This window comes from Pelomonas parva (assembly GCF_043555835.1).
In the GTDB taxonomy this organism is placed as follows: Bacteria; Pseudomonadota; Gammaproteobacteria; order Burkholderiales; family Burkholderiaceae_C; genus Pelomonas; species Pelomonas parva.
Map to the genome: position 1 here is coordinate 1 of NZ_JBIGHV010000007.1, position 55,477 is coordinate 55,477.

Annotated in this window: 56 protein-coding genes and 2 pseudogenes (1 of these 58 cut by a window edge); 30 read left to right on the top strand and 28 right to left on the bottom strand. The window is 66.9% G+C overall.

What is annotated here, in order from left to right; genetic code table 11:
- Positions 1 to 214: 214 nt before the first annotated feature.
- On the bottom strand, positions 215 to 1,306 hold the full coding sequence (ychF, locus tag ACG00Y_RS18405; protein ID WP_394481340.1) for a redox-regulated ATPase YchF: 1,092 nt from the start codon (positions 1,304 to 1,306) through the stop codon (positions 215 to 217).
- 124 nt (positions 1,307 to 1,430) lie between these two features.
- On the opposite strand from ychF, the gene ACG00Y_RS18410 reads away from it, so the two are divergent.
- From ACG00Y_RS18410 to ACG00Y_RS18460, 11 genes are all read left to right on the top strand, one after another.
- Positions 1,431 to 2,552, top strand: a complete 1,122-nt coding sequence (locus ACG00Y_RS18410) for an FAD-dependent monooxygenase (protein ID WP_394481342.1) — start codon at positions 1,431 to 1,433, stop codon at positions 2,550 to 2,552.
- Between the two features lie 61 nt (positions 2,553 to 2,613).
- Positions 2,614 to 3,315, top strand: coding sequence for a DsbC family protein (locus ACG00Y_RS18415; protein ID WP_394481344.1), 702 nt, complete (start codon positions 2,614 to 2,616; stop codon positions 3,313 to 3,315).
- Positions 3,316 to 3,320: 5 nt separating this feature from the next.
- Positions 3,321 to 3,752 carry a DUF3429 domain-containing protein gene (locus ACG00Y_RS18420; protein WP_394481346.1) on the top strand — a complete coding sequence of 144 codons (432 nt, stop codon included), beginning with the start codon at positions 3,321 to 3,323 and terminating at the stop codon, positions 3,750 to 3,752.
- On the top strand, positions 3,752 to 5,461 hold the full coding sequence (locus ACG00Y_RS18425) for a M61 family metallopeptidase (RefSeq protein WP_394481348.1): 1,710 nt from the start codon (positions 3,752 to 3,754) through the stop codon (positions 5,459 to 5,461). Before ACG00Y_RS18420 ends, ACG00Y_RS18425 begins: the two co-directional genes overlap by 1 nt.
- A 7-nt stretch (positions 5,462 to 5,468) precedes the next feature.
- Positions 5,469 to 6,578: a DUF3108 domain-containing protein gene (locus ACG00Y_RS18430; protein ID WP_394481350.1), complete on the top strand. Its 1,110-nt coding sequence runs from the start codon at positions 5,469 to 5,471 to the stop codon at positions 6,576 to 6,578.
- Positions 6,575 to 7,363 (top strand): enoyl-CoA hydratase, encoded by a 789-nt coding sequence (locus ACG00Y_RS18435; RefSeq protein WP_394481352.1) that lies wholly within the window; start codon positions 6,575 to 6,577, stop codon positions 7,361 to 7,363. The genes ACG00Y_RS18430 and ACG00Y_RS18435 overlap by 4 nt, the downstream gene beginning before the upstream one ends.
- Positions 7,364 to 7,542: 179 nt before the next feature.
- Positions 7,543 to 7,905, top strand: a complete 363-nt coding sequence (locus tag ACG00Y_RS18440) for a DUF4148 domain-containing protein (RefSeq protein ID WP_394481354.1) — start codon at positions 7,543 to 7,545, stop codon at positions 7,903 to 7,905.
- Positions 7,906 to 8,009: 104 nt separating this feature from the next.
- Complete coding sequence (locus tag ACG00Y_RS18445) at positions 8,010 to 9,035, top strand: substrate-binding domain-containing protein (RefSeq protein WP_394481356.1); 1,026 nt, start codon at positions 8,010 to 8,012, stop codon at positions 9,033 to 9,035.
- Between the two features lie 8 nt (positions 9,036 to 9,043).
- On the top strand, positions 9,044 to 10,186 hold the full coding sequence (locus tag ACG00Y_RS18450) for a sugar ABC transporter permease (RefSeq protein ID WP_394481358.1): 1,143 nt from the start codon (positions 9,044 to 9,046) through the stop codon (positions 10,184 to 10,186).
- 73 nt (positions 10,187 to 10,259) lie between these two features.
- Positions 10,260 to 11,009 (top strand): ATP-binding cassette domain-containing protein, encoded by a 750-nt coding sequence (locus ACG00Y_RS18455; RefSeq protein ID WP_394481360.1) that lies wholly within the window; start codon positions 10,260 to 10,262, stop codon positions 11,007 to 11,009.
- A 132-nt stretch (positions 11,010 to 11,141) separates the two neighbouring features.
- Positions 11,142 to 11,969, top strand: coding sequence for an SOS response-associated peptidase family protein (locus ACG00Y_RS18460; RefSeq protein WP_394481362.1), 828 nt, complete (start codon positions 11,142 to 11,144; stop codon positions 11,967 to 11,969).
- Positions 11,970 to 12,005: 36 nt separating this feature from the next.
- Here ACG00Y_RS18460 and ACG00Y_RS18465 read toward each other — a convergent pair whose 3' ends face one another.
- Together ACG00Y_RS18465 and ACG00Y_RS18470 are read right to left on the bottom strand one after the other, a co-directional pair.
- Positions 12,006 to 12,326 (bottom strand): amino acid--tRNA ligase-related protein, encoded by a 321-nt coding sequence (locus tag ACG00Y_RS18465; protein WP_394481364.1) that lies wholly within the window; start codon positions 12,324 to 12,326, stop codon positions 12,006 to 12,008.
- A gap of 48 nt (positions 12,327 to 12,374) precedes the next feature.
- On the bottom strand, positions 12,375 to 12,530 hold the full coding sequence (locus tag ACG00Y_RS18470; RefSeq protein WP_394481366.1) for a hypothetical protein: 156 nt from the start codon (positions 12,528 to 12,530) through the stop codon (positions 12,375 to 12,377).
- 183 nt (positions 12,531 to 12,713) lie between these two features.
- On the opposite strand from ACG00Y_RS18470, the gene ACG00Y_RS18475 reads away from it, so the two are divergent.
- Both ACG00Y_RS18475 and ACG00Y_RS18480 read left to right on the top strand, forming a co-directional pair.
- Entirely contained in the window at positions 12,714 to 13,181 is a 468-nt protein-coding gene (locus ACG00Y_RS18475; RefSeq protein ID WP_394481368.1) for a helix-turn-helix domain-containing protein, read from the top strand.
- A gap of 28 nt (positions 13,182 to 13,209) precedes the next feature.
- On the top strand, positions 13,210 to 13,920 hold the full coding sequence (locus ACG00Y_RS18480; protein ID WP_394481935.1) for a nucleotidyl transferase AbiEii/AbiGii toxin family protein: 711 nt from the start codon (positions 13,210 to 13,212) through the stop codon (positions 13,918 to 13,920).
- Here the strand turns inward: ACG00Y_RS18480 and ACG00Y_RS18485 are convergent.
- The 3 genes from ACG00Y_RS18485 to lysS form a co-directional block, all read right to left on the bottom strand.
- On the bottom strand, positions 13,892 to 14,323 hold the full coding sequence (locus ACG00Y_RS18485; RefSeq protein ID WP_394481936.1) for a type II toxin-antitoxin system VapC family toxin: 432 nt from the start codon (positions 14,321 to 14,323) through the stop codon (positions 13,892 to 13,894). The genes ACG00Y_RS18480 and ACG00Y_RS18485 overlap by 29 nt on opposite strands.
- Positions 14,320 to 14,574: a type II toxin-antitoxin system prevent-host-death family antitoxin gene (locus ACG00Y_RS18490; protein ID WP_394481370.1), complete on the bottom strand. Its 255-nt coding sequence runs from the start codon at positions 14,572 to 14,574 to the stop codon at positions 14,320 to 14,322. The genes ACG00Y_RS18485 and ACG00Y_RS18490 overlap by 4 nt, the downstream gene beginning before the upstream one ends.
- An 86-nt stretch (positions 14,575 to 14,660) precedes the next feature.
- Positions 14,661 to 16,166, bottom strand: a complete 1,506-nt coding sequence (lysS, locus tag ACG00Y_RS18495) for a lysine--tRNA ligase (RefSeq protein WP_394481372.1) — start codon at positions 16,164 to 16,166, stop codon at positions 14,661 to 14,663.
- 116 nt (positions 16,167 to 16,282) lie between these two features.
- Here lysS and ACG00Y_RS18500 point away from each other — a divergent pair, with 116 nt between their 5' ends.
- From ACG00Y_RS18500 to ACG00Y_RS18570, 15 genes are read left to right on the top strand one after another with little or no spacing between them, the layout of a single operon-like run.
- A complete protein-coding gene (locus ACG00Y_RS18500) occupies positions 16,283 to 17,341 on the top strand; it encodes a Gfo/Idh/MocA family protein (RefSeq protein WP_394481374.1) in 1,059 nt (352 codons plus the stop codon).
- A gap of 1 nt (position 17,342) precedes the next feature.
- Positions 17,343 to 17,930, top strand: a complete 588-nt coding sequence (locus ACG00Y_RS18505; RefSeq protein WP_394481376.1) for an acyltransferase — start codon at positions 17,343 to 17,345, stop codon at positions 17,928 to 17,930.
- Between the two features lie 20 nt (positions 17,931 to 17,950).
- The gene (locus ACG00Y_RS18510; protein ID WP_394481938.1) at positions 17,951 to 19,057 is read left to right on the top strand and encodes a DegT/DnrJ/EryC1/StrS family aminotransferase; all 1,107 of its coding nucleotides are present in this window, start codon (positions 17,951 to 17,953) and stop codon (positions 19,055 to 19,057) included.
- Between the two features lies 1 nt (position 19,058).
- Positions 19,059 to 20,291, top strand: coding sequence for a lipopolysaccharide biosynthesis protein (locus ACG00Y_RS18515; RefSeq protein ID WP_394481378.1), 1,233 nt, complete (start codon positions 19,059 to 19,061; stop codon positions 20,289 to 20,291).
- Positions 20,288 to 20,881, top strand: a complete 594-nt coding sequence (locus ACG00Y_RS18520; RefSeq protein WP_394481380.1) for an acyltransferase — start codon at positions 20,288 to 20,290, stop codon at positions 20,879 to 20,881. The genes ACG00Y_RS18515 and ACG00Y_RS18520 overlap by 4 nt, the downstream gene beginning before the upstream one ends.
- Positions 20,878 to 21,954 carry a glycosyltransferase gene (locus ACG00Y_RS18525; RefSeq protein ID WP_394481382.1) on the top strand — a complete coding sequence of 359 codons (1,077 nt, stop codon included), beginning with the start codon at positions 20,878 to 20,880 and terminating at the stop codon, positions 21,952 to 21,954. The genes ACG00Y_RS18520 and ACG00Y_RS18525 overlap by 4 nt, the downstream gene beginning before the upstream one ends.
- Entirely contained in the window at positions 21,951 to 23,177 is a 1,227-nt protein-coding gene (locus ACG00Y_RS18530) for a glycosyltransferase family 4 protein (protein WP_394481384.1), read from the top strand. Before ACG00Y_RS18525 ends, ACG00Y_RS18530 begins: the two co-directional genes overlap by 4 nt.
- On the top strand, positions 23,174 to 23,839 hold the full coding sequence (locus ACG00Y_RS18535) for a class I SAM-dependent methyltransferase (protein WP_394481386.1): 666 nt from the start codon (positions 23,174 to 23,176) through the stop codon (positions 23,837 to 23,839). The genes ACG00Y_RS18530 and ACG00Y_RS18535 overlap by 4 nt, the downstream gene beginning before the upstream one ends.
- Positions 23,840 to 23,871: 32 nt before the next feature.
- A complete protein-coding gene (locus ACG00Y_RS18540; protein WP_394481388.1) occupies positions 23,872 to 24,114 on the top strand; it encodes a hypothetical protein in 243 nt (80 codons plus the stop codon).
- Positions 24,115 to 24,116: 2 nt separating this feature from the next.
- Positions 24,117 to 24,551 (top strand): TA system VapC family ribonuclease toxin, encoded by a 435-nt coding sequence (locus ACG00Y_RS18545; protein WP_394481390.1) that lies wholly within the window; start codon positions 24,117 to 24,119, stop codon positions 24,549 to 24,551.
- 56 nt (positions 24,552 to 24,607) lie between these two features.
- Entirely contained in the window at positions 24,608 to 25,768 is a 1,161-nt protein-coding gene (locus ACG00Y_RS18550; protein ID WP_394481392.1) for a DegT/DnrJ/EryC1/StrS family aminotransferase, read from the top strand.
- A gap of 7 nt (positions 25,769 to 25,775) precedes the next feature.
- Positions 25,776 to 26,360 carry a sugar transferase gene (locus tag ACG00Y_RS18555; protein ID WP_394481394.1) on the top strand — a complete coding sequence of 195 codons (585 nt, stop codon included), beginning with the start codon at positions 25,776 to 25,778 and terminating at the stop codon, positions 26,358 to 26,360.
- A gap of 10 nt (positions 26,361 to 26,370) precedes the next feature.
- Positions 26,371 to 28,278: a polysaccharide biosynthesis protein gene (locus tag ACG00Y_RS18560; RefSeq protein ID WP_394481396.1), complete on the top strand. Its 1,908-nt coding sequence runs from the start codon at positions 26,371 to 26,373 to the stop codon at positions 28,276 to 28,278.
- Entirely contained in the window at positions 28,275 to 29,168 is an 894-nt protein-coding gene (locus tag ACG00Y_RS18565) for a glycerophosphodiester phosphodiesterase (protein WP_394481398.1), read from the top strand. The genes ACG00Y_RS18560 and ACG00Y_RS18565 overlap by 4 nt, the downstream gene beginning before the upstream one ends.
- On the top strand, positions 29,165 to 30,604 hold the full coding sequence (locus ACG00Y_RS18570; RefSeq protein WP_394481400.1) for a sulfatase-like hydrolase/transferase: 1,440 nt from the start codon (positions 29,165 to 29,167) through the stop codon (positions 30,602 to 30,604). The genes ACG00Y_RS18565 and ACG00Y_RS18570 overlap by 4 nt, the downstream gene beginning before the upstream one ends.
- Positions 30,605 to 30,623: 19 nt before the next feature.
- Here ACG00Y_RS18570 and ACG00Y_RS18575 read toward each other — a convergent pair whose 3' ends face one another.
- The 20 genes and pseudogenes from ACG00Y_RS18575 to ACG00Y_RS18670 all read right to left on the bottom strand — a co-directional run bounded on the left by ACG00Y_RS18575 (position 30,624) and on the right by ACG00Y_RS18670 (position 51,185).
- Positions 30,624 to 31,757, bottom strand: a complete 1,134-nt coding sequence (locus ACG00Y_RS18575; RefSeq protein WP_394481402.1) for a glycosyltransferase — start codon at positions 31,755 to 31,757, stop codon at positions 30,624 to 30,626.
- Positions 31,754 to 32,854: a glycosyltransferase gene (locus tag ACG00Y_RS18580; protein WP_394481404.1), complete on the bottom strand. Its 1,101-nt coding sequence runs from the start codon at positions 32,852 to 32,854 to the stop codon at positions 31,754 to 31,756. The genes ACG00Y_RS18575 and ACG00Y_RS18580 overlap by 4 nt, the downstream gene beginning before the upstream one ends.
- Positions 32,851 to 34,179, bottom strand: coding sequence for a hypothetical protein (locus tag ACG00Y_RS18585; protein ID WP_394481406.1), 1,329 nt, complete (start codon positions 34,177 to 34,179; stop codon positions 32,851 to 32,853). Before ACG00Y_RS18585 ends, ACG00Y_RS18580 begins: the two co-directional genes overlap by 4 nt.
- Positions 34,176 to 35,414: a glycosyltransferase family protein gene (locus tag ACG00Y_RS18590; protein ID WP_394481408.1), complete on the bottom strand. Its 1,239-nt coding sequence runs from the start codon at positions 35,412 to 35,414 to the stop codon at positions 34,176 to 34,178. Before ACG00Y_RS18590 ends, ACG00Y_RS18585 begins: the two co-directional genes overlap by 4 nt.
- Before the next feature lie 37 nt (positions 35,415 to 35,451).
- Positions 35,452 to 35,649: pseudogene (locus ACG00Y_RS18595) on the bottom strand (DapH/DapD/GlmU-related protein); the annotation flags it as partial.
- Positions 35,650 to 36,741: 1,092 nt separating this feature from the next.
- Positions 36,742 to 37,083 (bottom strand): annotated as a pseudogene (locus ACG00Y_RS18600) (glycosyltransferase family 2 protein); the annotation flags it as partial.
- Positions 37,084 to 37,108: 25 nt separating this feature from the next.
- Complete coding sequence (locus ACG00Y_RS18605; RefSeq protein ID WP_394481410.1) at positions 37,109 to 38,443, bottom strand: lipopolysaccharide biosynthesis protein; 1,335 nt, start codon at positions 38,441 to 38,443, stop codon at positions 37,109 to 37,111.
- A gap of 14 nt (positions 38,444 to 38,457) precedes the next feature.
- Entirely contained in the window at positions 38,458 to 39,510 is a 1,053-nt protein-coding gene (locus ACG00Y_RS18610; RefSeq protein ID WP_394481411.1) for a glycosyltransferase family 2 protein, read from the bottom strand.
- Between the two features lie 39 nt (positions 39,511 to 39,549).
- Complete coding sequence (locus ACG00Y_RS18615; RefSeq protein ID WP_394481413.1) at positions 39,550 to 40,437, bottom strand: NAD-dependent epimerase/dehydratase family protein; 888 nt, start codon at positions 40,435 to 40,437, stop codon at positions 39,550 to 39,552.
- The gene (locus ACG00Y_RS18620) at positions 40,434 to 41,504 is read right to left on the bottom strand and encodes an NAD-dependent epimerase/dehydratase family protein (protein ID WP_394481415.1); all 1,071 of its coding nucleotides are present in this window, start codon (positions 41,502 to 41,504) and stop codon (positions 40,434 to 40,436) included. The genes ACG00Y_RS18615 and ACG00Y_RS18620 overlap by 4 nt, the downstream gene beginning before the upstream one ends.
- The gene (locus ACG00Y_RS18625) at positions 41,501 to 42,445 is read right to left on the bottom strand and encodes a transketolase family protein (protein WP_394481417.1); all 945 of its coding nucleotides are present in this window, start codon (positions 42,443 to 42,445) and stop codon (positions 41,501 to 41,503) included. Before ACG00Y_RS18625 ends, ACG00Y_RS18620 begins: the two co-directional genes overlap by 4 nt.
- Complete coding sequence (locus ACG00Y_RS18630) at positions 42,442 to 43,233, bottom strand: transketolase (RefSeq protein WP_394481419.1); 792 nt, start codon at positions 43,231 to 43,233, stop codon at positions 42,442 to 42,444. The genes ACG00Y_RS18625 and ACG00Y_RS18630 overlap by 4 nt, the downstream gene beginning before the upstream one ends.
- Positions 43,234 to 43,295: 62 nt before the next feature.
- A complete protein-coding gene (gene rfbH / locus ACG00Y_RS18635) occupies positions 43,296 to 44,648 on the bottom strand; it encodes a lipopolysaccharide biosynthesis protein RfbH (protein WP_394481421.1) in 1,353 nt (450 codons plus the stop codon).
- The gene (gene rfbG, locus ACG00Y_RS18640; protein ID WP_394481423.1) at positions 44,645 to 45,709 is read right to left on the bottom strand and encodes a CDP-glucose 4,6-dehydratase; all 1,065 of its coding nucleotides are present in this window, start codon (positions 45,707 to 45,709) and stop codon (positions 44,645 to 44,647) included. Before rfbG ends, rfbH begins: the two co-directional genes overlap by 4 nt.
- A 7-nt stretch (positions 45,710 to 45,716) precedes the next feature.
- Positions 45,717 to 46,490, bottom strand: coding sequence for a glucose-1-phosphate cytidylyltransferase (gene rfbF, locus ACG00Y_RS18645; RefSeq protein WP_394481425.1), 774 nt, complete (start codon positions 46,488 to 46,490; stop codon positions 45,717 to 45,719).
- Positions 46,491 to 46,534: 44 nt separating this feature from the next.
- Entirely contained in the window at positions 46,535 to 47,536 is a 1,002-nt protein-coding gene (locus ACG00Y_RS18650) for an FAD-binding oxidoreductase (RefSeq protein WP_394481427.1), read from the bottom strand.
- Positions 47,537 to 47,543: 7 nt separating this feature from the next.
- Complete coding sequence (locus tag ACG00Y_RS18655) at positions 47,544 to 47,846, bottom strand: NAD-dependent epimerase/dehydratase family protein (protein WP_394481429.1); 303 nt, start codon at positions 47,844 to 47,846, stop codon at positions 47,544 to 47,546.
- Positions 47,843 to 48,196, bottom strand: coding sequence for a MarR family EPS-associated transcriptional regulator (locus ACG00Y_RS18660; protein WP_394481431.1), 354 nt, complete (start codon positions 48,194 to 48,196; stop codon positions 47,843 to 47,845). The genes ACG00Y_RS18655 and ACG00Y_RS18660 overlap by 4 nt, the downstream gene beginning before the upstream one ends.
- 54 nt (positions 48,197 to 48,250) lie before the next feature.
- Positions 48,251 to 49,375 carry a GumC family protein gene (locus tag ACG00Y_RS18665; RefSeq protein ID WP_394481432.1) on the bottom strand — a complete coding sequence of 375 codons (1,125 nt, stop codon included), beginning with the start codon at positions 49,373 to 49,375 and terminating at the stop codon, positions 48,251 to 48,253.
- A gap of 4 nt (positions 49,376 to 49,379) precedes the next feature.
- On the bottom strand, positions 49,380 to 51,185 hold the full coding sequence (locus ACG00Y_RS18670; protein WP_394481434.1) for an SLBB domain-containing protein: 1,806 nt from the start codon (positions 51,183 to 51,185) through the stop codon (positions 49,380 to 49,382).
- Positions 51,186 to 51,533: 348 nt separating this feature from the next.
- On the opposite strand from ACG00Y_RS18670, the gene ACG00Y_RS18675 reads away from it, so the two are divergent.
- Positions 51,534 to 52,625 carry an MraY family glycosyltransferase gene (locus ACG00Y_RS18675; protein ID WP_394481436.1) on the top strand — a complete coding sequence of 364 codons (1,092 nt, stop codon included), beginning with the start codon at positions 51,534 to 51,536 and terminating at the stop codon, positions 52,623 to 52,625.
- A 34-nt stretch (positions 52,626 to 52,659) separates the two neighbouring features.
- On the top strand, positions 52,660 to 54,171 hold the full coding sequence (locus tag ACG00Y_RS18680) for a DEAD/DEAH box helicase (RefSeq protein WP_394481437.1): 1,512 nt from the start codon (positions 52,660 to 52,662) through the stop codon (positions 54,169 to 54,171).
- On the opposite strand, the gene ACG00Y_RS18685 is transcribed toward ACG00Y_RS18680, so the two are convergent.
- Together ACG00Y_RS18685 and ACG00Y_RS18690 are read right to left on the bottom strand one after the other, a co-directional pair.
- Positions 54,168 to 54,938: an SAM-dependent methyltransferase gene (locus ACG00Y_RS18685; protein ID WP_394481439.1), complete on the bottom strand. Its 771-nt coding sequence runs from the start codon at positions 54,936 to 54,938 to the stop codon at positions 54,168 to 54,170. The genes ACG00Y_RS18680 and ACG00Y_RS18685 overlap by 4 nt on opposite strands.
- On the bottom strand, positions 54,935 to 55,477 hold the 3' portion of the coding sequence (locus ACG00Y_RS18690) for a Maf family nucleotide pyrophosphatase (RefSeq protein WP_394481441.1). The gene runs 33 nt beyond the window's last position; 543 of the gene's 576 nt are visible here — the last part of the coding sequence; its start codon lies beyond the right edge, outside the window; it ends in the stop codon at positions 54,935 to 54,937. Before ACG00Y_RS18690 ends, ACG00Y_RS18685 begins: the two co-directional genes overlap by 4 nt.

The following is a 55,477-nucleotide window of genomic DNA, read 5'->3' on the forward strand; positions in this document are numbered from 1 at the left end:
CCCGAACAGGACAGTGAAACGAGTCAGCGCCGATGATAGTGCGGATTCCCGTGTGAAAGTAGGTCATCGTCAGGCTAGTTATTAAAGCCAACCCCCATCAGGTTATCCTGGTGGGGGTTTCGCTTTTGCGGCTACGGGATGTGCTGCAATCAATGAGCGACTGGCAATGAAAAACCCGCCGAAGCGGGTTGGTGGTTATGCCGAGGTGTGCAGCTCAGACGTTGAACAGGAAGTGCAGCACGTCGCCATCCTTGACGACGTATTCCTTGCCTTCCGCGCGCATCTTTCCTGCATCTTTGGCGCCTTGCTCGCCACGATGCTTGATGAAGTCGTCATACGCGATGGTCTGCGCGCGGATGTAGCCCTTCTCGAAGTCGGTGTGAATGACACCAGCCGCTTGCGGGCCGGTGTCGCCAATGTGGATGGTCCAGGCGCGAACTTCTTTCACGCCGGCCGTGAAGTAGGTCTGCAGGCCCAGCAGCTTGAAGGCGGCGCGGATCAGGCGGTTCAGGCCAGGCTCGTCCTGGCCCATCTCCGCGAGGAACAGCGCGCGGTCCTCGTCACTCATGTCGGCAAGCTCGGCCTCAGTTTTCGCGCAGATCGCCACGACCGGCGCATTTTGGCTGGCAGCGTACTCACGCAGGCGGTCGAGGAAAGGGTTGTTCTCGAAGCCGGCCTCGGACACGTTGCCGACGAACATCGCCGGCTTGGCAGTGATGAGGCACAGCGGCTTCAGGATGGCCAGTTCTTCCTTGCTGAAGTCGATGGAGCGCACCGGCTTGGCCTCGTTCAGCACCGCCTCGCATTTCTCTAGCACCTTGACCAAGGCGATCGCTTCCTTGTCGCCAGCGCGGGCCACCTTGTTGTAGCGGTGCAGGCTTTTCTCCACCGTGCCCAGATCGGCCAGGCAAAGCTCGGTCTGGATCACTTCGATGTCGGAGATCGGGTCGACACGGCCATTGACGTGGATGACGTTCGGGTCTTCGAAGCAGCGCACGACGTTGACGATGGCGTCGGTCTCGCGGATGTGCGACAGGAATTTGTTGCCCAGGCCTTCGCCCTTGCTTGCGCCCGCCACCAGGCCGGCGATGTCAACGAACTCAACCACAGCCGGCAGCACGCGTTCCGGGTTGACGATCTCAGCCAGGGCCGCCAGACGCGGGTCAGGTAGTTCGACGATGCCGACGTTGGGCTCGATGGTGCAGAACGGGTAGTTCTCGGCGGCGATGCCGGCTTTGGTCAGGGCGTTGAAGAGTGTGGACTTGCCGACGTTGGGCAGGCCCACGATGCCGCATTTGAGGCTCATGTCTGGCTTTCTGTGGGGAGGCGACCGGCGGCGGGCCGGTGCCGGAGGCCGCGATTTTAGTCGGCCCGCGCCAGCCCGGCCTCGGCCGCGATGCGGTCATACCCCGCTGCCTACAATCGTGCCCATGCAAAGCGTGGACGTGTTGGTCAAGGGCCGGGGTGCAGTGGGCAGCAGCCTCGCATTGCGCCTGGCCTCTCAGGGCTTGACGGTCGGCATGGCCGGCTCGCCCCAGCCGCCTCGGGCGGGCGATGTGCGCACCTATGCGCTGAACGCTGCCTCTGTCGGGCTGTTGGCCGAACTGAAGATCTGGGCCAGCCTGCCGCATGACGCCGTCAGCCCGGTCTATGACATGGTCATCAACGGGGACGCGGCGGACGATGATGCTGGCGGGCGGCTGAGCTTTTCGGCGTGGCAGCAAGGGTTGCGTGAACTGGCCGTCATCGTCGACGCGGCCGAGCTGGACGCTCAGCTCGCTACGGCACTTCGCTTTTCGCCGCACGTCCACACCGTGCCCGACAACACGCCGGCTGCGTTGACGGCGTTGTGCGAGGGCCGCGAATCGGCCGCACGGTCAGCCCTGGGCGTCGAGTTCAAGCCCAAGGCCTATGGGCAACGCGCGCTGGCCGCGCGGCTGACGGCCGATCGGCCGCATCTGGGTGTTGCTCGGCAATGGTTCCGCAGTGGCGGCGAGGTACTGGCGTTGCTACCTTTCGAGCGGCCGACGCCGGGCTCGTCCTACGGCCTGGTCTGGTCTTGTGGCGATGCAAGAAGCGAACAGTTGCAGGCCTTGCCGGTCGATGAGTTCGAGCGCGAACTGAACGCGGCCACAGGTGGTGCAGCGGGCGAACTCGGGCTGGCCAGCGAGCGCTCCGGCTGGCCGCTGGCACTGGCGCGTGCCGAAGCGGTGAGCGGCCCGAGCTGGGTGCTGCTCGGCGATGCGGCTCATCTGGTGCACCCGCTGGCGGGCCAAGGGCTGAATCTGGGCCTGGGCGACGTCGCCGCGCTGGCTCGCGTGTTGGCCGAGCGCGAGCCCTGGCGGCCGCTGGGCGACGAGCGCCTGCTGCGCCGCTACGCCCGCGAGCGCCTCGCCCCGACATTGGCCATGGGCGAGCTGACCGACGCACTGCAGCGGCTCTTCGCACACGACTCCGCCGCCGCCCGCAGCCTGCGCAATCGCGGCATGGATGCGCTGAACCAACTCTCTCCCGTCAAGCGCTGGCTGACCCAGCGCGCCCTCGGGCTCTGATCTCTCTTCCCCCACCATCGTGCCGTCCCTCATCACCTGCCTTGCCCGTCTTCTGCCTGGCTTGCTCCTCGCCGCCTGTCTGCCCGCCTTCGCCAACGAGGCTGTCATCCGCAAGTCCTTTGCCGAACGTATGCCCACGGCACCCAAGATCGACGAAGTGCGGCCGTCGGCCATGCCGGGGCTGTGGGAGATCCGCATCGGCAACGAACTGCGCTACACCGACGCCACGGGCACCTACCTTCTCGAAGGCGAGCTGATCGACATCAAGGCCAAGAAGAACCTGACGGAAGAGCGCGTCAACCAGATCAACCGCGTTGACTTCACGACCCTGCCGTTCAAGGACGCCGTGGTGTGGAAGAGTGGCACGGGCAAGCGCCGCATCGCCGTGTTCGCCGACCCCAACTGCGGCTACTGCAAGCGCTTCGAGAAGTCCTTGCAGGAGCTCAAGGACGTCACCGTCTACACCTTCATCATTCCCATCCTCGGCGGCGATTCCGCCGAGAAGACGCGTGCCATCTGGTGCGCCAAGGACCGCACGGGTGTCTGGCTGGGCTGGATGCTCAAGAACGAACAGCCGCCCAAGCCGCCGGCCAGTTGCGATGACGCCGCCATCGAGCGCAACCTGGCGCTGTCCCGCAAGATCCACGTGAACGGCACGCCGGCCATCCTGCTGGAAGACGGCCACCGCATTCCGGGCGCCGTCGGCGCGGTCGAGCTGGAAAAGCGCCTGCAGACCTTGTCGGTGCCTGCCCGCAAGTCCTGAGTGCGATGAACACCGACCACCGTCAACTCGCACATCGCCTCGCCTACGCAGGCCTCATTCCCTTCGTCGTGGGCTGCCTGCTGATCTGGCTGGTCGTCCACCCAGAGGCCCATGCCTTTGTCAGCCTGGCGCTGTCAGCCTATGCGGCGCTGGTCATCGCCTTTCTGGGCGGCATCCAGTGGGGCTTGTCGTTCGCGCGTGGCCTGCCGTCGCGGCAGTCGCTGGTCTGGGGGGTGTTCGCTGCGCTGCTGGGATGGCTGGGCGTGCTGATGCTGCCCTATGGCGGCCTCGCCCTGCATGGCAGCGTGCTGATCGCCTGCTACGTCATCGACCGCCGCCTCTACCCGCACCTCGGCGCCGGCGACTGGCTCACCCTGCGGTTCCGGCTCACGGCGGTCGCCGCGCTGAGCTGCTTCCTCGCCGCGGCGGGCAGTTGATGGGCGGACCGACCTACCGCATCGAGCTGGCCGACATCGCGGCCCATCGCTACCGCGTCACATTGACGCTGGCCCACCCGGCGGCCGAGCAGGACTTCAGCCTGCCGGTGTGGATACCGGGCAGCTACCTCGTGCGCGAGTTCGCCAAGCAGCTGAGCCGCCTGAGCGCGCGGCAGGGGCGCCGCGCGCTGGCCGTCGAGCAACTCGACAAGGCCAGCTGGCGGGTGCGCTGCAGCGGGCGGGCGGCGTTGACGCTGAGCTACGACGTCTACGCGTTCGACGCCTCGGTGCGCACCGCCTGGCTGGACAGCGAGCGGGCCTTCTTCAACGCCAGCAGCCTGTGCCTGCGCGCGCATGGCCGCGAGGCAGAAACGCATCGCATCGAACTGGCGAGCGTGCCCGATGGCTGGCAAGTGGCGACGGAGATGCGCGCGGACGGCAGCGGCTATCAGGCGGCCCACTACGACGAGTTGCTGGACCATCCCTTCGAGATCGGCGCGCATTGGCAGGGTGAGTTCATGGCCGCTGGCGTGCCGCACCGCGTCGTCGTCGCGGGCGCGTGGCCCAGCTTCGATGGCCAGCGTCTGCTGGCGGACGTGCAGCGCATCTGTGAGGCGCAGATCGCCTTCTGGGGTGGCGCGCCCTTCGAGCGCTACAGCTTCCTGCTGTGGGCCGTGGACGACGGCCATGGCGGCCTGGAGCACCGCGCCAGCACCGCGCTGATCTGCGCCCGGCGCGAACTGCCGACTGCGGCCGAAGGCGCCGTGCCCGGAGACGGCTATGTGCGGCTGCTGGGGCTCTTCAGCCACGAGTACTTCCATACCTGGAACGTCAAGCGCCTGCGCCCGGCCGAGTTCGCGTGCTTCGACTACCAGCGCGAGAACTACACCCAGCTGCTCTGGTTCTTCGAGGGCTTCACGAGCTATTACGACGAACTGCTGCTGTGCCGCGCCGGCCTCGTCGATGCGCCGCGCTACCTGAAGCTGTTGGCCGCGTCGATCAACGGCGTGCTGTCCTCGCCCGGCCGGCGCGTGCAGCCGCTCAGCGCCGCCAGCTTCGAGGCCTGGACCAAGTACTACCGGCCCGACGAGAACAGCCCCAACACGGCGAGCAACTACTACGCCCAGGGCGCGCTGGTCGCGCTGTGCCTGGACCTCAGGCTGCGCGCGCAGGGCGCCAGCCTGGACGGGCTGATGACGCAGCTGTGGACCACCAGCGGCGGCGGGCCGGTCAGCGAGGGCGACATCCTGCATGCCGTGACCTCGCTGGGCGGCGCCGACCTGGCCGCCCGCCTGCACGCCTGGGTCCATGGCACCGATGAACTGCCGCTGCGCGAACTGCTGGACGCCCACGGCGTGGCCTGGCGTGAGGACGGCCGGGCCAGCGTCGCACAGCGCCTGGGCTTGCGCGTGCGGGAGAGCGCACTGACCGGCGTCACCGTCACGCATGTGCTGGTGGGTGGCACGGCTGAGGCCGGTGGGGTCAATGCCCGAGACGACATCCTCGGCTGCAACGGCTGGCGCCTGCGCCGGCTGGATGACGCGGTGAACCTGATGTCACCGGGCGCCACTCAGCTGCGGCTGCTGGTGAGCCGCGACCAGCGCCTTGTCGAGCTGGACGTGACCCTGCCGCCCGCCCGCCCCGCCGCTGTCGCGCTGACCCTGGCCGATGCCACGCACCCGGCAAGGCGCCGCTGGCTCGGCGTCTGAGCCGCGCATGAAGACACCGCGGCCGCCTGCGCTGCTGGTGCTGGCCGTGCTGGCGGGCCACCTGCTGCTCGGCCGCGAGGTGCAGCGCATCCATGAGGGCTGGCTCCAAGACGACCGCTCGCTCCCGCCGCCCCGCATGCAGGTCGAGTTCGTGCAGGAGATGGCGATGCAGCCTGCGGTGACGGTGCGTGCCGTTCCAGTGCCCGCGCCACCCAGACGGGTGACGCCGAAAAGCGCAGCCGTGGCGCAGGCCGCGTCTGCGCCCGCATCGGCGCCCGAGGCCAAGCCGGACACCGAGTTCATGGCCGAGGCGGCGCCCGAGCCCGTCGCGGACGCCGCCTCTGCGCCTGCCGCAGCGGCCCCGCCCGTCGCCGCCGTGGCCTCCGTTGCGCCTGGCGACGAGCCCGGCCCCGAGTGGCCGCTGTCGACGCGCCTGAGCTACACGCTGACCGGCACCTTTCGCGGTGGGCCCATCCATGGGCAGGCGCAGGTCGAATGGCTGCGCAAGGGGCGCGACTACCAGGTGCATCTGGACGTCAGCGCCGGGCCGAGCTTCCAGCCCTTCCTCACGCGGCGCATCAGCAGCCACGGGCAGCTGACGCCCGACGGCATCGAGCCGCAACGCTACGACGAGGAGGAAAAGCGCGTCTTTCGCGATCCCTGGCGCGTCAGCGTCTTTTTCCTGGGCGCCGAGGTGCAACTGGCCCATGGCGTGCGCCAGCCGCTGCCGCGCGGCGCGCAGGACTCGGCCAGCCAGTTCGTGCAACTGACCTGGCTGTTCCTCACCGGCCGTGAGCCGCTGCAGGCCGGCCATCGCGTGGAGTTCCCGCTCGTGCTGGCCCGCCGGCAGTACGCCTGGCAGTACGAGGTGATGGGCGAGGTGATGCTGGACACACCGATGGGCCCTGTCGCCAGCTGGCACCTGAAGCCCACGCGGCCCGCCTTCGAGGGCGATCTGGCCGCCGAGGTCTGGCTCGCGTCCACGATGCAATACCTGCCCGTGCGCCTGCTCATCCGCCAGAACGCCGACACGGTCATCGACCTCATGCTCAAAAGCGTGCCCTTGCAAGCCGCGCCAGAATCGACCGACGACACCTCCAGGAAGCCAAGCCCATGACCTACGAATGCATCCTCACCGCCGTGCACGGCGATGGCCCGCGCAAGACCGGCCTCATCACGCTGAACCGCCCCAAGGCACTGAATGCGCTGAACGACCAGCTCATGGACGAACTGGGTCAAGCGCTGCTGGCCTTCGATGCCGACGACGGGATCGGCTGCATCGTGCTGACCGGCTCGGAGCGCGCCTTTGCGGCCGGGGCGGACATCCCGACCATGCTGCCCCACACCTTCGCGACCGCCTTCAAGAGCGGGCTGATCTCCAAGAACTGGGAGACCATCCTGCAGGTGCGCAAGCCTGTCATTGCCGCCGTGGGCGGCTTCGCGCTGGGTGGCGGCTGCGAGCTGGCCATGATGTGCGACTTCATCATCGCGGCCGACACGGCCAAGTTCGGCCAACCCGAGATCAAGCTGGGCGTCGTGCCCGGCGCCGGTGGCACGCAACGCCTGCCGCGCGCGGTCGGCAAGAGCAAGGCGATGGACATGCTGCTGACCGCCCGCATGATGGGCGCGGCCGAGGCAGAGAGCGCCGGCCTGGTGTCGCGCGTCGTGCCGGCGGACAAGCTGCTGGAAGAGGCGCTCGCCGCCGCAGAGACCATCAACGGCTTCAGCGGGCCGTCTGTCGCGCTCATCAAGGAGCTGGTGAACCTGGCCTACCAGGCGCCGCTGACCGACGGCGTCGCGGTGGAGCGCCGCTACTTCCACGCGCTGTTCGGCAGCCACGACCAGCGCGAGGGCATGGAAGCCTTCCTCGCCAAGCGGGCGCCGGCGTTTGAACATCGTTGACATATAGAGTGCAACGATGACGAACTAGGGATGACTGTTTGCGTTGAGTGAATAGTCAGTTCCTGTTCGCCTAGTGTTTCTACTGAGACTGGCTTCTTACAGTTCAGCCCATGGACAGCGCGGTCGCGGTGTCCGAGTGACCCAAGCAGGACGTTCCTGCAGAACTGAAGGAGCCCGTCATGAACAAGCTGTCCACCCTCATCGCCACCGTTGCCCTCGTCGCTGCCGGCGCCGCCTCGGCTCAATCCACGGCCCCGCTGACCCGCGAGGCCGTCATCGCCGAACTGGTAGCTGCCCGTAACAGCGGTGAACTCGCCGCCATCCATGGCGAAGTGGGCGTCGAAGTGACGACCTCCGCCAGCGCCAAGGCCGCGACCGTCGCCACGAGCACGCTGCCCCGTCAGGCGGTGTTGAAAGACCGCACGACCGAAGCCCGCCGCATCGACCAGGTCGTTGCCGACCAAGGCGAGAACGCCGCCCGTGAACTCGGGGATTTCCCGGCTCCGGTCGTCCGCCGCGCCACCGCGCTGGCTGGCCGCTGAAACAAAGCGGTTTCAAGACGATCAAAGCGACCCGAGAGGGTCGCTTTTTTGTTGCCTGCGTTCCTAGAATCCGCAGCCCACAAAAACCGGGCGTTGGAGACAAGATGCGAATGCAGCAAGTGTGGGCAGCGGCAACGCTGCTGATGACCTCGATGACAGCGCTGGCCGCCGGCCCCGTGGTGGGCGTCAGCTGGTCCAACTTCCAGGAAGAACGCTGGAAGACCGACGAGACCGCCATCAAGGCAGAGCTGGCCCGGCTCGGGGCGAGCTACATCAGCGCCGATGCCGGCGGCTCGCCGGAGAAGCAGATCGGCGACGTCGAGTCGTTGCTGGCCAAGGGCGCCAAGGTGCTCATCATCCTGGCCATGGACAAGGACGCCATCGCGCCCGCGCTGAACAAGGCCAAGGCCCGCAAGGTGCCGGTGGTGGCCTATGACCGCCTCATCGAGGCGCCCGAGGTCTTCTACCTGACCTTCGACAACCGCGAGGTCGGTCGTCTGCAGGCTTCAGCCGTGCTGGCCGTGAAGCCGCAAGGCCGCTACGTCATGATCAAGGGCTCGCCCAGCGACCCGAACGCCGACTTCCTGCGCGCCGGCCAGCAGGACGCGCTGGCCGCTGCGGTGAAGAGCGGCGCCGTGAAGATCGTCGCCGAGGAATACACCGACGGCTGGAAGCCCGAGGTGGCGCAGAAGAACATGGAGCAGATCCTCACCAAGCTCAAGGGCGGTGTGGACGCGGTCGTGGCCAGCAACGACGGCACGGCCGGCGGCGCCATCGCGGCGCTGGCCGGGCGCGGCATCAAGGGCGTGCCGGTCAGCGGCCAGGACGCCGACCATGCCGCGCTGAACCGCGTGGCGCTGGGTACGCAGACCGTGACGGTCTGGAAGGACTCGCGCTCGCTGGGCAAAGAGGCCGCTTCGGCCGCCGTGCAACTGGCCGGTGGCCAGAAGGTGCCGGGCGCCGCAGCCTGGGCCGGTGGTGAGCGCAAGGTCAAGCTGCAGGCCAAGTTCCTCGCGCCGGTGGCCGTCACGCAGGCCAACCTGGGCGACGTGATCAGCGCCGGCTGGGTCAGCAAGGCGGTGGTCTGCAAGGGCGTGGACGCGGCCAAGGCGCCGGCGGCCTGCAAGTAGGAGCGTTGATGACAGCCCAGACCCAGCGGCTCGCCGTCATGGCGGCCGTGCTGGTGGCCATCGCCATCGGCTTTCATGTGCTCACCGGCAGCTTCCTGACGGCCGAGAACCTCTACAACATCGCCCAGCAGACGGCGGTCGTCGGCATCGTCGCCAGCGGCATGGCGCTGATCATCGTTGCGCGGCAGATCGACCTGGCCGTGGGCTCGCTGCTCGGCGCCGTCGGCGTGCTGATGGCCTGGCTGCAGTACACGCACGGCTGGCCGGTCGGCGCGTCGCTGCTGGCGGGGCTGGCGTTTGCGCTGCTCATCGGTCTGTTCCAGGGCTGGCTGTCGGCGGTCGTCGGCATCCCGTCCTTCGTTGTCACGCTGGGCGGCCTGGTGTCGCTGCGCGGCGTGGCCTTCCTGGTGGCCGATGGCAAGACCCAACCGGTCAGCGAACCCTGGCTGCTGGCGCTGGGCGGCGGCATGGACGGCTCGCTGGGCGAACGCGGCAGCTGGCTGCTGGGCTTCGGCCTCATCGCCTTGCTGTGGGGCTGGCAGGCCGTGCAGCGCCGCGCGCAGGTGCGCGCCGGCGGCGTGCCGGGCGATGTCAGGCATGACCTGCTGAAGGGCGGCCTCGCAGCGGTGGCGGTGCTCGGCTCGGTAGCCGTCTTCAACGCCTACAAAATCGAAGGCACGGAGCAGGGCCAGGGCTTGCCCCTGCCGCTGGTGATCTGGGTCGCCGTCGTGCTGGTGCTGGGCTTTGTCGCCAAGCACACCCGCTTCGGCCGCTACGTCTATGCGATCGGCGGCAACCCGGACGCGGCGCGCCTGGCCGGCATCCCGGTCAAGCGCGTGATGATCCAGCTGAACCTGCTGCTGGCGGCGCTGGTGGCGCTGGCGGCGGTGGTCGCCATGGCGCGGCTGAATGCCGGCGCCAACTCGATGGGCACGGGCATGGAGCTGACCGTCATCGCCGCAGCGGTCATCGGCGGCGTGAGCCTGGCCGGTGGCAGCGGCAGCGTCGGCGGCACGGTGCTGGGTGCCCTCATCATCCAGAGCATCGACAGCGGCCTGCTGCTGACCGATGTGGGCATCGGCTGGCGCATGGTCGTGCTGGGCCAGGTGCTCGTTGCGGCCGTCGTCTTCGACCGGGTGTCACACAAATGAGCGCAGCGACGGGCCGCCCCGAGCAAGTTCGCTCCCGCTTGGCGGGACAGGCCGCAGGCCGAAGGGTGCAGAAATGAATGCGTTGCTTGAAGTGCGCGATGCGCGCAAATCCTTTGGCGGTGTGCATGCGGTCGACGGCATCTCCCTGAGCCTGGCGCCCGGCGAGGTGCTGGCCGTGCTCGGCCACAACGGCGCCGGCAAGTCGACGCTGATGCAGATGATCGCGGGCGCTCTGCCGTTCGACGGCGGTGAGCTGCTGCTGAGCGGCGAGAAGGTCAAGTTCGCCAGCCCAGCGGACTCCCGCACCGCCGGCATCGAGACCATCCACCAGAAGCTGGCCCTGGCCGACAACCTCGACTCGGTCGCCAACCTCTTCCTCGGCCGTGAGCTGCGCACGCGCTTCGGGCTGCTGGACGACGCGGCGATGCGCGCGGCTGCCGTACCGCTGTTCGCGCGGCTCAACCCCAACTTCAAGAACATTGCCGATCCGGTGATGTCCTTGTCGGGCGGTCAACGCCAGGTCGTCGCCATCGCGCGAGCGCTGCAGTTCAAGGCCCGCGTGCTCATCATGGACGAGCCCTGCGCGGCGCTGGGCCCGGCCGAGACGGCGATGGTCCACGACCTGATCCGCCGCCTCAGCGCCGAGGGCGTGGGCATCCTGCTGGTCACGCACGACATGCCGGACGTGTTCGCGCTGTCGCACCGGCTGGCGGTCATGAAGACCGGCCGCATGGTGGGCGTCTGCCGCACGGCGGACGTGACGGAGGACGAGGTGCTGGCGATGATCATTGCGGGGAAGGCGCCGGCGGCGGCCAGCGCCTGAGGCTCCTGAGCGCCGCGCGGCGGCGAGTCACGAATACTGTTTATTTGTACAGTATCATGCGCCGGACGACGCGCGGGTGGCGATGGCGATGAGGGTGACGGCAAGTCGCCACCGCCGCGCGCCATGCCGCCGATGGCTCAGGAACTCGCGATGCGCTGTGACTACGAACCTTTGATGGACGCCGGCCGGATGCTGGCGGCATTCGGTGTGGCCCCACCCACTGAGGGCGCCCTGACGGTGCCGGCGGACGGCGCGTCGGCGGTCTTCATCGTCCCGGGCCAGGCGCCGGAGCTGGGCGTGTTGGGCGAGGTTCGCCTGGGCCGTTTCGGCCTGCTGCCTCCCGCGGCACGTGATGGCGGCGACGCGCTGCGGGTGCGGGAGTGCCCGGTCGAGACGATGAAGTCCAACCCGACCTGCCGCGAGAGCTGGTGGGCCGGCCGCCGCTGTGTCGTGCCGGTGGCACGGCTCACGACCTGGTGCCACGACACGGGCCGGCCGCAACCCTGGGGCATCCAGCGGGCCGACGGCGACGCGCTGGGCCTGGCCGGTCTGTGGCACGAGGCCGAAGGTCCCGGTGGCGAGCGCGTCGCGGCGTTCTGCGTGCTGACCTTGAGTGCCGCAGGGCATGCCGTCTTCGGCCACCTGGCGCCGCCGATGGCACAGGACCCGCGCATGCCTGCCATCCTGGGCGGTGCGGCGCAGCGCCGCTGGTTGCAGGGGACGTGGGCCGAGGCGGAGCGGCTGCTCATTTGTTTCCCGGCAGAGCAACTGGACGCCGGGCCGCTGGCCCCGGCGGACCCGGCCGCACAGCGGCCTGCACCCGGCGTGGGCGTGGCCGATCTGTTCGAGGGCGAGGCCTGGTTGCCCATGCCTGCGTCAGCGCGCAGGCCCCGCGAGGCGCAACGCCGCGCGGTGCGGCCGGTGGCGGTGGGCCCGGTGACGGGCGATCTGTTCGCCTGATCCCGGCTCAGGGGGGGGCACCACCCTGAGCCGGGATCAGGCTTCCCGACGCAGTGCCGGGAACAGGATGACGTCGCAGATCGACGGCGAGTCCGTGATCAGCATCGTCAGCCGCATCGATGCCGATGCCGCAGCCACCGGTGGGCGGCATGCCGTACTCCGGCGGCGGATGAAATTGGCGTCGAAGAACATCGCCTCCTCGTTGCTGGCATCCTTGTCCGCCGCCTGGGCGTGGAAGCGCGCGGCCTGATCCTCGGCGTCGTTCAGCTCGGAGAAGCCGTTGGCGTGCTCGCGGCCGGTGATGAACAGCTCGAAGCGCTCGGTGGTCTGCGGGTTGGCGTCCGACGCCCGGGCCAAAGGCTAGACCTCGACGGGGTAGTCGATGATGAAGGCCGGCTCCCAGAGCTACTCCTCCACGACGGCTTCGAACAGGCCGAACTGCAGCTCGGCCAGGCTCCAGCGCGCGGGGGCTTCCTCACCCGCAGCGATGATCCGGGCGCGCAGCACGTCGGCGTCGCCGGCCTCGGCTTCTGTTGGGCCGGCGAAGTGGATCCAAGTCACGCACCGACACGCGCGCGAACGGCGTGTCCAGCGCCACGGGCTTGCCGGCATAGGTCAGCGCGGCGCTGTCGCGGCGATGGAGGGGTCGGCGATGGTCATTGCGGGGAAGATACCGGTGGCGGCAATGGCAAGGATGTTTCTCATTCTGTGCAAAATCATGGATTTGACTAAAATGAGAAACATATGCCGGCCAAATCGCCTCCCATCCCGTCTGCCGTAGCCACCCAGCTCGAAACGCTGGGCCGACGCATACGCGCTCACCGGGAGCGGCAGAAGGTGACGGCGACGGACGCTGCGGAAGCTGCTGGCATGTCGCGCGTGACGCTGCACCGCGTCGAGCAAGGCGAGCCGTCGGTCACGATGGGTGCCTATCTCAACGCCATGGCTGCTGTGGGTTTGAGTCTGCAGGTCAAGGAGCCCGAAGGGGTGTTCGCTACACCGCTGCCTGCCACCATTCGCGTGGACGACTTCCCGGCGCTCAAGCAACTGGCCTGGCAACTGCCGGGCGTCACCGAGCTGAAGCCGGCGCAGGCGCTGGATCTTTATGAGCGCAATTGGCGCCACCTCGACCGTGAAGGCCTGACCCCGCAAGAGCGGCGGCTGATTCAAGCCCTGGTGGACGAGTTGGGCGGAGGCCGGCTGCTTGTTTGAACGCGAGCACCATCGGCGCATCGCGGCCGTGCTCGCTGCGCTGGATGCTGATGTGCTGGCCGCCCACGCCTGCTGGTTTGGCGGCGGCACGGCGATGGCGCTGCGTTACGGCGAGTACCGCGAGTCGGTGGACATCGACTTCCTCGTGTCTGACCTCGCGTGCTACCGCGCGCTGCGCCAGTTGCTGACCGGGCCGGCGGGTCTCGGCGCCCTCGCGCATGCCGGCGCCGTGCTGACGCCAGTACGTGAGCTGCGTGCCGACCAGTACGGCCTGCGCACGCTGCTGCGCGAGGGTGGCATGGCGATCAAGTTCGAGATCGTGCTTGAGGCCCGCATCGCCTTCGATAGGCCCGGCCCGAACGATGTCATCGCAGGCGTGGCCGCATTGACGCCGCTGGACATGGCAGCGAGCAAGCTGCTGGCGCTGGCCGACCGCTGGCGCGACGACGGCGTCTTCAGCCGCGATCTGATCGACCTGGCCATGATGCAGCCGGTCAAGCCGTTGCTGCGCGCGGCAATCGCGAAGGCGGCGGCAGCCTATGGCGACAGCGTCGAAGCCAGCTTGGCCCAAGCCATCCAAGACTTGCGCGACCGCCCTCATCGGCTCGACACCTGCATGGGCGCGATGCAGATAAACACGGTGTCCAAGGCTCAGCTCTGGTCGCGCATAAAGGCGCTGGAAAAGCGCAGCGCTGCAGGCTCCCGGTCCCCTACACGGACTCGTGAGTCCAGGGATTGACGAGATTTACCCCAGTGCCCGCGAAGTCGGCCACGTTGCGGGTCACGACAGTCATTCCGTGGACAAGCGCAGTCGCGGCAATCATGGCGTCACGTTCGGCGCGACGATTCGGGATGTGGAGTTGGGCGCACTGCAGCGCTGCTGCCGTATCGACCTGCAGGACCCGTCCATCGAAGGCTGGCAAGACATGGCCGTGCATCCAGACTCGCAACATCGCAGCTTGCGCCGGATCGCGGCGCTCCAGAGACAGAATGCCGAGCTCAAGCTCCAACAAGGTGATTGCAGAGATGTACAGCGTTCCGGTGGGAACCTTGTTCGCCCATGCGACGACGTTCAAGTCGGCTCGACCAGCGCCTGCTTTGCGCAATTCAGAGACGACGTTGGTGTCCAGAACGTACATCAGCTGAAATCCGCCTCGCGAAAGAGTTCGCCAGCGCGAGCAGGGTCGAAATCGATGTCTCCCGCGTCGGGCATCGAAAGCAGGCTGACGATGCTGGTCGTAGGCCCCGACAGCTCCTGATAGCGTTCAATCGTCAGAAGCACATGAGCTGGGCGCCCGCGGTCCGTGATGAAGACCGGCCCTGAAGCGGCAGCCTTTTTGGCGCGAGCTGTGTCTTGATTGAACTCGCGGCTGGACAAAGTGGTAATGCTCACAACTGACCCCTGAGGTTCGTAGCAACATTACTACATGCGAGGGGCGACCGCAACATGCGGCGAGTCGTCAACGGACGACTCAAGCCTCAGGCTTCCCGACGCAGCGCCGGGAACAGGATGACGTCGCGAATGGACGGCGAGTCCGTGATCAGCATCATCAGCCGGTCGATGCCGATGCCGCAGCCGCCGGTCGGGGGCATGCCGTACTCCAGCGCGCGGATGAAGTCGGCATCGAAGAACATCGCCTCCTCGTCGCCGGCGTCCTTGTTGGCCACTTGCGCGTGGAAGCGCGCAGCCTGGTCCTCGGCGTCGTTCAGTTCGGAGAAGCCGTTGGCGTACTCGCGGCCGGTGATGAAGAGCTCGAAGCGCTCGGTGATCGCCGGGTTGGCATCCGATGCGCGGGCCAGCGGCGAGACCTCGACGGGGTAGTCGATGATGAAGGTCGGCTCCCAGAGCTTCTCTTCCACGACGGCCTCGAACAGGCCGAATTGCAGCTCGGCCAGGCTCCAGCGTGCGGGGGCTTCTTCGCCAGCGGCGACGATACGGGCGCGCAATACGTCGGCGTTGTCCGCCTCTTCGCTGGTCAGCCCGGCAAACTGGATCAGGGAGTCCCGCACCGACACGCGCGCGAACGGCTTGTCCAGCGCCACCGGCTTGCCGGCATAGGTCAGCGCGGCGCTGCCGGTCGCGGCGATGGCCGCGTGGCGCAGCACGGCCTCGGTGAAGTCCATCTGGTCGTGATGCGTCCAGTAGGCCGCATAGAACTCCATCATCGTGAACTCGGGGTTGTGCCGGACCGAGATGCCTTCGTTGCGGAAGTTGCGGTTGATCTCGAACACGCGCTCGAAGCCGCCCACCACCAGTCGCTTCAGGTACAGCTCCGGCGCGATGCGCAGGAACATCTCCTGGTCCAGCGCGTTGTGGTGGGTCTTGAAGGGCTTGGCGTTCGCACCACCCGGGATGGGGTGGAGCATGGGCGTCTCGACTTCCAGGAAGCCGTGATCCACCATGAAGCTGCGGATGGCCGACACGGCCTTGGAGCGCGCCGTGAAGCGCTTGCGGGCGTCCTCGTCGGTGATCAGGTCAACATAGCGCTGGCGGTACTTCTGCTCCTGGTCGCTCATGCCGTGGAACTTGTCCGGCAGCGGGCGCAGGCTCTTGGTCAGCAGGCGCAGCGTGGTGACCGTGATGGTCAGCTCGCCGGTCTTGGTCTTCATCAGCGTGCCTTCGCCGCCGATGATGTCGCCCAGGTCCCAGTGCTTGAATTGGTCGTACAGCTCGGGCCCGAGGTTGTCGATGGTCACGCGCAGCTGGATGCGGCCGGTGGCGTCCTGCAGCGTGCAGAAGCTGGCCTTGCCCATCACGCGCTTGAGCATCATGCGGCCGGCCACCGTGACCTTGACGGCCTGTGGCTCCAACTCTTCGTTCGGCAGCTCGCCGTATTGCTGCTGCAGCGGCAGCGCGCGGTGCTGGGGCTTGAAGTCGTTGGGGAAGGGCACCGCCGTCGCGGCCCGTATCGCGGCCAGTTTTTCGCGGCGCTCGGCGATCAGTTGGTTTTCGTCGAGGGGGCTGGGCGCTTGTGCTTGAGTCATTGTGTGGGTCGGTGTCCTGCGGCGATTTTATGCGGCCCGGCCGGGCAGCCCGGCTGCCTTCTAGAATGCCGGGCTCCAATACAAAAGGCCGCTGCAAGCGGCTCGGTCTCGCCGCAATGACGATCCAGCTCCCGATCTTGGGTCGACCGATTCGCGTGGCTCTCGCGGGCTGCGGACGCATCTCAAGCAACCATTTCGAGGCGCTGGCCCGCCACAAGGACCAGGTCGAACTGGTGGCCGTCTGCGACACCCACCCGCAGACGCTGGTGGCAGCGGCACAGCGCACGGGCGTGGAAGGCTTCAGCAGCCTGACCCAGATGTTGGCCCACAGCGATGCCGACATCGTCGTCCTCGCCACGCCCTCGGGGCTGCACTCCCAGCAGGCCATCGAGGTGGCCCGCTCCGGGCGTCATGTGCTCAGCGAAAAGCCGATGGCCACCAAGTTCGAGGATGGCGTGGCCATGGTGCAGGCCTGCCGGGACGCGGGCGTGAAGCTGTTCGTCGTCAAGCAAAACCGCCTCAACGCCACCGTTCAGGCGGTCAAGCGGGCGCTCGCCGCAGGCCGCTTCGGCCGGGTCTACATGAGCACGGTCAACGTCTTCTGGACACGCCCGCAGAGCTACTACGACGCCGCCAGTTGGCGTGGCCGCTGGGACATGGACGGCGGCGCCTTCATGAACCAGGCCAGCCACTACGTGGATCTGCTGGACTGGCTGGTCGGCCCGGTGGACAACGTCCACGCCTACACCGCCACGCTGGCGCGCGACATCGAGGCCGAGGACACCGGCGTCATGAGCCTGCGCCTGCGCCACGGCGGCCTTGCGTCGATCAGCGTGACGATGCTGACCTACCCGCAGAACCTGGAAGGCTCGATCACCATCCTGGGCGAGAAGGGCACCGTCAAGATCGGCGGCACGGCCGTCAACAAGATCGAGCACTGGTGCTTCGACAGCACGCATCCCGACGACGAGGCGATCAAGTCCGCCAGCTATGAGACGCCCAGCGTCTACGGCTTCGGCCACGCGGCCTACTACGACAACGTGTTCAAGACACTGCGCGGTCAGGCCGACGCACAAGTGGACGGCTACGAAGGCCTGCGCTCGCTGGAACTGCTGGTGGCCGCCTACCGCAGCGCGCGCGACGGTTGCCGCGTCGGTCTGCCGCTGGTCTTCTGACATGAGCTTCTGGAAGCACGACTCCGCCGTCGTCGACGACGGCGCCCGCATCGGCGACGGCACCCGCGTCTGGCATTTCTCGCATGTCTGCGCCGGGGCGCTGATTGGCGACAAATGCTCGCTGGGGCAGGGTGTGTTCGTCGGCAACGACGTCGTCATCGGCAACAACGTGCGCATCCAGAACAACGTGTCGGTGTACGACGCGGTCGCGCTCGAAGACGACGTCTTCTGCGGGCCATCGATGGTCTTCACCAACGTCTACAACCCCCGCGCGGCCGTGGCCCGCAAGGACGAGTACCGCCGCACGCTGGTCCGTCGCGGCGCGACCCTGGGCGCCAACTGCACCATCGTCTGCGGTGTGACGGTGGGCCCGCACGCCTTCATCGGCGCGGGCGCGGTCGTCCAGAAGGATGTGCCGGCCTTCGCCCTCATGGTCGGCGTGCCGGCCCGGCAGATCGGCTGGATGAGCCGGTTCGGCGAGCGCCTTGAGTTCGAGGCGGACGGGACGGCCAACTGCCCGCACACCGGTGACCGCTACCGGCTCGTCGGCGAGCAATGTGATTTGATTTCTGAAGGCCCCGCCCAGTGAACGCCGCCATCAAGCCAGCCCTGCCGTTCATCGACCTGCAGGCCCAGTACCAGGCCATCAAGGCCAGCGTCGACGCCCGCATCCAGCGCGTGCTGGACCACGGCCAATACATCATGGGCCCCGAGGTGCGGGAGCTTGAAGCCGCTCTGGCGGCCCGCGTCGGCGTTGCGCATTGCGTGACGGTTTCCAGCGGCACGGAAGCCCTGCTGATCGCGCTGATGTCGCTGGACATCAAGCCCGGTGACGAGGTCATCACGACGCCGTTCACCTTTGCCGCGACGGCCGAGGTCATCGTCCTGCTGGGCGCCGTGCCCGTTTTCGTCGACATCCAGCCCGACAGCTGCAACATCGACCCGGCGCTGATCGAGGTGGCCATCACGCCGCGCACGCGGGCGATCATGCCGGTCAGCCTGTACGGGCAGGTCGCGGACATGAACGAGATCAACGCGATCGCGACGCGCCACGGCTTGGCGGTGATCGAGGACGCCGCGCAGAGCTTTGGCGCCACCTACCGCGGCCGCCAGAGCTGCGGCCTGTCGACCTGGGGTGCCACGAGCTTCTTCCCGAGCAAGCCGCTGGGCTGCTACGGTGACGGCGGCGCCATGTTCACCGACGACGCCGGCCTGGCCCAGGCCGCGCGCGAGATCCGCGTGCATGGCCAGAGCCAGCGCTACACCCACACCCGCGTGGGCCTGGGCGGCCGCATGGACACGCTGCAATGCGCCGTGGTGCTGGCCAAGCTGGAACGCTTCGACTGGGAGCTTGAACAGCGCCGGTTGATCGGCCAGCGCTACCAGCAGGCGCTCGCCGAGCTGCCGGTGCAGCGGCTCGCCGTCCGCGAGGACCGCGACTGCGTCTGGGCGCAGTTCACGCTGCTGCTGAGCGGCGCCGAGCAGCGCCAGCAGGTGCAGGCATCGTTGACCGCCCAGGGTGTGCCCACCGCCATCCACTACCCGCGGCCGATGCACCAGCAGCCGGCCTACCAGTCCTTCGCACCCGCCTGGCCGCTGCCGCATGCCGAGGCCGCCGCCCAGCGTGTGCTGAGCCTGCCCATGAGTGCCGACCTCAGCCCGGCGCAGCAGGACGCCGTGGTCGATGCGCTGCGCCACGCGTTGGCCGCTGGCTGACATGGCGCCGTCGCAAGGCGGCATGCGGCGCTCGGCGCTGACGCTGCTGGCCGGCAGTGCGCTGGCTCAAGTCCTGCCGCTGCTGCTGGGTCCCTGGATCGCCCGGCTCTACACGCCGGCCGAGTACGGGCAGTTCTCGCTGGTCTGGACGGTGGCCAGCAACCTGGCTGTCGTTGGCTGCGCGCGCTACGAGTTCGCGCTCGCGCTGGAGACCGGCGACAAGGGCGCTGCGGCGCTGCTGGCCCTGTGCCTGCGCCTGTTGTTGGCCATGACGGCGATGGCCGTCCTCGTTGGTGTCGCCTGGATGATCTGGGCCGACCTGTCCCTCGCTGCCGCCTTGCCGCTGATCGTGCTGGCCGCATCCGCCAGCCAGGCGCTGGGGCAGTGGGCCGCGCGCGCCGGTCAGTTCGCGACATTGGCCTGGGGTCGTGTCGTGCAATGGGGCGGGGGCGCGCTGGCGCAGGTGGGTTTCGGGTTGCTGCAGGCCGGGCCCTGGGGCCTGATCGGCGGTGCGACGTTGGCGACCGCCGCTGCCGCCGCGCTGCAGGCTCGGCCGACGCCGGCGGGCGGCTGGCGCGGCCTGCTCGACTCGCAGCCTTTGCGCGAGATGGCGCACAAGCACCGCGACTTCCCGCTGCTGAACACGCCGCACGCCTTCGCCGGCGCGCTGCAGGACACGCTGGCCATCGCGATGCTGGCCGCCTGGTTGGGCAGCCCGGAGGCGGGCGCCTGGGCGCTGGCGCTGCGCTACCTGAAGGCGCCGGCATCACTGGTCGGTGGGTCGCTGTCCCAGGTGCTCTATCCGCGCCTGACGCAGGCCGGCAGCTTCGCCGAAGCGCGGGCGCTGGTGAGGCGAAGCATGCTGCTGCTGGCAGGCATTGCCTTGCCGCTGATGCTGGCGCTGCTGGCGCTGGGGCCCTGGTTGTTCGAGCTTGTCTTCGGCCCCGAGTGGCGCGGCGCCGGCGAGCTGGCGCGGTCGCTGGCGCCCTACATCGCGCTGCATTTCATCGCCTCGCCGCTGTCCGTCGTGCTGATGGCCTGGGGCGCGCAGGCCTGGGGGCTCAAGCTGGCGCTCGTGGGGCAGGTGCTGTTCGTCGCCGGCCTGGCGGCGGGCCTGCACCTGGGCGGCCTGGCTGGCGCCGGTTGGGGCGTGTCTGCGGCGATGCTGCTCTACTTCGGCTACTTTTTCTGGGCGCTGCTGCAGTGGGCGCCCGCAACCAGGGAGATGACGTGAAGGCAAGCCTGGCAAGGCGAGCATGGCAGCCGGTGAAGCGGCTCGTCTCGCGGCTTTGGGGGCCACGCATGGTGGGCGGCCTGGTGCGAGGGGACGGTGAGTTCCTGCCGCACACGCGAGTCAGCAACAGCGCGGTGGTGTTCGCGCCCGAGCAACTCGACGTCGGCGACCACGTCTTCATCGGCCACTTCAGCGTGCTCGATGCCACCTACGGTTTGCGCATCGGCGAGGGTTGCCAGATCGGCTTCTTCACCGGCGTATTCACGCATTCCAGCCATGCTGCCATCCGCCTGTACGGCCGCGAGTATGTGAAGGTGCCGCACAAGCAGGCGTACTACACCGCGAGCGTCGACATCGGCCCCTACAGCTTCGTGGGCGCACACGCGACACTGCTGCCGGGTACCCGCCTGGGCAAGGGCAGCCTCGTGTCAGCCTACAGCCTGGTGCAAGGTGAATTCCCCGACTTCGCCATCGTGGCCGGTCAGCCGGCCAAACAGGTCGGTGATACGCGCCACAAGGACGCGCAGCTGCTGCGCCAGCACCCCGAGCTGGCCGCGCACTACCAAGCCTGGGCAGGGTGCGAACCATGAGTCTGAGCGGGGGGCTCAAGCTCGTCCTCATCGGCGACGGCGAAAGCCCGCACCTGCTCAAGTGGGCGCGCGCGCTGCAGCCACGCGTGCAGCTGCACGCCATCTCGTCGCGCGGCTTCCTGCCCGAGTTCCTGCAACTGCTGCCCGATGCGCGCCGGCTGGCCTTGAACACCTCCCCGGACCATGGCGGCGGCAATGTCGCGCTGATCAAGCAGCTGCCGAAGATCGGCGCCTGGCTGGCCGACACCGACGCCGACTGGCTGCATGCCCACTACCTGACCTCGCACGGCTCGCTGGCGTGGGCCGCCAAGCTGGGCTGGCGGCTGCGCGCGCAGATCGCCGGCTCCGCCTGGGGCAGTGACATCCTCGTCACGCCCAACCAGGGCGGCGCCTGGCGCTGGATGACGAAGAAGGTGCTGCGCTCCTGCGCCGTCACGACCTCCGATTCGCTGCACATGACCGAGCGCATGCGCGAGCTGGGCGCGGGCGAGGTCATGACCTTCCCCTTCGGCCTGGAGGCCATGCCCAAGGCGAATGCGAAGAAGCAGCCCTGGCTGTGCTTTGCCAACCGGGGCCTGGAGCCGATCTACCGGCCCGAGCGCGTCATCGACGCGTTCGTGCGCATCGCGGCGGCACAGCCCGAGGCGCGGCTGGTCGTCGCCAACGACGGCTCGCTGCGCGCCGCGCTGGAGGCGGAGGTCGCGTCACGCGGTCTGGCAGAGCAGGTCACGTTCACCGGCCGGCTGGACGCGCAGACGCAGGCCGCGCACTACGCCCGCGCGACCTGGTTCCTGAGCCTGCCCGAGAGCGATTCTGTCTCCGTCTCCGTGCTGGAGGCCATGGCCCATGGCTGCGTGCCGCTGCTGTCCGAGCTGCCCGCCAACCGAGAAGTGATCGGCGATTCGGCGCGAGGCCTGATCGTGAATTCGTTCGACGACCTGCCAGCCCGCATGACCGCGTTGGACACGGCCCGGCTGGCTGCCATCAACCGCGACTGGGTGGCCGCCAACGGCCTGTTCGAGCCACATGTGCAGCGCTTCCTGACCCGCCTGAAAGAGCTGACCCCGGCATGAGGATTTTGCTGGTCAACCACTACGCTGGCTCGCCGCGCCACGGCATGGAGTTCCGCCCCTACTACCTGGCCCGCGAGTGGGTGAGGGCGGGGCACGAGGTCACCATCGTTGCGGCCAGCCATTCGCATGTGCGCGCCGTGCAGCCCGAGATGGCGGGCGAGCCGCGCGAGGAGGTCATCGACGGCATCCGCTACCGCTGGCTGCCGGTGCCGGTCTACCAGGGCAATGGCATCGGGCGGCTGCGCAACATCTTCTCGTTTCTGCGCCAGCTGCGCGCCGACGCCAACCGGCTGGTGCGCGAGCTCAGCCCCGACGCCGTCATCGCGTCCAGCACCTACCCAATGGACATCTGGGTCGCCAGGAAGCTCGCGCGGCTGGCCAAGGCCATGTTGGTCTACGAGGTGCACGACCTCTGGCCGCTGTCGCTGATCGAGCTGTCCGGCATGTCGCCGCGCCATCCGTTCGCCATGCTCTGTGGCAAGGCCGAGGCCGATGGCTACCGCGACGCCGACCTGGTGGTCTCCATGCTGCCCTGCGTGCATGAGCACATGGCCTCGCGGGGCCTGGATCTGACCAAGCTGCATATCGTGCCCAACGGCTTTGCGCCGGAGGAGTGGCAGGGCCAGTCGGCACCGCTTGACGTCGCGTTGTCAGCACATCTGGCTGCTGAGCGCGCCGCCGGCCGCGTCGTCGTCGGCTATGCCGGCTCCATGGGCCTGCCCAATGCGCTGGACGTTCTGCTGGATGCCGCCGCGCACATGAAGGATGCGCAGCTGAGCTTCGTGCTGGTCGGCAGCGGTCACGAGGCTGCGCGACTGACCGAGCGTGTGACAGCCGAAGGGCTGACAAACGTGCGCTTCTTCCCACCCATTCCCAAGGCGCAGATCCCGACGCTGCTCAGCCACTTCGACATCGCCTACATCGGCTGGCAGCGCACGCCCATCTACCGCTTCGGCATCGCGCCCAACAAGCTCATCGACTACCTGATGGCGGGCCGCGCGGTACTGCATTCGGTCGATGCCGGCAACGACCCGGTGGCCGAAGCGGGCGCCGGGCTGACGGTCGCGCCCGAGGACGCGGAAGCGGTGGCTCGGGGGTTGTTGAAGCTGGCCGCCCTGTCGCCCGACGAGCGCACTGCGATGGGCCAACGCGGCCGCGCCTTCGCGATGGCCCACCACGCCTACCCCGTGCTGGCGGCGCGCTTCATCGATGCGCTGACGTGAGCGAACTGGACGCCATCGCCGAACGCTACGCCCGCCGAGGCACCGGCGACCGCTACAGCCTGCTGCGCCCGGAGGTCTGGCAGATGTGGCAGGAACGCCAGCGCGAGCTGCTCAAGCTGTTGGCCCAGCGCCCAGGCCATCCCGCCGACTGGCATGCCACCGAGGTTGGCTGCGGCGCCGGCGGCAACCTGCTGGAGCTGCTGCACCTGGGGCTGCAACCTGCCCATCTGACCGGCATCGAACTGCTGCCTGAGCGCCTCAGCGCCGCGAGGGCAACGCTGCCGGAACGCGTGCGCCTGCTGGCCGGTGATGCTTCAACCGCCGACATCCCGGATGCCAGCCAGGACCTGGTGCTGCAATCCACCGTCTTCTCGTCCATCCTCGACGACCAATTGCAGCAGCGCGTGGCCGACGCGATGTGGCGCTGGCTCAAGCCCGGTGGCGCGGTCGTCTGGTACGACTTCACCGTCGACAACCCGCGCAACCCGGACGTGCGCGGCGTGCCGCTGAAGCGGGTGCGCCAGCTCTTTCCGCAGGCGCGCTTCACCGCCCGCCGCGTGACGCTCGCGCCGCCGTTGGCGCGTGCATTTCCGCTTGCCTATCCGTTCTTCAATCTCGTGCCGTGGCTACGCACTCACCGCTTGATCCTGATCCAGCGTTAACATCAACGCATCACTGCATCAGATGTTTTGTCATGCGCACCACGCTCGATATCGACGACGACTTGCTGGCCGCTTCCAAGGAACTTGCTCGTCACGAAGGCACGACGGCCGGCGCCGTGGTGTCTCGACTGCTGCGTCAGGCCCTGACGGCGCGTGCTGTTGCGGACGACGCGCCGCGCTATTCGGTGCCCGGATTCCGTCCGTTCGCCGCCAAGCCGGGTGCGGTGGTGACCAACGACATCCTCAACCGGCTGCGCGATGAGGAAGGCGTTTGACGTTGCGCGCACTTCTCGACGTCAACGTCCTCCTTGCCCTGCAGGACCAAGCCCACGTCCACCATGACACCGCCATGCGTTGGCTGGCCGGCCATTTGGACGGTGGCTGGGCATCTTGCCCGTTGACTCAGAACGGCTGCCTGCGCATCCTCAGCCGCCCCGGTCATCCGAACGCGCAGACGCCCAATGCCGTGCGCGAGCGCCTGGCCGAGGCCACCAGCCACGAGATGCACCGCTTCTACGCCGACGATTTCAGCCTGCTGGACCCTGGCGTGCTGAGCTGGAGCCACATCACCGGCTCCCGCCAGCTCACCGACGCCTATCTGCTCGCGCTGGCTGTGCGCCACGGCCTGCGCCTGGTCACCTTCGACCGTGGCATTCCGCTGCATGCGGTACCCGGTGCGCGGCCCGAGCATCTCGTCACCCTGGTCTCATGACGGTGCTCACCGCCTCGCGGCGATAGCCAAGCCCCGATGACCGAAAATCCCACCCGATGAGTTCCCAGCCCTTCCTCCCTTTTGCCTTGCCCGATATCGGCGACGACGAGATCGCCGAGGTCGTCGACACGCTGAAATCCGGCTGGATCACGACCGGTCCAAAGGCCAAGCGCTTCGAGCAGGCCTTCGCCGAGTTCCTGGGCGACCCGCAGATTGAATGCATCGCCGTCAACTCCGCCACGGCCGGCCTGCACCTGGCACTGGAGGCCATCGGCATCGGCCCAGGCGATGAGGTCATCACGACCACCCACACCTTCACGGCCACGGCCGAGGTCGTGCGTTACCTTGGCGCCGATGTGAAGCTGGTCGACATCGACCCGGCGACGCTGAACATCGACATCGCCGCCATCGAGGCCGCCATCACGCCTGCTACCCGCGCCATCATGCCGGTGCACTATGCAGGCCTGGCCGTGGACATGATCGCGTTGCTGGACATCGCCCGCCGCCACGGCCTGCGCGTCATCGAGGACGCCGCGCATGCGCTGCCGACGACGCTGGAGAAGGAACTCATCGGCACGCTGGGCAGTGACGCCACGGTGTTCAGCTTCTATGCCAACAAGACGATGACGACGGGCGAGGGCGGCATGCTGGTCACGCGCAACCCCGAGCTGGCAAAACGCGCCCGCATCATGCGGCTGCACGGCATGAGTCGCGACGCCTTCGACCGCTTCACGGCCAAGGTGCCGAGCTGGTACTACGAGATCGTGGCGCCCGGCTTCAAGTACAACCTGACCGACATCGCTGCCGCGATGGGCCTGCACCAGCTCAAGCGCCTGCCAGCCTTCCAAGCACGCCGCGAGCAGATCGCCGAGCGTTTCAACGCCGCGTTCGCTGATCTGCCTCTGCTTCTGCCGCCATGTGCTCCGGAAGGAGATACGCATGCCTGGCACCTCTACGTGGTGCGCATGGCCGACGAGGCGGCGATCACCCGCGATGCCTTCATTGAAGGCATGTTCGCCGCAGGCATTGGCTGCAGCGTGCATTACGTGCCGCTGCACCTGCATCCCTACTGGCGCGACCGTTACGGCCTGACGCCCGAGCAGTTCCCCCAGTCGCAGAAGGCCTTTGAGCGCACGGTCAGCCTGCCGCTGTACACGGCGATGAGCGACGCCGATGTCGAACGCGTCATCGCCGCCGTGCGCGGCCTGCTCGCCTGAGCCGACCTTGGCCAAGCGCTTGTTCGACGTGATCTGCTCAGGGCTGGGCCTGCTGCTGCTGTCCCCGTTGCTGCTGGCTGCGGCGGTGTGGGTCAAGCTCGACTCGCCGGGGCCGGCGCTGTTCCGCCAGACCCGCGTGGGCCGTTTCGGCGTGCCGTTCACCATCCACAAGTTCCGTACCATGCAGGTGGGGCAGGGCGCCCAGATCACCGTCGGCGCCGACCCGCGCATCACGCGCGCCGGTCGCTTGCTGCGCTCCACCAAGCTCGACGAACTGCCGCAGTTGTGGGACGTGCTGCGCGGCGCGATGAGCCTCGTTGGCCCGCGCCCCGAGGTGCCCCGCTACGTGGCGCTGTACCCGACCGAGCTCCGCGACATCGTGCTGTCGGTGCGGCCGGGTATCACTGACCCGGCCTCGCTGCGCTTTCGCAACGAGAGTGAACTGCTCGCAAAAGCCGCCGACCCCGAGCGTGAGTACGTGGAGGTCGTGCTGCCCACCAAGCTGCGGCTGGCGGCTGACTACGTGCGCAGCGCCAGCCTGATGGGCGATGTGCGGCTGATCCTGGCCACGCTTGGCGCGCTGAAGAACTGAGAGCCTGACGATGAACTGGTTGTCCCTGGATGCCTGGCTGACGCGCCTCCGTCCGCACCGAGAAGCGCTGGCGCTTGCGCTGGACATGGTGGCTGTGGCCGTCGCCTGGCAGGCCACCTACCTGTTCCGCCTGGGCTTCGAGCGGTGGTTCAGCGCTCGGCCCGATTACGACCAGTGGGTGCTGCTGGGCGTTGTCGCCGTCTACGCGTTGCTGTTGAAGTTGCTGAAGGTGCCCAAGGGCATGTGGCGTTTCAGCGGCTTCGGCGAAATCAAGCGTCTGGCCGTTGTCTGCGCGGCCGCCGGCCTGATCGTGTCCGTCGTCGTGCTGATGGCCCAGCTGACCAAGGTGCCGCGTGCGGTGCTGGCGCTGCATCCGGTCTTCACGCTGATGGCGCTGGCCATGATGCGCATGGGCTACCGCATGCTGTACGAGCACATGCGCAGCCGCATCAGCGGCAGCGCGCAGGAGCAGCGGCGGGCGCTGGTGATGGGGGCTGGCGACGCAGGCCGGCTGCTGGTGGCGGGCATCCAGCATAGCCAGGGCTGGGTGGTGGTGGGCTTCCTCGACGACGCGCCGGAGAAACGCGGCGCGCGCGTCGCGGGGGTGCCGGTGATCGGCGTGCTCGAGGACGCGACGCGGCAGGCGGATCTGCACGGCATCACGCATGTGATCGTGGCGATGCCGGCGGCGACGACGGCGCAGCGCCGCCGCGCGCTGGACCTGGCAGGCAAGACCGGCTTGGCGGTACTGACGGTGCCAAGCAGCGAGGAACTGCTGGCGGGGCGCACGGTCAACCAGGTGCGCGACATCGAGCCGGAGGACCTGCTGGGGCGCGAGCCGGTCGAGCTCGACGAGGGCGGCATCAGCGAATGCCTGGGCGGCAAGGTGGTGCTGATCACCGGGGCGGGCGGGTCGATCGGCTCGGAGTTGTGCCGCCAGGTGGCACGCTACGGCCCGTCAAAGATCGTGTTGTACGAACTCAGCGAGTTCGCGCTGTACACCATTGAACAGGAGCTGGGTGAGAAGTTTCCGCACATCCCGCTCGTTCGGTTGATCGGCGACGTGAAGGATCTGGAGCACCTCCGCTACGTCTTCGGCAAGTACAAGCCGCAGATCGTGTTCCACGCGGCGGCGTACAAGCATGTGCCGTTGATGGAAGAGGAGAACGCGTGGGCGGCGTTGAGGAACAACACGCTGGGGACATATCACGCGTGCCTAGCGGCAGCGGAACATGGTGTCGAGCGCTTCGTGATGATCTCGACGGACAAGGCCGTCAATCCGACCAACGTCATGGGGGCGACCAAGCGTGCCGCCGAGCTCGTCATCAGTCACATGGCCAGTCAAGGCCATGCGACGAAATTCATGGCGGTGCGCTTCGGCAATGTGCTTGGCTCTAGCGGCAGCGTCATTCCAAAGTTCAAGGAACAGATCGCGAAGGGTGGGCCGGTGACGGTGACCCACCCCGACATCATTCGCTACTTTATGACCATCCCAGAGGCGGCGCGGCTAGTCGTGCAGGCTGCGGCCATTGGTGCGACGGGCCAAGTGCTAGTGCTGGACATGGGCGATCCTGTGAAGATTGTTGACCTCGCCCGCACGATGATTCGCATGGCCGGCCATGGCGAGCAAGACATCGTCACTCGGTTCACAGGCCTGCGGCCGGGCGAGAAACTCTACGAGGAACTGATCGCCGACGCCGACACGACTCTGCCGACGAAGGTGGCCAGGGTGCGCATCGCCACCCTCGGCGCGGCGCCGTCCGACGGTGCGCTGCTCGACTGGGTGACGAGCGTGATCGACAACCGCCACTGGAAGCGGGAGATCGTAGTTGCCGGGCTCAGGCGCTGGGTGACCGAGTACGGAAAACCACCGTCCCGCCAGGCGGACGGCGAAGAGGCGGCAAGGGCCGCTCCATGACAGGTCCCGAGGCACGCAAGGCACTGTGTTATCGCCTGGGCGCGGCGGCCGTCCTGGCGGTGGTCGCCGCCATGGGCCTCGTCGCCTCTACCGGGCCGGGACGCGCTTGGCTGCACCGTGTCGACAGCGGGTGGTTGGGCGAACGTGCGATGGACAGCTTGGCGCGCCTGCGCTCGGCGGAAGACTGGTCGGGCGCCCAACCGCTGCGGCCCGGACAGGACTACACGTGGCTAAAAGCCGGGGCAGCACCGCTGCGCATCGCCCACGCGCTGGGCGACGCCGGGCTGCCGACGGCCAACACGCTGGGGGCGATGCGCGCGGCGTACCAGGCCGGCCTGCGCGTCTTCGAGGTGGACCTGGTGCTGGAGGGCGGCGAACTGCACTGTCAGCACGACCCGGGGCCACAGCCCGGCATCGCACGCGACGGTTGCACCTTCGGTGCGCTACTGGGGGTGCTGCCGGCGGATGCGTGGCTCGTGCTCGACCTCAAGACGGATTTCTCCGGCACCGGGCAGCAGGTCGTGGAGCGCCTGAAGGCACACGCAGACGCACGGCGCGTGGTGTTCCAGCTGTACCGGCCGGAAGACTTTGCACGCTTCAACGGCTGGCAGCGGGAGATCGCCTTGCCCGGGCCCATCGTGACAGCCTACTTGGCCCACCGTCGTGTCGACCACGTGGCCTTCCATGTAGCACGCAGCGGCGTGCGCGCCTTCACCCTGCCGCTCCAGCGCCTGCCGGCACTGCATGAGCGGCCTGCCGGCATGGCGGTGCTGGTCCATCCCGTCCATGACTGCGGTGCCTGGGCGTCCGCGGGCGCCGCGCAGGTCGATGGGCTCTACACGCGGGCATCGCTGCGGTGCGGCTCCCCACTCGCCGCCGGAGCGTCATGAGCTTCGGCCGCCTCCGCCCCAAGTCGCTCACTGCGCCCCTCGACCGCCGGCAGCGCTGGCCTTTCGCCTTGCGCTTCGCCGTGGTGCTGGTGGCGCTACATGCGCCGTCCTGGCTCGCCGCCCTAGTGCTCCAGGCGCCGATGGCGGAAGAACGCCCGTTGCTCAACCTCGACCTTCTCGTGGCCGCGTCGATCGCCTGCCTGTCGACGGGCGCTGGTGGCGTCGCCCTGCTGCTGGCCTGGGCCGCCGACTTCATTCGGGCCGCCGCCAAAAACTACCACTTCATGTCCGCGATGGACTTCGTGGATGCGATGCGCTTCGTCGACATGCTAAACCTGGGCAGCTTCGTGTCCCTGCCCATGCTGGCCATCGTGGTCGGCCTGGCGCTGTGCGCCTGTGTCGTGCTCGGTCAGGCGCGGCGCATGCCGCTCCTCGTCCTGCCCTTGTGGGTGACCATCGTGGGCGCGGCGGGCTTCGATGTCGCCAACGGGTCGTTCCATATCTTCGGCCTCGACAAGGACAGCCGCATCGTCAAGATGAACTTCGCCGGCAGCCCGGCCTGGAACGTGTGGCGCGCCGAACAACGCAACCCCTTGGCCTCGGGTGCGCTCGTCCCGATGCAGGACCCGGTGTCCTTCACGGCCCAGCGCGAATGGACACTGGCGCATCCGGGCCAGACCTCCATGCTGGTTCTGGTCGAATCGATGGGACTACCGAAGGCCCCGGAAGTGCTCGACTGGCTGCGCGGCAGGCTCTTCACGCAGCGGCTGTCGACCCGTTGGACTGTGCGTCAATCGGACGAGGCGTTCCGGGGTACCACGACCTCCGGCGAACTCCGGGCGCTGTGCGGCCTGCAAGGGCACTACTCGCGCCTCGACGACACGCTTGCGGCGCGCTGCCTGCCGCAAATGCTCGCCGGCCAGGGTACGACCAGCATCGGGATCCATGGGTTCGGCCTGCGCATGTTCGACCGCAACCAATGGTGGCCACGCATCGGGCTCGCGCCCTGGCAGTGGCCCGGGCGGCCGCAGGCGCAGCTGCCGATGAGCTGCAACCAAGCCTTCCCCGGGGTCTGCGATGCCGCAGTGCTGGACTTGGCGGTGGCCCAGGCCCAGCAGCCTGCGCGCTTTGTCTATGCGCTGACACTGGACACGCACCTGCCGCTCGACCAGGACCACGCGAGCCCGCTACCAGCCGACCTCAAGGCGCGCTGCGCGGCCTCCGGCACGCCGGAAGAGGCCTGCCACCTAGTGCGGCAGTTGGGCGACGTGCTGGGCACGCTGAGCCAGTCGCTGGTCGGCTCGCGTGCGACGCCGTTCGTGGTGGTGGTGGGCGACCATGCACCGCCCTTCGGCGAAGCGGCCAACCGACAGGCCTTCGTGGCGGACCGGGTGCCGATCTTCGTGCTGACGCCCCTGGATGCCGGGAAGCGTTGATGGGCGCCGCAGCGGCGGCTCAGGCGGCCAGCACGCGGCGATAGACCTCTAGGGTCTGTTCGACCATACGGTCGGCGGTGAAGTGGATGTCGAAGCGACGCCGGCCGGCATCGCCCATGCGCCGTGCCAGCGCGGGATCGGCGACCAACTGGCGCAGGGCAGTGGCCAGCGAGGCGGGATCGTTCACCTCGGCGTTGATCCCTGTCTCGCCATCGGCGTTGACCCAGGGCACGCCGGAGCCGGCGATGCGCGTGGCGACGATAGGCAGCCCTGCCTGCATCGCTTCGAGCAGCACCATGCCGAAGGCCTCTGCGCGGTTGGTGGAGGGCAGGCAGAACACGCTGGCTTCCGCCATGTGGGCGGCTACCTCCAGGTCGGACAGCCGCCCGGTGAAGACCACCCGCTGTTCCAGCCCGAGTTCGCGTACTCGCTGCCGGTGCGTGTCGAGCAGTTCGCCGCCGCCGCCCACGAGCACCAGGGTGTCCGGGTCCAGCGAACGGGCCGCGTCAATCAAGATTTCGAAGCCCTTGTAGGTCGCCATGCGCCCGATCGAGAAGACGATCGGGCGCGCGCCATGTCGCCGCCGCAGCGCGGCACGCGCCTCGGCCAGCCCGGTGGTGGCCTGGTGCAGGCGTTCGGCACGGATGCCGAGCGGGACCACGTGTACCTTGTGCCGGTGCGCCGCCAGCCAGGGCGATGCCTCGGCGTAGGGCAGCGAGGTGGCGATGATGGCGTCCGCCCGGCGCAGCATCGAGGCCTGTAGCGGCTCGTACAGCTTGATGGCGCGCGCCTGGTTGATGATGTCGCTGTGCCAGTGCAGCACGACCTTGCCGGTGGGGCGTGCCAGTTGCAGGGCCACGTTGGCCATCGGGTTGGGCAGGTGGACGTGCACGATCTCGTGCTGCCTGCGTACCTTGGCCAGTTCGCTGACCAGCGCTGGCGACAGCGAGGTCGACAGTAGCTTGGCGTAGGACCCGGTGCGGGTCACCGCCACCGGGCCGTAGTGATCGCGCACGGTGCGGAGGCTGGTGTTTGCGCAGAGCACGTCGGTGGGGTGCCCACGCGCCACCAGGCCTTCCGCGAGTTCGTAGGTGGCGGTCTCGATGCCGCCGAACACCGGCGGGTAGAACTTGGTCAGCTGGAGTGTCTTCATGATGGCGTGCGGCGCGAAGAGAGGCCCTGCTCGATGGCGTCGCTGGCCTTTGTGCACCAGGCTTGCGATGTGATGAGGTGGGTCTGGGTCCAGGCCACGCTGCGGCGGCTGAGCGACGCGCAGGCGGCTTCGTCGGACAGCAACCGGGCGACTTCGGCCGCGAACCGCTCGGCTCCGTCGGCCACGCAGGCTGCCGGCTCGGCACCCGTGTCCTGGATGCCTTCCATGCCGCATGAAGTGGTGAGCAGAGGTAGGCCGGCCGCCATCGCGGTGACATTTTTGATCTTCACACCGGCGCCGCTGAGGATCGGCGCGACGAACAGCTTGGCGCTGGCGAGCATGCCGCTCAGGTCGGGAACAAAGCCGTGGCCGACGACACGTCCTTCACGCTGGTAGCGCTCGCTGCCGGCCCCGACGAGATGCAGGCGACACGATACAGGCAGCATGTCCATGACCTGCGAGAGGAACCACTCTATGCCTTCCTTGTTGGGCGGCCAGTTGAAGTTCGACACGCACAGCAGGTCGACTGGGCGCGACTGCCATTCGTACGGCACGGCGGGCTTGGCGAACTGCAACGGGTCTTCCAGCAGGGGCGGCAGCCATGACTTCCAACGGCTGCAGGTGTCGGCGGCGTGTTCGGTCGACGAAATGTGCAGGGTTGCCATGGCGGCGCGGGCGATGCGGTCCTCGAAACGCGCGATGCGTTGCCGCTCGATGCGCGCCAGCAGGTTGACGGGCTTTACGAGCTGGTGTTCGGCGTTGTGCTTGCGCACGATATAGGGAATGTCGAGCGCCTCGAAGATCTCGTGGTCATACGCCGAATAGTCGTGGTTGCACCAGACCAGGTCGAAGCCGGCGTAGAACGTGGCTGGCCGGTGCAGGACGCGGTAGGACGCAAGCTTCAGCGACTTGCCGCCGAGGACCTCGAGCGCCAGCCGCGAATAGGAGAGCTGGTGGCGCCGCACCGGCAGGGGCGCGCCGAACAGCGTGTGGACCTCGGCCATGGACTGCAGGGCGTTCAGCTCCGAACGGGTGACGACGCCTCCCCCGTGCTGTTCGGTCGCCGGGTCATAGGTGTTGATGAAGAGGATCTTCATGCCGGCTGTGGAGCCGGCAGCGCAGGCTGCGCCGGTCGCGCCGGGGCCCGCTGCCGCCGGCCGTCGTCCGACCTGCGTGGGTACCAGCGGACCAGGATGGCCAGGACAAGGAAGCAGGAGATCGACTCGTGGCCGCTGGTCGACATGGCCGACAGCAGCGTGTAAACGATTGCCGCCTTGGCACGCGGATCGGCGAGGTAGCAGCGCCGTGTCAGGCGCCATAGCATCAGGATGAACGGCAGGCCGAAGATCAGCGTGAAGTCCATCAGCGTGGACTTGGTCGACACGTTGTTCAGCTCCTCGACGATGTCGACCACCTCGGTCAGCACCAGCGGCACGCGATCGCCGAGCCAACCCATGGACCACCCGCCGAAGGTCTGGATGGCGCCGTAGAAGCCGTAGTAGCCATACCCCAGCGGATTGCAGACGGCGCCGGCGAACGTGGCCAGGAACAAGGTGCTGCGGGTCGAGGCTGAGGTGAAGTTCTCGATGTCGATGAGCACCACGTCGACCTGGCGCAGGAGCAGCCACGAGAAAAGCGGCAGCAGCAGGATGAATGCCGGCAGCAGCTTGCGAGTCATGCCCACGGTGACCGCCGCGGCCAGCACGCTGATGGCGGCACCCTTGGAATCGAGGCCGGTGAGCAGCAAGGTCAACAGCACGATGAACACGGCCAGGCGCCGGGCGTTGTAGCGACGGTTCGCTTCGTACAGCAGGAACAGGGCGATCAGGCAGCGCCCTACCATGGTCGCGAAGTGCGAGTTCTCCTGCATGAAGGCGCGTGGGCGCAAGATCTCGTAGGTGGCGTACTCGCCGCCAAAGATCACCTCATTCAGGGCGGGCGGAAGAATGCCCCTGAGAACGTCGCCGAGTAGGTAGCCTATGCCGCAGATGACCAGCGCCGCGGTGAGGCCGTTCATCAGGTGGCGCTTGCGCAGGTGAGGAACGCATATCAGCGGGCTCAGCCAGACCATGCTCAGGATCAGCAAGGTAAAGGTCTTGGCGAGGTAGGACGAGTTCAGGCCAAAGAAAAGTACCGAGGGCACGGAGACCAGCAGGCCCCAGGCGATGAGGCGGCGCGCGTCACGCGCCTCTGCGTTACGCAGGCGCCTGAGGGGCAGCAGCACCAGGAGACTGATGGCGATCAGCAGTACCCCCGGCGAGGCTGCGAGGTAACCCAGGAACGAGGGCTGGTAAACCGCGCCGAAGGCGGTCAGCGCCAGACCGGTCGTGTACAAGCGCGAGAAGCCCGCCGTGTCGCGGTATCTCCTGCCGCCAGGGTACGGCTGCGATCTGAGCGCTGCAGGCGGCGAGGCGGTTGTCATGGTGTCGGCTTGCGTTCGGCGTCCGGCACGAGGAAGGACTGGTTGAACGGCGACGCCAGTCGTTCCAGCAGTCGCAGGATGCGTTCATAGCGGCTCACGCCGATGACCAGCATGAGCCTGCGCATCAAGCCTTCTGCGAACCTGGCCTGCACTTCCTGCCGCGCCTTGACTACCCTCGCGGCGCCGCCACCGCCGGCATGCGGTCTCGGCAACAGGCGCAGGTGATCGAGGCGACGGTAGAAGTCGCTGTCGCTGCAGAACAGTGCGGCCGAGTCGGCCTGCAGCGTTCCAAGCGCGACGAGACGGCGGACCACCTTCGGGATGTCTCGCCCGTTGTCAAAGCGGGCGAACGAGTACGGGATCTTCTTCAGCTTTGCGTGGTCGTTGTCCTTGAGCCGCTGCCGGTAGTCGTCGCACAGGCCGCGCAGCTCGGGCCGGCTTGCCAGGGTCTGGTCGCAGGGGTACTTGGTGATCAGATCGCGTTCTTCAGCTGTGGGCTCGAACACGAAGCCGCTGAAGTGACAGAAGATCAGTGGCTGGTCACCGACGAAGTAGCGGTTGCCGTCGAAGCGCACAGTGCGCTCGTGCAGGTTCCAGTAGGCGACGTTCAGGCCGGAATGGCGCACCGGCTGGACACCGTCGAAGAACATGGACGCGAGGTCCATGAATTTCTGGTCGACGAAGAATCCTTCCGTCGGCGCGTGGAAGCCGCGGCTGAGGCAACGGTCTTCCCACCAGCGCAGCATTCGCACGGACTCGTCGGAGCGCCGCACTGCGGCGAAACCTAGGTTGTAGCCGCCGTAGCGCAGCAGGTCTTGCTCCCAGGGGCAGTCGAGGCCGTCGCGCGGGACAATCGTGTGCGGGGTGAGCACGACGTTGGCGCTGTCTAGTCCTGCCCAGACCGGCGCCAGGCTGTCATACAGGACAGTGTCGGGATCCATGTAGATACAGCGCTCGTGCGACTTCAGCAATTGCAGAAAGGCGCTCGGCTTGACGTTTGTGTTGAGCTCCAGGACATCGAAGATGAAGGCCTTGCGTTCGAAGTCGGCGATCGGCAGCTCCTCGGCCCAGACGATCTCCGCCAGGTCGGTGTCCAGCGGCGGCAGCTCAGACTTCCTGTCGACGACGACGATGTAGCGCTTCGCGTCCGGTTCATGGGCACGCACGCTTTGCATTAGCGTGCGTGCCTGGCCGAGATAGTTGCGGGAGCAGATGGTGAAAAGGGCCGCGTCCATTGGCAGAAGGTAAAAGCGCTCTGGCTGTGAAGAGGAATTAGGAGCGCCCGCGCAGCGATGCGGCGCCCGGGGCTGTCTTGATGATTCGGGCGGGTGCGCCGCCCACTACTGCCCTGGGAGGCACGTCCCGAGTGACCACGGCGTTGGCTCCGACAATTGCGCCTTCGCCGATGCGGACCCCGGGCATGATGGCCGCGCCCTCGCCGATCCAGGCGTTGCGCTCGATGATAACTGGCCCCTTCGAGTGCAAGGGCCGCAGGACCGGCCGCATGTCCAGAGTCGATCCGTCGGTGTTGCCGTGGGCGTGGTCCGAGATGTAGACCCGGCTCGCGAGCATTACACCATCGTGCAATTCGACACGGTCGACGACGCCGATGTGGCAGTCGTTCTCCATGGACACGTTCGCGCCGATCCAGAGCAGGGGATGGAATCGCTCGCCGCCATAGCGGTGGTAGAGCTCGATGCGGCAACGGATACCTAGCGTGAGCCGGCCGTGCAGGCGCACGCCACGCAGCCCGAGGAACTGGCCATGCGGGCCGATGAAGACCGGATTCCGTTCGGCGCTTCCGCTGCGCAGATTCCAGAAGACGCCGCGCGTCCAGGCGAACGCGACCCGCGCTCGGCGGCACAGGCCGTCGACGATCCATTCGCCGCGTTGCCCGGCCTGCCTCAGGCGGGCTCGGATCGCCAGCCGCCATGCCAGGGCCTTACCCAGCCCCTGCAGCAGGCGGCGGGCCAGGTTTGAGGCTAGGGGGCTTCCGGTCAGCACGGTGCGGTACAGCGACTTCGTCAGGCCGAGGTCCTTGCCCTTATCGAGGAACTCGGGTGGCAGCGACTCCAGCTTGAAGTCGCCGAGGTGCGCGAAGCGCACCGTGTAGAGCAGGCGCGGCAGGTTGGACAGCGCATTGCTCTGCTTGATGATGTGCCCTAGCGTCGAGCGCGGCCCGAAGGCGGCATCGACGAGGCGCGGCAGGTTGACGCCGAAGACCTGAGTCAGCGAATAACCGCCGCTGTTGTTGCCCGTCGCCATGATCACCGGGCCGTTGCTGACGAGGAACCGGCTGCCGTGGCGCAGCAGCAGGAACACCCAGTGCAGCTGGGCGAGCGTAGTGCCGCGGAACTCCGCGCTGGGGCCTGCCGGCGCGAGGCGCCGATAGCGCGCGAGGTCGAAGACCACCGACGAGATAAAGGTCAGCCAGTAGTTCGTGCGGCAAGTGAACTCGAAGACATCGATCGGCTCGGACGGGATGCTCGTGTCCGCTTCCGGGATGCGGGCCTCGAAGGCGTTCGGGAACCAGGCACTGTGGAGGTAGAGCAGGTCCGGCTGCACCCGCGACAGCGCCTCGAGCACGCTCGGCAGGGTGCCGGGCACTGGAACGTCGTCGTCGCCGAGCAGCCAGCAGTAGCGGGTCTCGACCATTGCCAGCGTCTCGGTGAAGTTCCCATCCATGCCGATGTTGACCGGGCGCCGCAGGTAGCGGAACTCGCAGCCTTGCGCCTGGAGCGTGGCCATGGCCGCGGCCGTGTCGTCCGTGGAGGCGTTGTCGCTGACGACGATGTCCACCAACTCGCGGCAGGCGCTAACCTGGGCCCACAGTGCCGACACGAGCTGCCGCACGTACTCGCAGCGGTTGTACGTGGGGATGGCGATGGTGAGGAGCTTGGTCATGTTGCGACGGGGTTGGGGGGCCGGCTCATTGTGCGGGCCTCGCGTAGCGCCTGAACAGCAGCAGTGTCCAGGGCAGCGTGACCAGCAGCGTGATGCCGGTGTAAGCGGCCGACATCTCCAGCAGCCCAAGCTTTGAGCCCTGCCAGGCCGCCACGGTGATGAGCGCTGCGGAACACACCGAGACGGGCAGCATCGGCTCCGTGCGGTGGGCGCGCATGTAGGCCGCCGCCGAGAAGACCACGCAGTTGGCGGTGCAGGCGAGCGCGAGTAGCGCCAGGACGGGAAGCGGCGCGATGCGCTCCACCTGCGTGACGCCGAGCGCCCGCAGCGAGGGCACCACGACGAGGATGGCGGCCGCACCGGCCACGGTGAAAACCAGCGAGCGCGACAGCACGCCGCGGAAGAGCCGGTCGAGCGCCTCGCGTTCGTGGCGTGCGATGTGCGTCGCCATAGCCGGGGTGCGTGCGTAGACCCAGCTCGTGCCGACGGTGGCCAATGCGTTGAAGACTGCCATTGCGAGCCCAAAGCGGCCGGCTTCGGCAGCGCCGCGTTGCGCGAACACCATCGGCGTCATGAGGTAGAAGATGAAGTAGCCGCTCAGTGCGCTCAGCGCGATGCGCCACTGGAAGGGCAAAAGGTCGCGACGCCAGTTCAACGCGTTCGCCGGATCGATCTGTTGGTCGAGCAGCGTCCTGCCCAGGGTGTCGGTGGTCCGCAGCCAGTGGCCGGTCAGCACCGTAATCGCCACGGGGACGAGGCAGGCCGCCCAAAGCCCGGCCCCGAGCATCAGTGCGGTCCACATGCCGAGGTGGCCGACGACCGACTGGATGAGCCGCAGGCGGGCCACCTGCCCGATGCGGCCGCAACCTTCCATGAAGGCCAGGGCCGGCGTGTAGGTCAGGTTCACCGCGGTGGACAGGCAGAGAATGCACCAGGCCCCCAGCCACTCCCCGGCCGGCAGGGCACCCTTGTGCTCGAGGAAGAGCGCGCCGGCCCCACCCGCTAGCACGGCGAAGAGCGCGGCCGCGAAGCGGTACCAGCGGCGCAGCAGCTTCACGAGCGACGCCAGCCGGTCGCGGCGCGCGGCGTCGCCCTGCAGTTGCCCGTTCTCGTCGATGCGCAGGTGCGCCATCTCGTGGCTGACCGATTGCAGCACCACCTGGCCGAGGCCGAGCTCGAACAGGATCTGCAGGCCGGTGAGGCTCGCGATGGTGTAGTAGTAGCCCTGTTCGATCGGCGGCAGGAAGAACGGCACCAGCAGCACCGTCAGGCCTCCGGCGAGGATCGACCAGCCGCGCGACATCAGCGTCGCAAGGACGTGGAAGTCGACGCCCGCGAACCTGCGCAGACGCGCGAACATGGGCGCCGCCACAATCAGGCCCACGCGCGTGCGAGGCGCCGCGCGAGGGCGCCGATGGCGCGCCAGGTGAAGGCAAGAGCGATCGTCGTGGTGGACAGCGCCATCGCGCGTGCCGGGGCGTCAGTGGAAAGCCCTTGCATGAAGCCCTTGTGGAAGCCGACGGCCTCGGACAAGGTCTCCTTAAGGCCCACCCGCCGCGTTGCGATGTGGTAGTGGTTGCAGATGAGCTCGTTCGCGAGCAGCCGGCGGTATCCGAGGGTTGAGGTGATCAGGCCCTGCAGGTAGCGGTCGGTGATGAGGGCCCGCTTCTGTCCGCCGTCGATCGGGAGCCGCGCGATGTGGCGCGAGAAGTTCGTCGCCATCTTCAGGCGGCCCTTCGGGGAGAAGAAGGCGTCTTCCTTGCCGGCGTGGGTGCCGAAGGACTTCTTGGCGGTGGCCGTGAGCTGCTCGGGCGAGAACAGGTCGCAGTGGTACACCGCGGCGCGCCCCTGCAGCGAAAGCTCCGCCTGCATGAAGTCGAGCGGGAAGTGCCCGACGTAGTCGAAGTCGGAGAAGCGGGTCGCGATGTCCAAGCCACGAAGGCGCTTTGCCTCAAAGAAGTAGCCGCTGGGGTGATGGCAGGCGTATCCCACCTTACGCAGCGCCGGCAGGCCGGCCTCGAACAGGTCGGCGACATGGCCGGTCGCGGGGCCGTACTCACAGAAGCCGGTCGCCGGGCGCTCCTTCTGGAGGAAGGACTTGAAGGCGGTGATCCCGGCCGGGTCGACGCTGTCCTTGTCGAGCAGCAGGCAGCAGTAGTCGCCGCGAGCCTTCAGCAGCACGTGCAGGATGTTGAAGATGACGCCGCGGTTGCTGCCGTTCGTGTGTACGCTGAGCCGCGGGTCGTCGATCGACGCGAGGCGGCTGAGCGTGTCGTCAGTGGACCCGTTGTCCAGTACCACCACCTCGATGTCCGGGTCGTCGCACTGCAGCACCCGGCGCACCAGCGCCTGCACGGTCGACGACCGGTTGAAGGTGGGGATGCAGAAGCTCAGGGCCGTCGCGGGTGCACGGTCAGTGGCGGTCATGGGGATGCGGAAGGGCGGGCGGGTGGAGAAAGCGACACGTCATCGCCGGTAGGTGTCGAGGATGCGCCGCAGCCCGTCGGCGAGCGGGACGGATGGCTTCCATCCCAGGCGCTCGAGTCGCGTGATGTCGGCCGTCGAGCACATGATCTCGTCGGGGCGGTAGGCCACGTCGCCGAATCCGAGCGTGGTCGGGCTGTGCGAGAGATCCTTCACCAGGGTCACGAAGTCGCGCACCTGGGTGGCCTGTCCGGTGCCGAGCTCGAAGGTCTCCAGCCGGAACTCCTGGGTACGGCCGTAGTCGACAAGCTTCAGGTAGGCCTGCACGACGTCGTCGAGGTACACGAAGTCGCGGCGCTGGTGTCCGTGCGTGAGGGCGATGTTCGGCACCTGCTCGATGCCGACCTTGCGGACCACATGCTCCACGAACTTGGACTCGCTGTCATCGGTGCCGTAGATGTGCTCCAGCACCACATTGATGATCTTCAGGTCGCCGGCGAGCTTGTCGAGCCAGGCCAGCAGGCTCTTCTTCGACAGAGAGTAGTTGAGCAGGTTCGAATAGGAGTTGCCGCCCTTGTTGAAGAAGGAGTCGGTGTTGATGAAGCACTTGACGCCGCCCTGGATGCCGAGCTCCGCCAGGCGTAGCGGCAGCAGCAGGTTCGCGTTGAGGATGCTGTAGAGCGGCGCCGCCCCGCGTCCATACTCGGTCGCCGTGTGGATGATGGTGTCGATGCAGTGGCGCTCGAAGAGCACGCGCGGGTCCTCGGCATCGACGTTGAATAGCTCGAGCGACGGGTGGTCGATGCAGTGCTGGATCCGGTTTAGCCCGGAGGTGCTGCGCTTGGCCGCGACGACGCGGTCGCCGCGCTGAAGCAACTGTTCGAGCAGTCGGCTGCCGAGGAAGCCGGTGGCGCCGGTCAGGAGAATCATGGGACGATGCCTTGTGACGGGGGGGGGCGCTGGTGCCAGCGCGCGGTGCGCAGGATGGCGTCCTTGAGGCCGAGGGGGGCGGGCAGGTCCAGCCGGGCGCGGGCCAAGCGGGTGTCGGGGACGTAGCGCTCCGGTTCACGGCCGGCGGTCGCAGGGGTCAGGACGCGGATGCGGCTGTCGGTGTCCAGCATGTCGAACACCGTCGTGGCGAGGTCGCGGATGGAGATGCTCTCTTGGGCACCAACGTTGTAGGCGCGGCCGCTATCGCCGCGCAGCAGGATGGCCCAGAGCCACGCCGCCATGTCCGCCGCATACAGATAGCTGCGGTGGGGCGTGCCGTCACCCTGGATGACGATGTCGGTCTTGTCGAGCGCGGAGCGCAGGAAGTTGCCGATGGCGAAGTGCTTGTCCAGCGGCAGGTGCGGGCCGACGACGGCGAAGAGTCGCGCGACGCCGACCGCCAGACCGTCGATGCCCGCATGCACGGCCAGCCACTCTGACGCACGCTTGCCTTCGCCGTAGGCGGAGGCGGCCAGCAGGGGGTCGGGCCCGCCCAGGTAGGTCTCCGGCACATGCGTCATGCCGGCGGGCATACGGCCATACACGGCGCCAGAACTCAACAGCAGCAGGCGCGTGGCGCCACAGGCGCGCGCCAGTCCCATCACCCGGCGGGTGCCGTCGACACAGGTCGTGAAGACGTCGTGCGGCGTGGCTTGTGCGACCACGTCTGTGGCCGCGTGCACGATCACGTCGTAGCGGGTGCTGCCGATCGGGAAGTCGCGGACGTCGCCAGCGACCCATTCGACACGCTCGGCCATGGCCGGCCATTGATGCTGAAAGTTGGTAGGGTCCCGGCTCAGCACTGTGATGCGGCAATCCAGGCCGAACACCTCGTCGGCATCTATCAGTGTGCCCAGCAGCCACTTGCCGACGAAGCCGGTGCCGCCCGTTACGAAGACGCGGCGCCCGGCCAGGGCCTGCCATGCCGATGGGCCAAGCAGGTCGTGGCAGCGCTGCAGGTCCTCTGCGGGAAGGTCCAGCGGCGACAAGCGCGCGGGCCGCATCATGCCGACGCGGCGACCCCGGCGCCCGGTGCGATGGCCGTGCAGAACGCCGAGATCCGCGGTCTAACGCTGTCGGTGTCCAGGCCGTGCTCGCGAAGCAGGTATGCATGCGTGCCGCAGTGCGCCGAGAACCGGTCCGGAACGCCGATGCGCAGCACGCGCACGGGGTGGTGCTCGCTCGTGATCTCGCTCACCGCGGCGCCCAGGCCGCCCAGCACTGAGTGCTCCTCCAATGTCACCAGTCCCGTGGTCGCGCGGGCGGCGGCGCAGACATCGTCGGCCGACAACGGCTTGAGCACCGGTGCGCTCCAGACGGCGAGGTCCAGCGGCTGGGCGACGTCAAGGGCCGCACGGACCATCGAACCGGTGGCGATCAGGCCCGGGCGGTCGCCGCGGCCGCCGCGCACCTGGATCAGCTTGCCGGACTGCAGTGCCCCCACTGGCCCGGCGTGCACATCACCGCGGTCTGACTTGCCCATGCGCAGGTACACCGGGCCGTTGGCCGCATAGGCGCGGTCCATGCTCGCGGTCATCTCGAAACGGTCTGCTGGAGACAGTATCTCCAGACCGGGTATAGCACGGGTGCAGGCGATATCCTCAGTCGACTGATGGCTTGTGCCAAGATGGCTGTAGACGAAGCCCGCACCGTCGCCCAGCAACACGACAGGCAGGTCGTCATGCGCGATGTCGAGTTTGATCTGCTCGATGGTTCGGATCGGAACGAATGCTGCCAGGCCGTAGACAAACGGACGGAAACCGACACGCGCCAGCCCGGCGGCCATGCCCACCATGTTCTGCTCGGCGATGCCGGCGTTGATGTACTGGTCCGGGCAGCGCTTGCGGAACTCGTCGAACAGCGCATAGCCATGATCGCCCGTTAGCAGCAGAACCTTTGGGTCCGCCAGCGCCAGCCGCACCAGTGCATTGGAAAAGGCCTCTCTCACTTCGATGCTCCGGCAAGGCCTAGCGAATCGATGGCTTCGGCGAAGGTCTGCGGGTTCAGGCGCGTGTAGTGCCAGCGGTTGTCTGACTCCATGAAGGGCACGCCCTTGCCCTTTACCGTGCGCGCGATCAGGGCCTTCGGCTTGCCCATGCCGGTCGTCCACAGCTGACGGATGGCGGAGTCCACCGCCGCCTCGTTATGGCCGTCGACCTCCAACGTCTCAAAGCCGAAGCTTGCGAATTTCGCCGAAAGGTCGCCCAGCGCCAGTACGTCGTCTGTCGTGCCCATGGCCTGGAAGCCGTTTTTGTCGACGATCAGCATCAGGTTGTCCATCTTGTGGTGAGCCGCCACGAGGGCGCCTTCCCAGATCGGACCCTCGTTGAGCTCGCCATCGCCCACGATGGCGTAGACCTTCTGGTCAGTGCCCTTGCGCTGGAGGCCCATGGCGATGCCGACGCCCACGGAGAAGCCGTGACCCAGCGAGCCGGAGGTCACCTCTAGTCCCGGCACACGGGAGTCCGACAAGCCCTTGAGCGCGCTGCCGTCCTTGAAGTAGCCCAGGACATGTGAGTCGTCCAGCCAGCCCAGTTCGCGCATGCACGCGTACTGCGCCATCACGCCGTGGCCCTTGCTCAGAACCAGGAAGTCGCGACCCTCGGCGCGCGGATCGTTGCCCGGATACCGGAGATGATCGCGATACAGCACCGTCACCAGCTCGATGATCGAGAACGCGCAGCCGATGTGGACCGTCGAGCCGGCGTATGCCATCTCAAGCACGGTGCGGCGCATGCGGGCCGGCTCGAACCGGCGGTCCGCGTTAGGCGCCGTGCGAGCGGTCGCGAGGGGGAGCATCAGAAATTGACTCCGAAGAACTCTTCCAGCTTGCCTGCGATGTAGTCCAACTGCTCTTGGCCCAGCGCCGGGAAGGTGCCCAGCCAGAAGGTCTGGTTCATCACGACGTCCGTGTTGGTCAGCTCGCCACTGATGCGGTAGTTGCGACCAACCATATAGGGCTGCTTGGTCAGGTTGCCAGCGAACAGCAGGCGTGTGCCGATCTTGTTTTCTTCCAGGAAGTTGATCAGATCCGCGCGCTTGACGCCGGCTGTCTCTCGCAGGATCAGCGGGAAGCCGAACCATGACGGTTCGGAGTTCGGTGTCGCTTCCGGTAGGTGCAGGAACTCGGCGACGTTGGCGAGCTTGGCTTTCAGGTAGGCGAAGTTGGCGCGGCGCTTGGCGATGAACTCCTCGACACGGTCCATCTGCGCCAGCGCGCAGGCGGCCTGCATGTCCGAGATCTTCAGGTTGTAGCCCAGGTGGCTGTACGTGTACTTGTGGTCGTAGCCGTCTGGCAGGTCACCGCCCAGTTGTTCCTTGGTCCAGCAGAATCGTTTGTCGCAGGTGTTGTCCTTGCCGGGCGGGCAGTAGCAGTCACGGCCCCAGTCACGGAAAGATTCGGCGATCAGCTTCAGTTCAGCGTTGTTGGTGAACACCGCCCCGCCTTCGCCCATCGTGATGTGGTGCGCCGGGTAGAAGCTCAGCGTGCCGATGTCGCCGAAGGTGCCGACCAACTGGCCGTTGTACGTCGCGCCTAGCGCGTCGCAGCAGTCCTCGACCAGCCACAGGTTGTACTTCTTGCACAGCGCCGTGACCACGTCCAGGTTGAACGGGTTGCCCAGGCTATGGGCCAGCATGATGGCCTTTGTCTTGGGTGTGATGGCCGCTTCGATCTTGCTGGCGTCGATGTTGTGCGTGGCCAGGTCGACGTCGACGAACACCGGCACTGCGCCGAACTGCACGATCGGGTTGACCGTGGTCGGGAAGCCTGCGGCCACGCCGATGACTTCATCGCCCTGCACGATCGCGCGGTCACCCAGCTTCGGGCTGGTCAGCGCCGAGAACGCCACCAGATTGGCCGACGAGCCAGAGTTCACCGTGATCAGGTACTTCACGCCAAGGAAATGCGCCAGGCGCTGCTCGAACATCGCGTTGAAGCGGCCGGTGGTGAGCCAGCCGTCCAAAGATGCGTCGACCATCATCTTCAGCTCGCCAGCGCCGATGACCTTGCCGGACACGGGCACGGCGGTCTGACCGGGCACGAAGGGCCTGGGGGCGTAGGCGATGTCGGCGTATTGCTGGACCAGCTCGCTGATCTGGCTGCGCAGCTTGTCGAGCTGCGGCTGGAAATTGATGGTGGTTGTGCTCATACGTCGGCTCGGTATTGGGAGATTTGATTCAGGCAGAGGGCGCGCATGTCCTGGCCGGCGAGCCAGGCTTGGTGCCATTCGGTGATGCGGGTCAGCGCGGTCTCGAGAGACCAGCGCGGGGCCCATTGCAGGCGCTGGCGCGCCTTCGAGATGTCCAGCTTCAGGAAGCTGGCTTCATGGGGATGGTTGCCTGGTTGCAAGGTCCAGGACGCGCTATCGCCCCATGACTCGCACAGGTGCTCGACGATCCACTGCACGGGGCGGGCGTCTTCGTCGCGCGGGCCGAAGTTCCAGCCCTCGGCGTCGCCCTGGCCTTGCGTGTACAGGCGCTCGGCCAGCAGCAGATAGCCCGATAGCGGCTCCAGTACATGCTGCCAGGGGCGGATCGCGTGTGGGTTGCGGATCAGCACGGGCTGCTTGTCCTGCAGCGCACGCAGGATGTCAGGCAGCAGCCGGTCCAGCGCCCAATCGCCGCCGCCAATGACATTGCCCGCGCGGGCTGTGGCCATCGCGATGCCGGCGTCCTTCAGGAAGGACTTGCGGTAGGCCGAACTGACCAGTTCAGCGCAACCCTTGCTGTTGGAGTAAGGGTCGTGGCCCCCCATGGGCTCGTCTTCACGGTAGCCCCAGGCCCACTCGCGGTTGTCGTAGCACTTGTCGGTGGTGATGTTGACGATCGCCTTGACCGAGCCGGCGTGGCGAGCGGCCTCGAGCACGTGCACGGTGCCCATCACGTTGGTCGCGTAGGTCTCGACGGGCTGGTGGTAGGACAGCCGCACCAGTGGCTGGGCCGCCATGTGGATGACGATCTCGGGCTTGAAGTCGTCGAACTCCGCCTTCACAGCGGCGAAGTCGCGGATGTCGGCGACGCGGTGCTCCATGCCGTCCGCGACTCGGGCGACGTCGAACAGCGCCGGCTCCGTCGGCGGCGGCAGCGCCACGCCGCGCAGGCTGGCACCCATCGACTGCAGCCATAGGCTCAGCCAGCTACCCTTGAAGCCGCTGTGGCCGGTTAGCAGGACGCGTTTGCCTTGCCAGAATGCGGGATTGGTTTGCTGCATGGCTGTGTCAGTCCCACTTCTTCCAGGGCGCCTTGCCGGAGGCCCACAGCTCTTCCAGCAAGTGCTTGTCGCGCAGCGTGTCCATCGGCTGCCAGAAGCCGTGATGCTCGTAGGCCATCAACTGATCGTCGGTGGCTAGGCGCTGCAGGGGTTCCTGCTCCCAGATGTCGGCATCGCTGGAGAGGTAGTCCAGCACGCGCGGCGTCAGCACAAAGAAGCCGCCGTTGATCATGGCGCCGTCACCCTTGGGCTTCTCCTTGAAGCTGCGAACTTGGCCTCCCTGGATGTCCAGCGCGCCGAAGCGTCCCGGCGGATAGGTTGCGGTCAGCGTTGCTGCCTTGCCGTGCTGCTTGTGGAAATCGATCGTGGCGCCGATGTCCACGTCACCGACGCCATCGCCATAAGTGAAGCAGAAGGCTTCCTCGTTGCGCACATAGTCCGCCACGCGGCGCAGCCGCCCGCCGGTCATCGAGTCGTCGCCTGTGTCCACTAGCGTGACGTTCCAGGGCTCTGCGCGCTTGTGATGCACTTCCATTCGGTTTTGGCGCATGTCGAAGGTGACATCGGACATGTGCAAGAAGTAGTTGGCGAAGTACTCCTTGATGACATAGCCCTTGTAGCCGCAGCAGATCACGAAGTCGTTCACGCCGTGGTGCGAGTACATCTTCAGGATGTGCCACAGGATGGGCTTGCCTCCGATCTCGACCATCGGCTTGGGCCGCGTGGAGGTCTCTTCGCTTAGCCGGGTGCCAAGGCCGCCGGCCAGAATCACTGCTTTCATGGGAAAGGTCCTATGTGTGATCGCTTGATCGAAAGGTGGGGCTATCAGGTCGCTGCCGAGCACACGAAGGCGTCGGAATGGAATTGCCTGGCCGGGAGTCCGGCAGCATGCAGTTGCGCCTGCGCGCCGTGGATCATGGCGTCGGAGCCACAGGCATACACCAGCGTGTCGGCCAAGTAGGCGTGCTCACGCAGCATCACCTCTTGCACATGGCCGCGCGCACCGGTCCAGCTGTCGTCTGGGCGGGACAGCACGGGTACGAAACGCATCAACTGCAGGCTGGGAAGGTCGGGCGGCTGCCAGTAGAGATCCGCGCGATGCCGGCCGCCCCAGTAGACAGTGACGCTGCGCGGCTGCTCGTCGGCGGGCTGCGCCGACAGCCCCTCAAGGATAGCCTTCACGGGCGCAATGCCGGTGCCGGTAGCCAGCAGCACGAGATCCTTGCCGGCGTGCTCGCGCAGGAAGAAAGTGCCCAGCGGACCGCGAAGGCGTAGCAGGTCGTTGACTTTTGCTTGCTGGAACCAGTACTGGCTCATCGCGCCGCCCGGCACCTCGCGGACATGCAGTTCGATCTGCTTGTCCATACGCGGCGCGTTGGCGATCGAGTAGCTGCGGCGTAGGCCGTCTGCGCCGATGACGTCCACGTACTGCCCCGGCAGGAACTCGAGCGCGGTCGTCGGCGGCAGCCGCAGCATTACGCGGACCACGTCTGCCGACGGGCGGTCAATCGACTGGATGCGGCAGGGCAGCGTCTTAGCCGCCGGCAGCACGATGTCGCCGAGATCCTCGATCTCCAATTCCACCGGGCCGCAGGCCTGGCGGACGCAGGTCAGGATGAAGCCCTGCGTCTTCTCCTCCGCACTCAAGCCCAACTCGTCATGCGCGGCGACTGTCTCGCCCGAACGCACACGACCCTTGCACGAACTGCAGCGGCCGGTGCGGCAGCTGTAGCCCAGCACGACGCCCTGGCGCAGCGCAGCGTCCAGGAGCGACTCGTCCGGCTTGGCGTCGTACCGCCGCCCGCTTGACGTGGTGATAGCGTGCATGGGTGAATCAGGTGTCCGCTTGGTGCGCACCACGGATCAGGCTGGCCTCGATCATGAGGTTCTGATACAGGAAATCCGCACGGTAGACGTTATGGGCCTGGATGCCGCCGAGCTTGGCTGCGGCGATGAAGATGTAGTCGGGCCGTTCGGCTGCAAGGAGGCGGGTGACGTCCCGCTGGTTCAGTAGGTCCAGTTCGTTTCGGCCGTGGGTCAGGACGTTGTCGAACCCGGCCGCCTTGAGTCGACGCATCAAGGCGCTGCCCACCATGCCGCGATGGCCGGTCACAAAGATCTTGGCGGTTTTGTTCATTGCTCCCTACCATCGCCCGAGGCGACCTCATTGCGCAGCATCTGTATTTCGCGCTGCAGTTGCTCAAACTCCTGTTCCTTCCGTTCCAGGAACATCCGGGCGAGCTGCAACTTGGCATTCACGCCGCTGGGGGTCAGCAGATAGGCATACGCCAACTTGTTGTCGGCCCTGCGGAAGTTGTTGACCTTGACCCAGCCGCGATTAACGACTGCGCGCATGCAGTAGTTGACCTTGCCGACGCTGATCCCCAGACGCTTCGCCAACTCGCGCTGATTCGCGTCAGTGGCGGCTTCGAGGTGGCGCAGCAGGACGTAGTCGGTTTCGTTTTCTGGTGGCGGGCTGCTGGTCAAGCGAGTTCGTTCATTGATTGAACGGACTTGACTTTAGCATGACTGCTAATGGTCTCAGCTTGCCCGGATACGGCGCACACCACGGAATGCAAAGAAGGCGGACAGAGCAAGGCCAGCGCCCACAGCCGCGCCCAGGGCGATCATGGAGCGCTTGGGTTTGCTGCGGCGCTCGGGAGGTGTCGCCGGATCCAGCACCTGGATCAACGTGCCTTCGCGTGCTTCGTCGAGCTTGGCTAGCTCGAACTGCTTCGCAAACACTTCAAAGAGCGCTTCTTGATACTTGAACTCGCGATAAGCGGAAACGTAATCCTGGCTGCCTGCTGATTCGGCTGGGCGCTCCAGTTGCGCGAGTTGTCCCCGCAGTCCACTCAGCGCCGAGGTTTGCTGTTGAACTTCCGGCGCGTTCTCAGTTAGCGTCTTTCGCAAGATGCTCAAGCGTACTTCGACCGCTGCAATCTCAGCCTTCGTGCGTGCGTAGGCTTCAGCGGCCGCCTTAGGTTCACTCTTCAGCGCACCGGCTGTGAAGCCGGTCTTCTGGACCTGGGATTGCGCAGTCTGAAGTGACTGCTTGGTTTGGCGAAGCTGCTGCTCAAAAAAGGCGCGGCGCTGCTGCGCCTCGGTTAGTGCTAGGTTATTGGTAACCCAGCGCAGCTCCTCAACATAGGCATTGGCCATCTGCGAGGCGCGGGCCGGGTCCGTGTCGTCGACCTCCAGGGAAATGAGGCCGTCCTTCTTGCCCGCAGCGATCCGGGTATTGCCACCAAGGATTTTCAGCGCATCCGCGCGGAACTTGGCCTCATAGACTTCGATTAGCTTGAATCGATCGATCACGCGATTGCCCACTGTGGCGCTCTGCATGATGGAGACGTACTGGTCTGCCGGGCTCTTTATGCCACCGCCTCCCAAGCCAGTCAGTGCACCAAGTGAGGCAAGTGTTGCAGTAGCCGAATTCTGTTGTTGCTGCGGGCTGACAATTACGGCGCGAGCTGTGAACGTGGGCGGGAGTAACAGCGCGATTCCATAGCCGAGCATCCCGGAAAGCGCCGATGCTCCGATGATTCTGAGCGCATGAGGACGAATGGCGTTGTAGATGTCGGTCAGGCGGATGTCGTCCCAATCATCGACTACTGCGGGCGCTCCCATTGCGGAACTGATATCTGAGTGAGCGGGCATGGTCATGCTGTCAGTTCTTGATCGTCTTCAATGCGGCAGCACCCAGACCAAATTGATACAAGATCTGTGTCCAATCCTTCGCCTCCTGCATGAACGTTGTCTTGTTCATCTCTTCTGGCACGAAGACCGTATCGCCGGGCAACGCCTGCAGCGTAGCCAAGCGCGACCCGAAATTGATCCAGCCGCTCCCCGTGCTGCGTGAGCTCACAACGGAGCCGTTGGCGCGAATCACGAAGATGCTGCCAGTGTCAGCGCCCCGGGTCGGGCCGCCGGCCAGTTGCAGCATGTCGTCTACTGAACTGCCATCGCGCAGCAGGTAGCTGCCGCCGTTGAAGACGCTGCCGAACACGCCCACAGTTTTGGGGCGAGGCGGAATATAGAGGCGGTCGCCGTCCTCGACAGGCAGCGAAGGCAGTTGTGCGGATTCAGCCTTCAGATCCAGCACGATGCGGCCCGTTGGGCGGATCGCACGCAGGCGCTCAATGAGGCGGCTGGTGCTGGCTTGATTTTGGGTCACGGCCTGAGCATCGTCCGAGTTGGAGACTTTTTTCGTAGCGTTGTTACGGGTGAAGTCCGTCTCCAGGTCCCGTAGTGCGCGGTCGTACTGAACCTCCTGGACTTTGCGGACGCTTTCTCGGGAGAATTCGGTGCCAAACACGTATGCCTGCGTCGTGAAGCCTCCCGCAGCTTGCACTGCTTCCATCAACGTGCTCGTCGGCGGCAGCACATAGTCGCCCGGGCGGGCCACCTCGCCTTCGATGCGAACATTCTTGTACTGCTTGGCCTGCGGCAGCGCCGCCGTCACGCTGTTGAAGGCGCGCAGCACGTCGCCGTTGGCAACTTTCTGGGCCCCCTCGCGAGGCAGGTCAAGAACCACCACGCGGCGGTCGTTGCGCTCGCTGAGGCGCTCAACGGCCAACCGGCTCAGGTCGGCAACGGCGGAGAGTCCGCCGACATAGGCGAGTGCGTCGTTCACCGTGTCGCCCGGCTTGAGCTCCACGACAGCCGGCTTGTTGACGCTGCCAATTAGGGCGATTTGCGGTCCGACGGGGCCGATGTGAAGGACGTCATCTGCCTGCAGAGGCACGTCGCCCTTCTTGTCGCCGCTCACCAGCAGGTCGTAGAGGTCGAAGCGGGTCACGATCTGGCCGTTGCGCCGCAGCTCGATGTTGCGGAGGCTGCCCGCAGCGGAGGGGCCGCCAGCCTGCACGAGTCCAGTCATGACCGTTGCCAAGCTACTGACGTTGTAGGCTCCGGGACGCGTTACGAAGCCAGTCACGTAGTAGCGGATGCTCCGGAGGCGACCGAGCGTGGCACTGAGCTGGAAGTTTTTGAACACCTGGCCGACGCGTCGCGTCAGCAACTCGTTCAGATCCGCATGGCGGACGCCAGCAACCAGTACCGGCCCCACGCGCGGGATCACAATGCGGCCTGCACGATCGACGGTCAGGCGCAGGTCGGCCTCAACGGAGCCCCAGAGAGTGAGCTGAACCTCGTCGCCGTACCCGATCAGATAGTCCAAAGGCACCTGCCTGTTTGCTTCGGAGGCGAGTACGCCCCGGGCGGGAAGCATCAGGTCGGCCCCTAGCCGGCGTACTTCAGTGCCAGCAAGACTGCTGGCGTAAGCCTCGAACTCGCTGAGCGCTGCCTTGGTCGCGGCATCGATCCCTGTTGCCGGCACGTCATCAGTCGGGCGCGAGCCATTTCCGGAGACAGTGGTGCGCGTGTCAGTCGAGTTCAGTCGAATCGGGCCGCCTGACGGCGCCATTGCGCTGTCATCGGTAGGCCCCGCTGCCTTGCCGGTTGCCAAGAACATCGCGGCAAGGAGGCCGACGCAAGTTGAACGGAGCAAAGTCATTGGCTGTCAGGTGATAGGTAACTGCGCTGGAACCGACGGTGCGCCAGTGTCGCGGGAGACGGATTCTATGGGGCGATGAACACGCGTCTGCGCAACCCGTGGCGGCGCTCGGTCTCCTCGCCGAATGCGTTCATGCTGCTGCCATATGGGTTCTTTACGTCGTCGCGACGCTTCAGCAGTTTGCGAGCGCAGTGTTAGCACAAACTCGGCACCAAAGCCATCGCATCGAAGCGCGCGGTGCCAACCCCAGCGCAACCTGGCAGGGCGCGTTCAAAGGCGTGCGGTCAGCCTCACTACACTGCCGGGATGTTTTTGTTGATCGCCACGTTTTTTGTCGCTGCCTTGACGACCTTGTTCGTCATCCATTCGTCCCGCTCGCACGCGCACATCTCGGCGGACCATGATCTGTCAGGGCCTCAGAAGTTTCACGCGGTGCCTGTGCCACGTATCGGCGGCGTAGGCATGTTTTTCGGGCTGCTGGCCTGCGTTGTGGGTTCGTGGGCTGCGGGCAGTCGGGCGTGGCAGTTGGGAGCGCTTCTGGTTCTGGCTGGCCTGCCGGCCTTTGGCGCTGGCTTGATCGAAGATCTGACCAAGCGTGTGTCGCCGGCCAAGAGGCTGCTTGCAACGGGGGTCTCAGCTGCGCTCGGAATCTGGTTGCTGGACGCCAGCATCACGCGTACTGGCATTCCGGGGCTCGACTGGTTGTTTTCCTTTTCGGTGGTGGCCTGGTGCATCACCGTACTTACGGTGTCGGGCGTCGCCAATGCGGTGAACATCATTGACGGGTTCAACGGCCTCTCGTCGATGTGCGTCTGCCTGATGCTGTTGGCGTGCGCCTATGTGGCTTTTTCCGTGGGTGATATTCCCCTAACTTTCTGGGCCTTGGCAGGGGTTGCCGCAGCGCTGGGATTCTTTGTTTGGAATTTCCCGGCGGGCCTGATCTTCCTTGGCGACGGCGGAGCCTATTTTTTGGGGTTTTACCTCGCGGAAATCGGGATTCTTCTTGTGGCTAGGAACAGCGAGGTTTCGCCGCTGTTTCCGCTGATGGTCTGCATTTATCCGGTGTTCGAGACCCTGTTCTCGATGTACCGCCGCAAGATCGTGCGGGACGTGCCGCCAGGTCTGCCGGATGGCATTCACCTGCACTCGCTCATCTACCGGCGCCTTCTGCGTTGGGCCATCGGCAGCCGTGACGCCAGAGCGCTGACGCGACGCAACTCGATGACCGCGCCCTATCTTTGGATGCTCTGCTTGTCTTCGCTCGTGCCAGCGCTGCTGTTCTGGGACTCGACGCCCGTGATCGGGGCTTGCATGGTTGTGTTCGGCCTCAGCTACGTTGCCCTGTACCGACGCATCGTGCGTTTCAAGACGCCAAAGTGGCTCGTGCCCAACCGTTGAAGGCTTGAAAGTGCGGGGCAGCGATAATGCGGGGATGAGCGAAAACGCCCCCCTGCCCGAGCCGCAGGCTTCTCCGGACATCGAAACCGCCCCCCCAGCCCGTTTCGACACTCTCCCCCTCGACCCCAAGCTCCTCCGCGCGGTGGCCGATTCCGGCTACCTGACGATGACGCCTATCCAGGCCAAGGCGATCCCGATCGTGCTGGAAGGCAAGGATGTCATGGGCGCCGCGCAGACCGGCACCGGCAAGACGGCAGCGTTCTCCATCCCGCTGCTGCAGCGCATGCTCAAGCATGAGAACCCGAGCGTGTCGCCGGCTCGCCATCCGGTGCGTGCCCTGGTGCTGGCGCCGACGCGGGAACTGGCCGACCAAGTCGCCGAGAACGTCAAGAAGTACGCCAAGCACACGAACCTGCGTTCGGTGGTCGTCTTCGGCGGCATCGACATGAAGCCGCAGACGGCTGCGCTCAAGGCCGGCGTCGAGGTGCTGATCGCCACGCCCGGCCGCCTGCTCGATCACATCGAGGCGAAGAACTGCGTGCTGAACCAGGTCGAGTACGTCGTGCTCGATGAGGCTGACCGCATGCTGGACATCGGCTTCCTGCCGGACCTGCAGCGCATCCTCAGCTACCTGCCCAAGGCGCGCCAGACGCTGCTGTTCTCGGCGACCTTCTCGCCCGAGATCAAGCGGCTCGCGCAGAGCTATCTGCAGGATCCCATCCTGGTCGAGACGGCCCGCCCCAACCAGACGGCGTCGACCGTCGAGCAGCGTTTCATTAGCGTCACGGACGACGACAAGCGCGCGGTCGTGAAGCACCTGATCAAGGAGCGTTCGCTGGCCCAGGCCATCGTTTTCGTGAACTCCAAGCTCGGCGCCGCTCGTCTGGCCCGCACCTTCGAGCGCGACGGCCTGCGCACCGCAGCTCTGCATGGCGACAAGTCCCAGGATGAGCGCCTGAAGTCTCTCGACGCGTTCAAGCGTGGCGAGGTGGACCTGCTGGTCGCGACCGACGTGGCCGCTCGCGGCCTTGACATCGCGGACCTGCCGGCCGTCTTCAACTTCGACGTGCCCTTCAATGCCGAAGACTATGTGCACCGCATCGGCCGTACGGGCCGCGCCGGAGCGTCGGGCCTGGCGGTCACGCTGGTGACGAAGTCGGACGCGCGTCTGATGGCGGACATCGAGAAGCTGATCAAGCGCAAGATCGATCTCGAGGCGATGGAGATCGAGAGCGACCGGCCGCGATTTGAGCGCCGCCCGCGCGATGAGTCGGCCGAGTCCATCGAGCGACCTGAGCGTTTCGAGCGTCCGGAGCGCTCCGAGCGCCCGGTCCGGGCCAGCGGCCCGACCGTGCGCGCCCCGGCGCCGTCCGCCGACCCGTTCTTCAACAAGCCCTACGAATCAAGCGCGCGCGACGAGCCGCCGGCCTGGGAGAAGGCCAAGGCCGCCTCGCCGGTCAAGGGCCTGTCCAGCTACATCAAGCCCAAGAAGCAGGTCGCGGCACTGTTCGGTGTCAAGAAGCCGACGGCGCCGGCCGAAGGCTAGGCCAGCAGCGAGAAGACCGCAGGGATGCGGTCGGACAGCTTCGTGCGATTGAGGCGCCAGTCGGCCACTGTCGCGGTCTGCGTCCAGCCGCCGGGTAGTGTCAGGCCGACACTGATCGACAACCGTGTGGCGGGTTTCAGCGTCGTCAGCAGCGCCTGGTTCAGTGTCTCGTTGCGATAAGGCGTTTCGATCAGCAACTGGGTCTGCTGAGCCTTGGCGGACAGCGCCTCCAGCTCGCGAATGCGCGCCGTGCGCGCGTTGGCGTCAACGGGCAGATAGCCAACGAAGGCGAAGCTCTGGCCGTTCAGGCCGCTCGCGGCCAGCGCCAGCAGCAAGGAGCTCGGCCCGGCCAGCGGCACCACCTCGATACCCGCCTCGTGGGCCAGCCCCACCAGCCGCGCGCCGGGGTCGGCCACGGCGGGCAGGCCGGCTTCCGAGATCAGGCCGACATCGTGCCCGGCACGCGCCGGTTCCAGGAGCGCCAGCCATGCCGTGGCATCGTCGCCCCCGCCTCGGCCGCCTTTGCCACCTTTTTGCGGACGCGGCAGCTCGGTGATCTGCATCGCCTGCAGCGGCTGCGCCAGCGGCGCGACCGCGTCAATGCGCTTGAGCAGCGAGCGTGTCGTCTTCGCGTTCTCGGCCGCCCAGTGCGTCAGCCGCGCCGCCGTCTCGATGACGCGCTGGGGCAGCACCTCGCGGAGGTCGAGGGAATCGTCCACGCCGAAGTCCAGCGTGTTGGGCATCAGGATCAGTTTTCCGGGTTTCATGCGAGGGGCTCCAGGCCGGCGCGGCGCAGCAGGGCGCAGGTGCGGATCAAGGGCAGGCCGATCAGTGCGGTCGGGTCGTCGGATTCGACCGCGTCCAGCAGCGCGATCCCCAGGCTCTCGACCTTGGCGCTGCCGGCGCAGTCATAGGGTTGGTCGGCCCGCAGATAGGCCTCGATCGCCGCATCGCTCAAGTCGCGGACGCGCACCCTGACCTCGGCCCGCTCGATGGCGGCCAGGCCCGGCGCAACGATGGCCACCGCCGTTTGGAAAACGACCTCGCGGCCGCTCATGCGGCGCAGTTGGGCAGCTGCGGCCTCATGTGTGCCGGGCTTGCCGATGGCCTCACCGGCCAGGTCGGCGACCTGGTCCGAGCCTATGACGACGGCGCCGGGGAAGCGCGCGGCCACGGCCCGCGCCTTGGCCAGCGCCAGCCGCTCGGCCAGGGCGGCCGGCGCTTCGCCGGGCAGGGCGGTTTCGTCGACGTCGGGCGCCACGGCCTCGAAGGGCAGGCGCAGCCGGGCGAGCAACTCCTGTCGGTA

Coding starts and splice junctions, on each gene's coding strand:
- ychF (WP_394481340.1), bottom strand. CDS start 1,306: ATGAGCCTCAAATGCGGCATCGTGGGCCTGCCCAACGTCGGCAAGTCC.
- ACG00Y_RS18410 (WP_394481342.1), top strand. CDS start 1,431: ATGCAAAGCGTGGACGTGTTGGTCAAGGGCCGGGGTGCAGTGGGCAGC.
- ACG00Y_RS18420 (WP_394481346.1), top strand. CDS start 3,321: ATGAACACCGACCACCGTCAACTCGCACATCGCCTCGCCTACGCAGGC.
- ACG00Y_RS18425 (WP_394481348.1), top strand. CDS start 3,752: ATGGGCGGACCGACCTACCGCATCGAGCTGGCCGACATCGCGGCCCAT.
- ACG00Y_RS18430 (WP_394481350.1), top strand. CDS start 5,469: ATGAAGACACCGCGGCCGCCTGCGCTGCTGGTGCTGGCCGTGCTGGCG.
- ACG00Y_RS18435 (WP_394481352.1), top strand. CDS start 6,575: ATGACCTACGAATGCATCCTCACCGCCGTGCACGGCGATGGCCCGCGC.
- ACG00Y_RS18440 (WP_394481354.1), top strand. CDS start 7,543: ATGAACAAGCTGTCCACCCTCATCGCCACCGTTGCCCTCGTCGCTGCC.
- ACG00Y_RS18445 (WP_394481356.1), top strand. CDS start 8,010: ATGCGAATGCAGCAAGTGTGGGCAGCGGCAACGCTGCTGATGACCTCG.
- ACG00Y_RS18450 (WP_394481358.1), top strand. CDS start 9,044: ATGACAGCCCAGACCCAGCGGCTCGCCGTCATGGCGGCCGTGCTGGTG.
- ACG00Y_RS18455 (WP_394481360.1), top strand. CDS start 10,260: ATGAATGCGTTGCTTGAAGTGCGCGATGCGCGCAAATCCTTTGGCGGT.
- ACG00Y_RS18460 (WP_394481362.1), top strand. CDS start 11,142: ATGGCTCAGGAACTCGCGATGCGCTGTGACTACGAACCTTTGATGGAC.
- ACG00Y_RS18475 (WP_394481368.1), top strand. CDS start 12,714: ATGCCGGCCAAATCGCCTCCCATCCCGTCTGCCGTAGCCACCCAGCTC.
- lysS (WP_394481372.1), bottom strand. CDS start 16,166: ATGACTCAAGCACAAGCGCCCAGCCCCCTCGACGAAAACCAACTGATC.
- ACG00Y_RS18500 (WP_394481374.1), top strand. CDS start 16,283: ATGACGATCCAGCTCCCGATCTTGGGTCGACCGATTCGCGTGGCTCTC.
- ACG00Y_RS18505 (WP_394481376.1), top strand. CDS start 17,343: ATGAGCTTCTGGAAGCACGACTCCGCCGTCGTCGACGACGGCGCCCGC.
- ACG00Y_RS18515 (WP_394481378.1), top strand. CDS start 19,059: ATGGCGCCGTCGCAAGGCGGCATGCGGCGCTCGGCGCTGACGCTGCTG.
- ACG00Y_RS18525 (WP_394481382.1), top strand. CDS start 20,878: ATGAGTCTGAGCGGGGGGCTCAAGCTCGTCCTCATCGGCGACGGCGAA.
- ACG00Y_RS18530 (WP_394481384.1), top strand. CDS start 21,951: ATGAGGATTTTGCTGGTCAACCACTACGCTGGCTCGCCGCGCCACGGC.
- ACG00Y_RS18540 (WP_394481388.1), top strand. CDS start 23,872: ATGCGCACCACGCTCGATATCGACGACGACTTGCTGGCCGCTTCCAAG.
- ACG00Y_RS18550 (WP_394481392.1), top strand. CDS start 24,608: ATGAGTTCCCAGCCCTTCCTCCCTTTTGCCTTGCCCGATATCGGCGAC.
- ACG00Y_RS18560 (WP_394481396.1), top strand. CDS start 26,371: ATGAACTGGTTGTCCCTGGATGCCTGGCTGACGCGCCTCCGTCCGCAC.
- ACG00Y_RS18565 (WP_394481398.1), top strand. CDS start 28,275: ATGACAGGTCCCGAGGCACGCAAGGCACTGTGTTATCGCCTGGGCGCG.
- ACG00Y_RS18570 (WP_394481400.1), top strand. CDS start 29,165: ATGAGCTTCGGCCGCCTCCGCCCCAAGTCGCTCACTGCGCCCCTCGAC.
- ACG00Y_RS18575 (WP_394481402.1), bottom strand. CDS start 31,757: ATGAAGACACTCCAGCTGACCAAGTTCTACCCGCCGGTGTTCGGCGGC.
- ACG00Y_RS18580 (WP_394481404.1), bottom strand. CDS start 32,854: ATGAAGATCCTCTTCATCAACACCTATGACCCGGCGACCGAACAGCAC.
- ACG00Y_RS18585 (WP_394481406.1), bottom strand. CDS start 34,179: ATGACAACCGCCTCGCCGCCTGCAGCGCTCAGATCGCAGCCGTACCCT.
- ACG00Y_RS18590 (WP_394481408.1), bottom strand. CDS start 35,414: ATGGACGCGGCCCTTTTCACCATCTGCTCCCGCAACTATCTCGGCCAG.
- ACG00Y_RS18605 (WP_394481410.1), bottom strand. CDS start 38,443: ATGTTCGCGCGTCTGCGCAGGTTCGCGGGCGTCGACTTCCACGTCCTT.
- ACG00Y_RS18610 (WP_394481411.1), bottom strand. CDS start 39,510: ATGACCGCCACTGACCGTGCACCCGCGACGGCCCTGAGCTTCTGCATC.
- ACG00Y_RS18615 (WP_394481413.1), bottom strand. CDS start 40,437: ATGATTCTCCTGACCGGCGCCACCGGCTTCCTCGGCAGCCGACTGCTC.
- ACG00Y_RS18620 (WP_394481415.1), bottom strand. CDS start 41,504: ATGATGCGGCCCGCGCGCTTGTCGCCGCTGGACCTTCCCGCAGAGGAC.
- ACG00Y_RS18630 (WP_394481419.1), bottom strand. CDS start 43,233: ATGCGCCGCACCGTGCTTGAGATGGCATACGCCGGCTCGACGGTCCAC.
- rfbH (WP_394481421.1), bottom strand. CDS start 44,648: ATGAGCACAACCACCATCAATTTCCAGCCGCAGCTCGACAAGCTGCGC.
- rfbG (WP_394481423.1), bottom strand. CDS start 45,709: ATGCAGCAAACCAATCCCGCATTCTGGCAAGGCAAACGCGTCCTGCTA.
- rfbF (WP_394481425.1), bottom strand. CDS start 46,490: ATGAAAGCAGTGATTCTGGCCGGCGGCCTTGGCACCCGGCTAAGCGAA.
- ACG00Y_RS18650 (WP_394481427.1), bottom strand. CDS start 47,536: ATGCACGCTATCACCACGTCAAGCGGGCGGCGGTACGACGCCAAGCCG.
- ACG00Y_RS18655 (WP_394481429.1), bottom strand. CDS start 47,846: ATGAACAAAACCGCCAAGATCTTTGTGACCGGCCATCGCGGCATGGTG.
- ACG00Y_RS18665 (WP_394481432.1), bottom strand. CDS start 49,375: ATGACCATGCCCGCTCACTCAGATATCAGTTCCGCAATGGGAGCGCCC.
- ACG00Y_RS18670 (WP_394481434.1), bottom strand. CDS start 51,185: ATGTTCTTGGCAACCGGCAAGGCAGCGGGGCCTACCGATGACAGCGCA.
- ACG00Y_RS18675 (WP_394481436.1), top strand. CDS start 51,534: ATGTTTTTGTTGATCGCCACGTTTTTTGTCGCTGCCTTGACGACCTTG.
- ACG00Y_RS18680 (WP_394481437.1), top strand. CDS start 52,660: ATGAGCGAAAACGCCCCCCTGCCCGAGCCGCAGGCTTCTCCGGACATC.
- ACG00Y_RS18685 (WP_394481439.1), bottom strand. CDS start 54,938: ATGAAACCCGGAAAACTGATCCTGATGCCCAACACGCTGGACTTCGGC.